Source organism: Pseudomonas sp. I8001 (assembly GCF_013385345.1).
In the GTDB taxonomy this organism is placed as follows: Bacteria; Pseudomonadota; Gammaproteobacteria; order Pseudomonadales; family Pseudomonadaceae; genus Aquipseudomonas.
In genome coordinates this window covers 1-57671 of sequence record NZ_JACAQC010000010.1, presented here as the reverse complement: position 1 = coordinate 57671, position 57671 = coordinate 1, and the positions used below count along the sequence as shown (strand labels likewise).

Annotated in this window: 52 protein-coding genes, 4 tRNA genes and 1 riboswitch (1 of these 57 running past the window's edge); of the genes, 18 read left to right on the top strand and 38 right to left on the bottom strand. The window is 60.3% G+C overall.

Going from position 1 to position 57671, the window contains the following annotated elements; all coding sequences use genetic code 11:
- On the bottom strand, positions 1 to 585 hold the 5' portion of the coding sequence (gene ttcA / locus HX839_RS09765; protein ID WP_008435321.1) for a tRNA 2-thiocytidine(32) synthetase TtcA. Its footprint begins 240 nt before the window's first position; 585 of the gene's 825 nt are visible here — the first part of the coding sequence; the start codon lies at positions 583 to 585; its stop codon lies beyond the left edge, outside the window.
- A gap of 362 nt (positions 586 to 947) precedes the next feature.
- Here ttcA and HX839_RS09760 point away from each other — a divergent pair, with 362 nt between their 5' ends.
- Complete coding sequence (locus HX839_RS09760; protein WP_004371402.1) at positions 948 to 1550, top strand: Yip1 family protein; 603 nt, start codon at positions 948 to 950, stop codon at positions 1548 to 1550.
- Between the two features lie 128 nt (positions 1551 to 1678).
- A complete protein-coding gene (locus tag HX839_RS09755; protein WP_004371405.1) occupies positions 1679 to 2173 on the top strand; it encodes a SprT family zinc-dependent metalloprotease in 495 nt (164 codons plus the stop codon).
- 123 nt (positions 2174 to 2296) lie between these two features.
- Here HX839_RS09755 and HX839_RS09750 read toward each other — a convergent pair whose 3' ends face one another.
- On the bottom strand, positions 2297 to 3478 hold the full coding sequence (locus tag HX839_RS09750; RefSeq protein ID WP_177066988.1) for a CaiB/BaiF CoA-transferase family protein: 1182 nt from the start codon (positions 3476 to 3478) through the stop codon (positions 2297 to 2299).
- Positions 3479 to 3627: 149 nt separating this feature from the next.
- Complete coding sequence (locus tag HX839_RS09745; RefSeq protein ID WP_008435307.1) at positions 3628 to 4962, bottom strand: dicarboxylate/amino acid:cation symporter; 1335 nt, start codon at positions 4960 to 4962, stop codon at positions 3628 to 3630.
- Between the two features lie 337 nt (positions 4963 to 5299).
- On the opposite strand from HX839_RS09745, the gene HX839_RS09740 reads away from it, so the two are divergent.
- Positions 5300 to 6298, top strand: a complete 999-nt coding sequence (locus HX839_RS09740) for an AraC family transcriptional regulator (RefSeq protein WP_003214223.1) — start codon at positions 5300 to 5302, stop codon at positions 6296 to 6298.
- Between the two features lie 129 nt (positions 6299 to 6427).
- On the opposite strand, the gene HX839_RS09735 is transcribed toward HX839_RS09740, so the two are convergent.
- The 3 genes from HX839_RS09735 to HX839_RS09725 are packed head-to-tail and all read right to left on the bottom strand — an operon-like array spanning position 6428 to position 8775.
- The gene (locus HX839_RS09735; RefSeq protein WP_023659245.1) at positions 6428 to 7774 is read right to left on the bottom strand and encodes an ATP-binding protein; all 1347 of its coding nucleotides are present in this window, start codon (positions 7772 to 7774) and stop codon (positions 6428 to 6430) included.
- Complete coding sequence (locus HX839_RS09730; protein WP_003214228.1) at positions 7771 to 8448, bottom strand: response regulator transcription factor; 678 nt, start codon at positions 8446 to 8448, stop codon at positions 7771 to 7773. The genes HX839_RS09735 and HX839_RS09730 overlap by 4 nt, the downstream gene beginning before the upstream one ends.
- A gap of 18 nt (positions 8449 to 8466) precedes the next feature.
- Complete coding sequence (locus HX839_RS09725; protein WP_003214230.1) at positions 8467 to 8775, bottom strand: hypothetical protein; 309 nt, start codon at positions 8773 to 8775, stop codon at positions 8467 to 8469.
- A gap of 180 nt (positions 8776 to 8955) precedes the next feature.
- On the opposite strand from HX839_RS09725, the gene HX839_RS09720 reads away from it, so the two are divergent.
- On the top strand, positions 8956 to 9672 hold the full coding sequence (locus tag HX839_RS09720) for a 4'-phosphopantetheinyl transferase (protein WP_102369713.1): 717 nt from the start codon (positions 8956 to 8958) through the stop codon (positions 9670 to 9672).
- Here the strand turns inward: HX839_RS09720 and HX839_RS09715 are convergent.
- Positions 9669 to 11279 carry an ATP-binding protein gene (locus tag HX839_RS09715; RefSeq protein WP_003214234.1) on the bottom strand — a complete coding sequence of 537 codons (1611 nt, stop codon included), beginning with the start codon at positions 11277 to 11279 and terminating at the stop codon, positions 9669 to 9671. The two genes, HX839_RS09720 and HX839_RS09715, sit on opposite strands and share 4 nt — an antisense overlap.
- Positions 11276 to 12001 carry a response regulator gene (locus tag HX839_RS09710; RefSeq protein ID WP_177066987.1) on the bottom strand — a complete coding sequence of 242 codons (726 nt, stop codon included), beginning with the start codon at positions 11999 to 12001 and terminating at the stop codon, positions 11276 to 11278. Before HX839_RS09710 ends, HX839_RS09715 begins: the two co-directional genes overlap by 4 nt.
- 804 nt (positions 12002 to 12805) lie before the next feature.
- Between HX839_RS09710 and HX839_RS09705 the strand changes: the two genes are divergently transcribed.
- Entirely contained in the window at positions 12806 to 15703 is a 2898-nt protein-coding gene (locus HX839_RS09705; protein WP_008435294.1) for a ribonucleoside-diphosphate reductase subunit alpha, read from the top strand.
- Positions 15704 to 16067: 364 nt separating this feature from the next.
- On the opposite strand, the gene flgE is transcribed toward HX839_RS09705, so the two are convergent.
- The 6 genes from flgE to HX839_RS09675 form a co-directional block, all read right to left on the bottom strand.
- On the bottom strand, positions 16068 to 17390 hold the full coding sequence (gene flgE, locus HX839_RS09700; RefSeq protein WP_087694478.1) for a flagellar hook protein FlgE: 1323 nt from the start codon (positions 17388 to 17390) through the stop codon (positions 16068 to 16070).
- 31 nt (positions 17391 to 17421) lie between these two features.
- Complete coding sequence (gene flgD / locus HX839_RS09695) at positions 17422 to 18150, bottom strand: flagellar hook assembly protein FlgD (RefSeq protein WP_003214242.1); 729 nt, start codon at positions 18148 to 18150, stop codon at positions 17422 to 17424.
- Between the two features lie 16 nt (positions 18151 to 18166).
- Positions 18167 to 18619, bottom strand: coding sequence for a flagellar basal body rod protein FlgC (gene flgC / locus HX839_RS09690; RefSeq protein ID WP_003214244.1), 453 nt, complete (start codon positions 18617 to 18619; stop codon positions 18167 to 18169).
- A gap of 3 nt (positions 18620 to 18622) precedes the next feature.
- The gene (flgB, locus tag HX839_RS09685) at positions 18623 to 19030 is read right to left on the bottom strand and encodes a flagellar basal body rod protein FlgB (protein WP_003214246.1); all 408 of its coding nucleotides are present in this window, start codon (positions 19028 to 19030) and stop codon (positions 18623 to 18625) included.
- Between the two features lie 234 nt (positions 19031 to 19264).
- Positions 19265 to 20092, bottom strand: coding sequence for a protein-glutamate O-methyltransferase CheR (gene cheR, locus HX839_RS09680; RefSeq protein ID WP_003214248.1), 828 nt, complete (start codon positions 20090 to 20092; stop codon positions 19265 to 19267).
- A 43-nt stretch (positions 20093 to 20135) separates the two neighbouring features.
- Positions 20136 to 21068: a chemotaxis protein CheV gene (locus HX839_RS09675; protein WP_003214250.1), complete on the bottom strand. Its 933-nt coding sequence runs from the start codon at positions 21066 to 21068 to the stop codon at positions 20136 to 20138.
- An 80-nt stretch (positions 21069 to 21148) separates the two neighbouring features.
- Here HX839_RS09675 and flgA point away from each other — a divergent pair, with 80 nt between their 5' ends.
- From flgA to HX839_RS09655, 4 genes are all read left to right on the top strand, one after another.
- Positions 21149 to 21913 (top strand): flagellar basal body P-ring formation chaperone FlgA, encoded by a 765-nt coding sequence (gene flgA / locus HX839_RS09670; protein WP_032899382.1) that lies wholly within the window; start codon positions 21149 to 21151, stop codon positions 21911 to 21913.
- 142 nt (positions 21914 to 22055) lie between these two features.
- Positions 22056 to 22379: a flagellar biosynthesis anti-sigma factor FlgM gene (flgM, locus tag HX839_RS09665; RefSeq protein WP_003214254.1), complete on the top strand. Its 324-nt coding sequence runs from the start codon at positions 22056 to 22058 to the stop codon at positions 22377 to 22379.
- A 48-nt stretch (positions 22380 to 22427) separates the two neighbouring features.
- A complete protein-coding gene (flgN, locus tag HX839_RS09660; RefSeq protein ID WP_003214256.1) occupies positions 22428 to 22895 on the top strand; it encodes a flagellar protein FlgN in 468 nt (155 codons plus the stop codon).
- A gap of 95 nt (positions 22896 to 22990) precedes the next feature.
- Positions 22991 to 23740 carry a flagellar brake protein gene (locus HX839_RS09655; protein WP_177066986.1) on the top strand — a complete coding sequence of 250 codons (750 nt, stop codon included), beginning with the start codon at positions 22991 to 22993 and terminating at the stop codon, positions 23738 to 23740.
- Between the two features lie 60 nt (positions 23741 to 23800).
- Here the strand turns inward: HX839_RS09655 and HX839_RS09650 are convergent, their stop codons facing one another.
- Both HX839_RS09650 and HX839_RS09645 read right to left on the bottom strand, forming a co-directional pair.
- Positions 23801 to 25183, bottom strand: coding sequence for an MFS transporter (locus HX839_RS09650; RefSeq protein WP_003214260.1), 1383 nt, complete (start codon positions 25181 to 25183; stop codon positions 23801 to 23803).
- A 342-nt stretch (positions 25184 to 25525) separates the two neighbouring features.
- A tRNA-Arg gene (locus tag HX839_RS09645) sits at positions 25526 to 25602 on the bottom strand.
- A 336-nt stretch (positions 25603 to 25938) separates the two neighbouring features.
- Between HX839_RS09645 and HX839_RS09640 the strand changes: the two genes are divergently transcribed.
- The 3 genes from HX839_RS09640 to HX839_RS09630 all read left to right on the top strand — a co-directional run bounded on the left by HX839_RS09640 (position 25939) and on the right by HX839_RS09630 (position 27132).
- The gene (locus HX839_RS09640) at positions 25939 to 26166 is read left to right on the top strand and encodes a hypothetical protein (RefSeq protein ID WP_102604982.1); all 228 of its coding nucleotides are present in this window, start codon (positions 25939 to 25941) and stop codon (positions 26164 to 26166) included.
- Between the two features lie 20 nt (positions 26167 to 26186).
- On the top strand, positions 26187 to 26366 hold the full coding sequence (locus tag HX839_RS09635) for a PA3371 family protein (protein WP_003214263.1): 180 nt from the start codon (positions 26187 to 26189) through the stop codon (positions 26364 to 26366).
- 439 nt (positions 26367 to 26805) lie between these two features.
- On the top strand, positions 26806 to 27132 hold the full coding sequence (locus tag HX839_RS09630) for an Arc family DNA-binding protein (protein WP_003175643.1): 327 nt from the start codon (positions 26806 to 26808) through the stop codon (positions 27130 to 27132).
- A 103-nt stretch (positions 27133 to 27235) separates the two neighbouring features.
- Here the strand turns inward: HX839_RS09630 and mgtE are convergent, their stop codons facing one another.
- The 8 genes from mgtE to ltaE form a co-directional block, all read right to left on the bottom strand.
- Positions 27236 to 28678 carry a magnesium transporter gene (mgtE, locus tag HX839_RS09625; protein ID WP_003214265.1) on the bottom strand — a complete coding sequence of 481 codons (1443 nt, stop codon included), beginning with the start codon at positions 28676 to 28678 and terminating at the stop codon, positions 27236 to 27238.
- Between the two features lie 339 nt (positions 28679 to 29017).
- Positions 29018 to 29094, bottom strand: a tRNA-Arg gene (locus HX839_RS09620).
- 72 nt (positions 29095 to 29166) lie between these two features.
- Positions 29167 to 29243 (bottom strand) — tRNA-Arg (locus HX839_RS09615).
- Positions 29244 to 29351: 108 nt separating this feature from the next.
- Positions 29352 to 29442 (bottom strand) — tRNA-Ser (locus tag HX839_RS09610).
- A gap of 62 nt (positions 29443 to 29504) precedes the next feature.
- Complete coding sequence (gene csrA / locus HX839_RS09605; protein ID WP_002554426.1) at positions 29505 to 29693, bottom strand: carbon storage regulator CsrA; 189 nt, start codon at positions 29691 to 29693, stop codon at positions 29505 to 29507.
- A gap of 186 nt (positions 29694 to 29879) precedes the next feature.
- Complete coding sequence (locus HX839_RS09600; protein ID WP_003214308.1) at positions 29880 to 31121, bottom strand: aspartate kinase; 1242 nt, start codon at positions 31119 to 31121, stop codon at positions 29880 to 29882.
- Between the two features lie 95 nt (positions 31122 to 31216).
- Positions 31217 to 33835 carry an alanine--tRNA ligase gene (gene alaS, locus HX839_RS09595; RefSeq protein WP_003214310.1) on the bottom strand — a complete coding sequence of 873 codons (2619 nt, stop codon included), beginning with the start codon at positions 33833 to 33835 and terminating at the stop codon, positions 31217 to 31219.
- Positions 33836 to 33981: 146 nt separating this feature from the next.
- Positions 33982 to 34986 (bottom strand): low-specificity L-threonine aldolase, encoded by a 1005-nt coding sequence (gene ltaE, locus HX839_RS09590; RefSeq protein ID WP_177019548.1) that lies wholly within the window; start codon positions 34984 to 34986, stop codon positions 33982 to 33984.
- A 190-nt stretch (positions 34987 to 35176) separates the two neighbouring features.
- A riboswitch (FMN riboswitch) is annotated at positions 35177 to 35346 on the top strand.
- A gap of 111 nt (positions 35347 to 35457) precedes the next feature.
- Here ltaE and HX839_RS09585 point away from each other — a divergent pair.
- On the top strand, positions 35458 to 35967 hold the full coding sequence (locus tag HX839_RS09585; RefSeq protein ID WP_076015023.1) for a 6,7-dimethyl-8-ribityllumazine synthase: 510 nt from the start codon (positions 35458 to 35460) through the stop codon (positions 35965 to 35967).
- Positions 35968 to 36097: 130 nt separating this feature from the next.
- Here the strand turns inward: HX839_RS09585 and astE are convergent, their stop codons facing one another.
- The 14 genes from astE to acs all read right to left on the bottom strand — a co-directional run bounded on the left by astE (position 36098) and on the right by acs (position 52304).
- Positions 36098 to 37102 carry a succinylglutamate desuccinylase gene (astE, locus tag HX839_RS09580; protein ID WP_003214315.1) on the bottom strand — a complete coding sequence of 335 codons (1005 nt, stop codon included), beginning with the start codon at positions 37100 to 37102 and terminating at the stop codon, positions 36098 to 36100.
- 11 nt (positions 37103 to 37113) lie between these two features.
- Positions 37114 to 37404, bottom strand: a complete 291-nt coding sequence (locus HX839_RS09575; protein WP_003214319.1) for a hypothetical protein — start codon at positions 37402 to 37404, stop codon at positions 37114 to 37116.
- A gap of 23 nt (positions 37405 to 37427) precedes the next feature.
- Entirely contained in the window at positions 37428 to 38774 is a 1347-nt protein-coding gene (gene astB / locus HX839_RS09570) for an N-succinylarginine dihydrolase (protein WP_177066985.1), read from the bottom strand.
- Between the two features lie 158 nt (positions 38775 to 38932).
- On the bottom strand, positions 38933 to 40402 hold the full coding sequence (gene astD, locus HX839_RS09565) for a succinylglutamate-semialdehyde dehydrogenase (protein ID WP_168197533.1): 1470 nt from the start codon (positions 40400 to 40402) through the stop codon (positions 38933 to 38935).
- A complete protein-coding gene (astA, locus tag HX839_RS09560) occupies positions 40399 to 41424 on the bottom strand; it encodes an arginine N-succinyltransferase (RefSeq protein ID WP_003214325.1) in 1026 nt (341 codons plus the stop codon). The genes astD and astA overlap by 4 nt, the downstream gene beginning before the upstream one ends.
- Before the next feature lie 49 nt (positions 41425 to 41473).
- A complete protein-coding gene (gene aruF / locus HX839_RS09555) occupies positions 41474 to 42493 on the bottom strand; it encodes an arginine/ornithine succinyltransferase subunit alpha (RefSeq protein ID WP_063027854.1) in 1020 nt (339 codons plus the stop codon).
- A gap of 244 nt (positions 42494 to 42737) precedes the next feature.
- On the bottom strand, positions 42738 to 43958 hold the full coding sequence (locus HX839_RS09550; RefSeq protein ID WP_177066984.1) for an aspartate aminotransferase family protein: 1221 nt from the start codon (positions 43956 to 43958) through the stop codon (positions 42738 to 42740).
- Between the two features lie 310 nt (positions 43959 to 44268).
- Positions 44269 to 45249 (bottom strand): GlxA family transcriptional regulator, encoded by a 981-nt coding sequence (locus HX839_RS09545; RefSeq protein WP_003214334.1) that lies wholly within the window; start codon positions 45247 to 45249, stop codon positions 44269 to 44271.
- Positions 45250 to 45496: 247 nt separating this feature from the next.
- Positions 45497 to 46261 carry an ABC transporter ATP-binding protein gene (locus HX839_RS09540; protein ID WP_003214336.1) on the bottom strand — a complete coding sequence of 255 codons (765 nt, stop codon included), beginning with the start codon at positions 46259 to 46261 and terminating at the stop codon, positions 45497 to 45499.
- Positions 46262 to 46288: 27 nt separating this feature from the next.
- Positions 46289 to 47401, bottom strand: a complete 1113-nt coding sequence (locus tag HX839_RS09535) for a succinylglutamate desuccinylase/aspartoacylase family protein (RefSeq protein WP_008435255.1) — start codon at positions 47399 to 47401, stop codon at positions 46289 to 46291.
- Between the two features lies 1 nt (position 47402).
- Entirely contained in the window at positions 47403 to 48101 is a 699-nt protein-coding gene (locus HX839_RS09530) for an ABC transporter permease (protein ID WP_010165618.1), read from the bottom strand.
- Positions 48098 to 48787: an ABC transporter permease gene (locus HX839_RS09525; protein WP_003214341.1), complete on the bottom strand. Its 690-nt coding sequence runs from the start codon at positions 48785 to 48787 to the stop codon at positions 48098 to 48100. The genes HX839_RS09530 and HX839_RS09525 overlap by 4 nt, the downstream gene beginning before the upstream one ends.
- A gap of 91 nt (positions 48788 to 48878) precedes the next feature.
- Positions 48879 to 49664 carry an ABC transporter substrate-binding protein gene (locus tag HX839_RS09520; protein ID WP_003214343.1) on the bottom strand — a complete coding sequence of 262 codons (786 nt, stop codon included), beginning with the start codon at positions 49662 to 49664 and terminating at the stop codon, positions 48879 to 48881.
- Positions 49665 to 50348: 684 nt separating this feature from the next.
- Entirely contained in the window at positions 50349 to 52304 is a 1956-nt protein-coding gene (gene acs / locus HX839_RS09515; protein WP_003214346.1) for an acetate--CoA ligase, read from the bottom strand.
- A gap of 394 nt (positions 52305 to 52698) precedes the next feature.
- Between acs and HX839_RS09510 the strand changes: the two genes are divergently transcribed.
- The 5 genes from HX839_RS09510 to HX839_RS09490 all read left to right on the top strand — a co-directional run.
- The gene (locus tag HX839_RS09510) at positions 52699 to 52968 is read left to right on the top strand and encodes a DUF2790 domain-containing protein (protein WP_008435250.1); all 270 of its coding nucleotides are present in this window, start codon (positions 52699 to 52701) and stop codon (positions 52966 to 52968) included.
- Between the two features lie 143 nt (positions 52969 to 53111).
- Entirely contained in the window at positions 53112 to 53975 is an 864-nt protein-coding gene (locus HX839_RS09505) for an AraC family transcriptional regulator (protein ID WP_177066983.1), read from the top strand.
- Positions 53976 to 54105: 130 nt separating this feature from the next.
- Positions 54106 to 55362 carry a DUF1479 domain-containing protein gene (locus tag HX839_RS09500; RefSeq protein ID WP_003214353.1) on the top strand — a complete coding sequence of 419 codons (1257 nt, stop codon included), beginning with the start codon at positions 54106 to 54108 and terminating at the stop codon, positions 55360 to 55362.
- Positions 55363 to 55399: 37 nt separating this feature from the next.
- Positions 55400 to 56683 (top strand): ABC transporter substrate-binding protein, encoded by a 1284-nt coding sequence (locus HX839_RS09495; RefSeq protein WP_177066982.1) that lies wholly within the window; start codon positions 55400 to 55402, stop codon positions 56681 to 56683.
- Between the two features lie 470 nt (positions 56684 to 57153).
- On the top strand, positions 57154 to 57671 hold a 518-nt coding region (locus HX839_RS09490; RefSeq protein ID WP_177066981.1), incomplete at its 3' end, for a ribonucleotide-diphosphate reductase subunit beta.

The following is a 57671-nucleotide window of genomic DNA, read 5'->3' as shown; positions in this document are numbered from 1 at the left end:
GAGGTCGGAGTAGGCCTGGATGTCCTTCTCATGGCAGTACGCCAGTGGGCGGATCACCACGTTGCGCCCGTCATCGGCCCGCAGCTTGGGCGGCATGGCCTTGAGGCTGCCGTTGAAGAACATGTTGAGGAAGAAGGTTTCGACGATGTCATCGCGGTGATGACCGAGGGCCATCTTGGTCGCGCCGATTTCGTCGGCAAACGTATAGAGCGTGCCACGGCGCAGGCGCGAGCACAGCGAGCAGGTGGTCTTGCCTTCCGGGACCAGCTCCTTGACCACCGAATAGGTGTCTTTCTCGACGATGTGGTACTCGATCCCCAATTCCTTGAGGTAGGCCGGCAGCACATGCTCGGGAAAACCCGGCTGCTTCTGGTCCATGTTCACGGCAACGATGTCGAACTTGATCGGCGCGACCTTTTGCAGGTGCATCAGCACGTCGAGCATGGTGTAGCTGTCCTTGCCGCCGGACAGGCAGACCATGACCTTGTCGCCCTCTTCGATCATATTGAAATCGGCGACTGCCTCGCCGGCCAGGCGACGCAGGCGTTTTTGCAGTTTGTTCTGGTTGACCGTAAGAGTGCCCATGGCGCTTGGATCCGCGAAAGGTGTGTGACGAAAAGCCGGGTATTTTACCGGGATGGACGACCGAGTTCCAATGTGGGAGCGGGCTTGCTCGCGAACGCGAAGTGTCATTCGCCAGGTGTTTAGCTGACCCACCGCATTCGCGAGCAAGCCCGCTCCCACAGTTGACCGCATTCCAATCAACAGACCCCGCCGCGATTAGGCCCAATGTTTACAGCGCAATTTGCTCTAAAGCCCCACACTTTTTCCGGTCATCACTTCCTATACTGCGACATAAGGTCGCACATATATCCAGACCTTTCAGGCCAATTGGCCCGTGGGCGCTCCGCTGGGGGGCGATGGTAATAACGACAGGAGTGACTGGCATGATCCATCACGTCGTGGGACTTTTCACCCACCCCGATCAGGAATGGCGGGAAATTCGTGGCGATAAAGAAGAAAGCATCGGCCACATGTACCTCACCCACACGCTGATTCTCGCGGCCATCCCCGCTGTCTCAGCCTTTATCGGTACCACTCAGGTGGGTTGGGTCATCGGCAGCCGCGCCCCGGTGATGCTGACGGTGGAAAGCGCGTTGTGGATGACCCTCATGTCCTACGCGGCGATGCTCGGCGGCGTGGCGGTGATGGGCGCGTTCATTCACTGGATGGCCCGCACCTATGACGCCAACCCCAGCATGGCGCGCTGCGTGGCGTTTGCCACCTACACCGCGACACCGCTGTTTATCGGCGGGCTGGCGGCGCTGTACCCGCATATGTGGCTGGGCATGGTGGTGGGCACGGCGGCCATTTGCTACACGGTGTATCTGCTGTACGTGGGGCTGCCGACCTTCATGAACATCCACCCGGACGAGGGCTTCCTGTTTTCCAGCTCGGTACTGGCGGTAGGCCTGGTGGTGCTGGTGGCGATCATGGCCTTTACCGTGATCGTCTGGGGGCTGGGCGTAGGCCCGATCTACACCAACTGACGCGGTTTACCCGCAGGAAAAGCCACCGCAAGGTGGCTTTGTGCGTTATGCATGACCATTCGGCGCCTGACAGATTCGGATACACCCTTGTTTGCGGCATACTGGACATCTCTGGAGATATGTACAGCATGCCCGAGCAACTCAATACCCGCGTCGAAGATTGTTTCCTGCAAGCCGAATCCTTTTTCAAACGAAGCTTCAAACGCCCTCAGGTCAGCCTCAAGCTGCGGGGCCAGAAGGCCGGTGTCGCGCATTTGCACGAGAACCTGCTGCGCTTCAACCCGCAGCTCTACCGTGAAAACAGCCAACACTTCCTTAAACAGACAGTCGCCCATGAAGTGGCGCACCTGATTGCCCACCAATTGTTCGGCGAGCGCATCCAGCCCCATGGCGAGGAATGGCAGTTGATCATGCGTGGGGTTTACGAACTGCCGCCGGACCGCTGCCACACCTATGAAATCCAGCGGCGGCGCGTCACGCGGTATATCTACCGCTGTCCGTGTGCCGACAGTGACTTCCCGTTTTCGCCCCAGCGTCACGGGTTGGTGGGCCAGGGGCGGCGGTATTTGTGCCGCAGGTGCCGGCAGACTTTGGTGTTTACCGGGGAAACCCGCGTCGAGTGAGGTTTGTGGTGCTTGTATGGCCCTCTTCGCGAGCAAGCCCGCTCCCACATTTGATCGCATTCCAACGATGGAACTCGGTTGAATGTGGGAGCGGGCTTGCTCGCGAAGGGGCCGGCCCAAGCGCTACTGAATCACCTTGGCACGCCGCAAATCGTCTATCTGCTGAGCACTGAAGCCCAACTCCGCCAACACCTCATCGCTGTGAGCGCCCACCGCCGCGCCTATGTGCCTGGCCGCCGGCAAGCCCTCGGAAAACTTCAGCGGGCAGGCCATTTGCGCCTGGCTGGAACCATCGCCCCGCGGCACCTGGCTGACCAGCTCCCGGGCTTTCAACTGCGGGTGTTCAACGGCCTCGCTCAGATTCAGCACCGGCTCGACACACGCATCAATCCCGGCAAACAGCTCACACAGCTCATCAAAGCTGCGTTTCTCGAACTCGACCTGCAGCGCCAGCTTGAGGGCTTTCTGCTGCTCGGGTTTGGGCGATAGGCCCATTGCCGCCAATTCAGGGCAGCCAAGCGCCGTACACAACTGCTGCATAAACGCCGGCTCCAGACTGCCCACCGACAACCAGCGTCCTTCCCGCGATCGGTAATAGTCATAGAAACTGCCGCCATTGAGCACCTGGTTCTCCCATGCCGGCTCCACGCCGCACGCCAGGTAACCGGCACCGGCCATGGCATTCAGGCTGAAGGCGCAGTCGGTCATGCTCACGTCCAGGTATTGCCCCACCCCACTGTGCTGCCGGGCAATCACCGCCGCCAGCAAACCGATCACCGCGTGCAACGAGCCGCCCCCCACATCCGCCAACTGCACACCCAAGGGCAACGGCCCGCTGTCCTGGCGCCCGGTGTAGCTGGCAATGCCTGCCAGGGCCAGATAATTGATGTCATGGCCGGCGCGATCCTTGTAGGGGCCGGTCTGGCCGTAGCCGGTGATGGAGACGTAGATCAGCTTTGGGTTGATCGCCTTCAACGCCTCGTAACCCAGGCCCAGGCGCTCCATGACCCCGGGACGGAATTGCTCGAGGACGATGTCGTAGTCCGCCACCAGTTGCCGCACGATCGCCACCGCCTCGGCCTGTTTGAGGTCCAGGGCCAGGCTGCGTTTGTTGCGGTTCAGATAGGCATGGCTGGCCGACACGCCCTGGTCATGGGGCGGCAGTACTCGCAGCAGGTCCATGCGTGTGGGGGATTCGATGCGCAACACCTCGGCGCCCATGTCGGCCAGCAGCAACGAGGCGAACGGCCCCGGCAGCAAGGTGGAGAAATCCAGTACTTTGAGGGACGCCAAGGGACCTGACATGCGGACTCCGATTCCGATTCGATTGGCCACAGAGTAGGCAAACCCGGCGGTCGGCGGCAATCACATAAACCATCATCCGAAGTGACTGATGCTTCCCGAAGGCATAAAAAAACCCATCCGAAGATGGGTTTTTCACAAACGCTGCAGCCTTACTTGACGGCGGTTGGAGCCGGGCCTTCGGCCACGCCCAGGTCGTCTTCTTCACGGGTGTCGGAGATACCGCGACCACCGGAAGCCAGTTCGACTTTCAGCTTGTCTTCGTCCAGTTCCTTGACCCACTTGGCCACAACCAGGGTTGCAACAGCGTTGCCAACCAGGTTGGTCAGTGCGCGGGCTTCGGACATGAAGCGGTCGATACCCAGGATCAGCGCCAGGCCGGCAACCGGCAGGTGGCCAACAGCCGACAGGGTAGCGGCCAGTACGATGAAACCACTACCGGTCACGCCAGCAGCGCCCTTGGACGACAGCAGCAGTACCAGCAACAGGGTGATCTGGTGGGTGATGTCCATGTGGGTGTCAGTCGCCTGGGCGATGAACACGGCAGCCATGGTCAGGTAGATCGAAGTACCGTCCAGGTTGAAGGAGTAGCCAGTCGGGATAACCAGGCCGACTACCGACTTCTTGGCGCCCAGACGTTCCATCTTGATCAGCATGCGTGGCAGTGCGGATTCGGACGAGGAAGTACCCAGTACGATCAGCAGTTCTTCACGGATGTAGCGGATCAGTTTCAGGACGCTGAAGCCGTGTGCGCGGCAGATGGCGCCCAATACCAGCACCACGAACAGGATGCAGGTGATGTAGAAGCAGATCATCAGCTGACCGAGCTGCACCAGCGAACCTACGCCGTAGGCACCGATGGTGAACGCCATGGCGCCCAGGGCACCGAGTGGCGCGAGCTTCATGATCATGTTGATGATGTTGAACATCACGTGGGCGAAACGATCGATGAAGTCCAGCACCGGCTTGCCGTAGGCACCCAGGCGGTGCAGGGCGAAACCGAAGATCACCGAGAACATCAGCACTTGCAGGATGTCACCGGTAGCGAACGCGCCAACGATGGTGTTCGGGATCACGTTCAGCAGGAAGCCAACGATGCTCTGGTCGGCACCGGCAGTCACGTAGGCCGCGACTTTGGAGGCGTCCAGGGTAGCCACGTCGATATGCATGCCGGCGCCCGGTTGCACGACGTTGACCACGACCAGGCCGATCAGCAGGGCGATGGTGGAGACGATTTCGAAGTACAGCAGCGCGTAGCCGCCGGTCTTGCCGACCGATTTCATGCTTTGCATGCCAGCGATGCCGCTGACAACGGTGCAGAAGATGATCGGGGCGATGACCATTTTGATCAGCTTGATAAAGCCGTCACCCAGTGGCTTGAGGGCCACGCCGGTCTGCGGGTAGAAGTGACCGAGCAAAATACCGATAACGATTGCAACGATCACCTGGAAATACAGGGATTTGTACAGTGGCTGACGAGTCGTCATTGCAAAGTTCCTCAATCGTCCCGTGTGGCAAATATCCGCCATTGCCCACGACACTTGAATTGCGAACCCTCCTGCACTGGAGGGATTTGTTGTTTGAGAGCCTGCTCGAGGCGGTCTCCCTGCGCTCTGTATCGCAAGCGTCGTGCCACTTCTGCTGAAACTCCCTGAAGGCCTTTAGACATCAGCGCTCGGGCGATTTCCAGCTTAAGGTTATGCCTACAGACAGTGGCGGATTTCCGCCTGCTCGCCTGATCTCGTCCTACAATTTGGCGGATATCCGCCTTGTTGCACCCGCCCGGGGTGGCTAACATCCGCCACTCAATGGACGAGGCCCCTCATGCGTGAACGAACCATCGCCAGTCACTACGCCCGAGCCGCCCTCGGCGGTGCTCGCCGGGCCGGCTACGATTATTCAGGCCTGCTGCAGCAGGTCGGCATCACTGCGGAACTGCTGAGCGAGCCCCGCGCCCGCATCGCCCCCGAGCAATTCACCCAGTTGTTGCAAATGCTGTGGCTGGCGCTGGATGACGAATACCTGGGCTTCGCCGAAGGCCCGAGCAAGCGCGGCACTTTCGCCATGATGTGCCACGCGCTGATTCACTGCCGCACCCTGGAGAAGGCTCTGGAACGCGGCTTATTATTTTATAGCCTATTCCCGCAGGGTCCGCGCTGGCGTCTGACACGTGAAGGAGAAATGGCCCGCCTGAGCCTGGACGATTCGCAACTCTGGGACCCGGATCACTTCCTCAGCGAATGCCTGCTGGTGATCTGGCACCGTCTCGGCAGTTGGCTGATTGGCCAGCGCATCCGCCTGCACCAGGCCACCTTCAGCTACCCGACGCCGCCCCACGCCGGTGAGTACGACTTGCTGTTCCCCTGCCCGCAGGTATTTGCAGCGCCCACCAGCAGCCTGGTGTTCCCCAGCCGCTACCTGAGCCTGCCGTTGTTGCAGGACGAGCGCACCCTCAAGCATTTCCTCGAACGCTCCCCGGCCGACCTGCTGTCGCGGCCGGATGAAGGCGACAGCCTGAGCAGCCAATTGCGCCGCCTATTGAGCCGCGACCGCACGCCCTGGCCCGACCTCGAAGCCGTCGCCCAGCACCTGCATATCAGCCCGCAGACCCTGCGTCGGCATTTGCGGGAGGAAGGCACCAGCTTTCAGGCGCTCAAGGATGAGTTGCGCCGGGACATTGCGATCTATCATTTGGGGCGGGCGGATTTGTCGTTGCAGGAGATCGCCGAGCAGCTGGGGTTTTCCGAACCGTCGGCGTTTCATCGGGCGTTCAAGAAGTGGACCGGGTTGACGCCGGGGGCCTATAGAGCACAAGAAACCTAGGTGTGTATTGATGCGACTGGCCTCTTCGCGAGCAAGCCCGCTCCCACATTTGACCGAGTTCCACCTTGGGAATGCCATCGAATGTGGGAGCGGGCTTGCTCGCGAAGAGGCCGGCACAGCCAATAAAGATCAAACAGCCGGGAAGTGGATCTTGAACGCAGCACCACCCAGCGGTGAATCCCCAAGGGTCAGCCGGGCGCCATAGCTTTCAATGATGTCCTTGACCACCGCCAGGCCAATCCCCTGCCCCGGATGCTGGCGGTCGAGCCGCTCGCCCCGCTGCAGGATGCGCGCACGCTGGTCCGGCGGCACGCCGGGGCCATCGTCTTCGATGCACAACTCGGTGCCCTCCAGGCTTTCCTGCAAGGTGATGCGCACTTCGCTCAGGCACAGGCGATAGGCGTTCTCCAGCAAGTTGCCGAGCAGTTCCAGCAAGGCGCCCTTCTCGATCGGCACGTCGCATTCGTCCGGCAGTTCAAAGGCGACCTTCACGCCCTTATCGCGATAAACCTTGTCCAGCGTGTCGCACAGGCTTTGCAGCACCGGCTCCAGCCGCACCTGGTGGCGCACCAGGCCGCTTTTACGCAGGCTGGCGCGCTGCAATTGGTAGCTGATCTGCTGGCTCATGCGTTCGATCTGCGATTGCAGTACCCAGGCCTGGTCCCGATCTTCGGGGCGCTGGGCCATGTCTTCACTCACGCCTTGCAACACCGCCAACGGGGTTTTCAGGCTGTGGGCCAGGTCATCCAGGGAATCGCGGTAACGGGTGCGTTGCTCCCGCTCGCTGTGGAGCAACCGGTTCAAGGAGCCGGTCAGGCGCAGCAGCTCGCGCGGGTGTTGCTCGCTGAGGCTTTCCCGGGTACCGCCTTCGATTTCATCCAGTTCCTGGCTCAGCCGGCGCAGCGCCTGCAGGCCCCAGGTCAGGCCCAGCCACAACAGGGTCAGCAGCACCAGCAAGGCGGCGCCGAAGCCCAGGTAGAGGTTTTCCCGCAGGCCTTCGAGGGTCAGTTGGTATTCACGCACCGGTTGCAGGGCGACGATACTGAACGCCGCACTCTTGCCGCCCAGCAGCTTGACCTCGACGTCATAGACAAAAAATTCCTGGCCGTTGGCCTCGCGGATCCGCGCAAACTCGTTGCCGCGCCCGTCATAGCGCGGCTTGTAGTTGATGTTTTCTTCCTGTGTGGCGCGCGACCGCCAGACCAGATGGCCTTCGCGGTCATAGATGTAGCCCAGCAGGCGGCTGTCGGTGAGGTTGAAACGCTCGTCCGGCAGCTGCGCGGGCATCAGCAGGCGATTGTTTTCAACCCGGGCAGCCGAAATCAGCGTCGTGACATCCGACGCCAGGCGCTGCTCGATGGAGTCCTGCAGGGCCAGGCTGAAGGCGCCCTGCATGGCCGGCAACAAGGCCAGCATAAACAGCACGGCCAGGATGGTGGCCGCGAGCATCAAACGTACACGTAGCGAGCGAATCAACGGCAGCGCTCATTGAACAGGTAGCCCAGGCCACGCACGGTGTCGATCGGCTTGAAACCCGCCGGGCCTTCCAGCTTGCGGCGCAGGCGGCCCACCAGCACTTCGATCACGTTCGGATCACGCTCGTCGTCATCGGGGTAGAGCTGTTCCATCAGGCGGTCCTTGGCGACCACTTGCTGGTGATGCCGCATCAGGTATTCGAGGATGCGGTATTCGTAGGCGGTCAGCGCCAGTGGCTGTTCGTCGAGGGACGCCTGCTTGCGATTGAGGTCCAGCAGCAACGGCCCGGCGACGATGGTGGATTGGGTGAAACCGCTGGAGCGGCGCAACAGTGCGTTCATCCGCGCTTCCAGCTCTTCGAACTGGAACGGCTTGACCACGTAGTCGTCGGCACCTGCTGCCAGGCCTTCAACCTTGTCCTGCCAGTTGCCACGGGCGGTCAGGATCAGGATCGGGAAGGTCTTGGCCTGGGCGCGCAATTGGCGGATCAGGTCCAGGCCGCCCATGCCGGGCAGGCCCAAATCGATGATCGCCAGGTCGTGGTTGAATTGCCCGGTCTGGTACAGCGCCTCTTCGGCGTTGGCGACGGCCTCGACCACGTGACCGCTGTCGGTAAGGCGGGTCAACAGGTGATGGCGCAGCAACGCCTCATCTTCGACAACCAGCAATTTCATAAAGCTCTCCAAGGCAAATCAACTTTCCAACTGGGGTATATCATAGCGGCCCTGCAGGTCTTGCTGGCGCAATTTACTGCCGTTGAAGTGACCTGACAGGTTTTCGTTGCCCACGCGATAGTCTGACTGCGGGGTGTGCTGGCCCAGGGACTGGCCCCATGGAGCCGCCTGTTCACCGGCATCCTCGAAGCTCACCCGCTGGAGAAGACTGTAGGGCTTTTTGCTCTTCTCCTTGGAGAAACCCGCGAAACTCGAATCAGAGGCCTGGACGCCAGCGGTGGCGCTGAGCATGGTTAAGGCCAACATCAGCTTCTTGATCGCAGTCATGGTGCTACCTCATACGCTTGGGCTTTGGGTACGGGGCCAGACTACGCAGACGCCCCTGAACTCCCCCTGAACACTCTCTGAACCTCGGCTGAACCGAGGCCGGCTACTGTGTAAAGAGTTATTTACGTATCCCCGGCCGCAGGCTATCCAGCGGCCCTGCAACTCGGCAAAATACTCGGCATGAATTCCCTACCCGCCTGCTGCACCCCACTTGACGCCCATTGGCCGTTGCCCGATGCCTTGCCCGGCACGGTCTTGCTGAGCACCCGTTTTGACCCGGCCCTGCTGGCCATCGGCGATTTCCAGCGCAGCGCCGTGCCGCCACCCGCGAGCATCCAGCGTTCGGTGGCCAAGCGGCAGGCGGAGTTCCTGGCCGGTCGCCTGTGCGCCCGCGCGGCCCTGCAACAGCTGGACGGGCTGGATTGCGTGCCGGCGATCGGCGAGGACCGCGCGCCGGTCTGGCCCGCGCACATCAGCGGTTCGATCACCCACAGCACCGGCCATGCAGCGGCCATCGTCGCCCACAAGTCACAGTGGCGCGGGCTGGGGATGGACCTGGAGAACCTGCTGACCCTGGAGCGGGCGGAACGCCTGGCCGGGGAGATCCTCACACCGGATGAATTGCTGCGCATGGCCGCCGGGCCGCGGGAGCAGGTTGCGCAACTGGTGACGCTGACGTTTTCGGCGAAAGAGAGCCTGTTCAAGGCGCTCTACCCGATCGTGCAGAAGCGCTTTTATTTTGAGCATGCCGAGTTGCTGGAGTGGTCGGATACCGGCCATGCGCGGCTGCGGTTGCTGACGGACTTGTCCGCAGAATGGTGCCATGGCAAGGAACTGGAGGCGCAGTTTGCGGTGGATGAGGGGCAGTTGTTGAGCCTGGTGGCCGTCCAGGCCTAGACCTTCTCCTGATCCCGTGGCCAACTCAGGCTGAAACACGCGCCACCCAGATTGTTGCTCTTGCTGATCAACGCCCGGCCGCCGTGCCAATAGATGATCCGCCGCACAATGGATAACCCCAGGCCGTGCCCACCCGACGCGCGGGTCCGGCTGTCATCCAGGCGCAGGAACGGCGTGAAAATCCGCTCCCAGGCACTTTCCGGTACGCCCGGCCCGTCGTCTTCCACGTCGATGCGGCAACGCACCTGGCCCACCTGGTAACTGATCAGCACCTGCCCCTGGGCGTGGCGCATGGCGTTGCTCACCAGGTTTTGCAGGGCACGGTGCAGGTAGCGCGGCTCGGCCTCCACCCATGCATCATCCCAATGCGCCGAGGACAGGCAGATGCCCCGCGCCACGTTGATTTCCGGGCGCAGCGGTGACAGTTCATCAATCACCTGATCCAGCAACGCATTGAGGTCGACCCGTTGGAAATTCAGTGCCGGCGCCCCCTGTTCCAGCCGCGCGTAGGTGAGCATTTCGTCCACCAGGCCATCGAGATCCTGGATGTCGCTGTCCATGCCCTCCATATACTTGCGCCGCGCTTCAGGCGTGGCCGCGTCGCCGATCATCTCCAGGCCGAACCGCAGGCGCGCCACCGGGGTGCGCAGTTCATGGGACACCGCCCGCACCAGTTCGCGCTGAATTGCCAACAGGCGTTGCAGGTGCTCGGCCATGCCATTGAACGCTGCCGCCAGGCGCCCCACCGAATCGGCGCCGCGGGCCGGCACCCGCACTTCAAGGCTGCCTTTGGCGATGCGCGTGGCGGCGGCTTCCAGGCCACTCAAGCGCCGCTCCAGCTGGCGCACCAATAAATAGACGATCAAGCCGATCAAGGTCAGGCTGATCAGCGCAATCAGGATCAGCCATTGCGCCGGGTACGGATTCATCTGATACAGCGGGCCGATTTCCAGGACCCACGGCGTGCCGACCATGCCGGCAAATACCCGGATCGAATCCCCACCCTTGCCCAGGGCCATCACGGTATCGCCTTCGGACACGCGGCGGCGCTGGTCTTCGTCCATATCAGCCTGATTGAGCATCACCAGGTGCATCTCGAAACCAAAGCCCTTGGCTTCCTTCAGGTCTGCGAGTTTCTGCGGTTGCTCCGCCACCGGGAAACGCACCAGCTCATCGGCCAGCAGGTAAATCGTCGCGCGGGCCAGTTGTTCGCTGATTTGCTGCACTTCACCGGTCAGCAACAGTTGCTCCTGGTCACTGACCAAGCGCAGCACCCTGGCCGCGTGAGGCCCGGTTTGCTCCACCAACACCTGGCCGCGTTGCAGACGGCTACGCTGGGTCAGGTCCAGGTGCGCCTCGGCCACGGTCTGCAATTGCAGCGGGATACCCAGCAAGCGCTCCCACACTGCCAGGGCGCGGCGGCGCTCGATGGCACTCATGGGTTGCAGGTTGTCGCCCATCAGCGCGAAGGTGCCGTGGGCCAGGCGCTCGCGGTACTGGCCGCTGCGCACTTCATTGAGCAGGTGCAAGGCCAGTACGCCGAGCAACGCCACCAGAATCAGCGCCGCGCACATGCCGCCGTAGATGCGCAGGAAGATTGAGTTCACGGCGTCAGGTCAGCCGCGGCTTCGGGGACGAACAGATAGCCTTTGCTGCGAATGGTCTTGATCAGGCGTGGGTGGATCGGGTCGTCGCCGATTTTCGGGCGGATGCGCGAGATGCGCACGTCGATGGAGCGGTCCTGGCCGTCATAGCCAATACCGCGCAAGGCGGTGAAGATTTCTTCCCGGGACAGGATCCGCCCGGCATTCGCCACCAGCAGCCACAACAGGTCGAATTCGGCGCTGGTCAGTTCGATGCCGCCTTCGTGCAGCCAGGCTTCACGCAGGGCGTTGTCCACCACCAGCGGGCCGAATTGCAGGCGCCGCTGTTTTTCGGGGAGTACCGGCTCGACGCTTTCGCTGCGCCGCAGCAGGGCCTGGATGCGTGCCAGCAACAGGCGTGGACGCACGGGTTTGCACACGTAATCGTCGGCGCCCATGTCCAGGCCCAGCACCTGGTCCATGTCGTCGGTGCGCGCGGTCAGCATCAGGATCACCCCGTCGTAGTGCTCGCGCACCTTGCGGCAAATGCTCAGGCCGTCTTCACCGGGCAACATCAGGTCGAGGATCACCAGGTCCGGCTGCTCGGCGATGATCCGCGCCGCCGCGAGGGCGCCATTGCCTTCCACCGACACCCGCAAGCCGTTGCTCTCCAGGTAGTCACGGGTCAACTCGGCCAGTCGCTCGTCGTCCTCGACAATCAATACCTGCCAGGCTTCTTGCTCCATGCGTTACCTCGGTTGTAATTATTGTAGGGGCGGGTTTGCCCGAGAAAACTCGAGGGCGCCGCGTTTATTCAGGTTTCCAGCGTCATCGTTGACGTCCTTCGCGGGCAAGCCCGCTCCTACAGTTGTCATGTAGGCGAGGCATAAACTGTATGGATAACCGCCGATTGTAGCAACGGGCAGGCCCTCTGCCACAAGCGCGCAAATGCGTTCGGACATCGTGTTTTTTTGTGATAGGGTTCGCGCCCGCAAAAATCCAACCGGTTGTTTTTACCTCGGAATATTCGGTGACAAACGGCGCAATGCAGCAGTACTGCGGCCTACACGGCCATTCCACGTTTCATACACATTTTACCCACAGCGTTATCCACAGGTAGTCCGTTGCTAAGCCCCCAAAAACGCATTATCTTGTAGGTCGTCGCCAAAAAAACCCTACATGTAGGGTTTTCAGCGAAAAGACCAAACACAAATCAGACAAGAAACTCAAGCTCTTTCTTGCTCCTGTTTGGTGAACTTAAGCCTTTTTCAGAAGACCAAACCGCGCACGCGGATGGCAGCCGTTTTCTGCCCCGATCAGGCGAAAACGGTACGGGTGTTGCAGTACGAAACTGTCACCCACCAGGAATACGGTAAAGAGCCCCAAGGCTTGTAACCGAAGACTTCGGCATGGAAGCGGCGCGAACAGCTCCCTTCCTCCTGTCCCGAAGTTGTTATGCCAGGCCCCAGGCCTGTTGTAAGTGCTTCAGGACGGAACGGTGGGCACCGTGATGGTGCCCAAATAAATATAGAATGTGGAGACAACCCCCCATGCAAACCGACACAACTCGCGAGAACCCGCAGGGCTCCGTGCCGCAGGCCGCTGATTCGAACCTGGATCTGTCCGCCACCGCGCCCGGCCAATTGCGTGTGATCAAGCGTAACGGCACTGTCGTTCCTTACACCGATGACAAAATCACCGTCGCGATCACCAAAGCGTTTCTTGCAGTTGAAGGCGGCACCGCTGCTGCCTCGTCGCGCATCCACGACACCGTTGCCCGCCTGACCGAACAGGTCACCGCAACCTTCAAGCGTCGCATGCCATCGGGCGGCACCATTCACATCGAAGAAATCCAGGACCAGGTCGAACTGGCCCTGATGCGTGCCGGCGAGCAGAAAGTCGCCCGCGACTACGTGATCTACCGTGACTCGCGCGCCAAGGAACGTGCCGTACGTTCCCCGGCCGAAGAAGCTGCCGTACAAGCTCACCCGTCGATCCGCATCACCCTGGCCGACGGTACGTTTGCACCGCTGGACCTGGGCCGCCTGAACACCATCATCACCGAGGCCTGCGAAGGCCTGGAAGAAGTCGATGGCGACCTGATCCAGCGCGAAACCCTGAAGAACCTGTACGACGGCGTGGCCCTGACCGACGTCAACACCGCACTGGTGATGACCGCCCGTACCCTGGTCGAGCGTGAGCCGAACTACTCGTTCGTCACCGCGCGCCTGCTGATGGACACCCTGCGTGCCGAAGGCCTGGGCTTCCTGAAAGTCGCCGACAGCGCCACCCACCACGAGATGGCCGACCTGTACGCCAAGGCCCTGCCGGCCTACATCGCCAAGGGTATCGAATTCGAATTGCTGAACCCGATTCTGGCCACCTTCGACCTGGAAAAACTCGGCAAGGCGATCAACCACGAGCGCGACCAGCAGTTCACTTACCTGGGCCTGCAAACCCTGTACGACCGTTACTTCATCCACAAGGACGGGATCCGCTTCGAACTGCCGCAAGTGTTCTTCATGCGCGTGGCCATGGGCCTGGCGATCGAAGAGAAGCAGAAAGAAGACCGTGCCATCGAGTTCTACAACCTGTTGTCGTCCTTCGACTACATGTCGTCGACCCCGACCCTGTTCAACGCCGGCACCCTGCGTCCACAGCTGTCCAGCTGCTACCTGACCACCGTGCCGGATGACCTGTCGGGCATCTACCACGCGATCCACGACAACGCCATGTTGTCCAAATTCGCCGGCGGCCTGGGTAACGACTGGACCCCGGTGCGTGCACTGGGTTCGTACATCAAGGGCACCAACGGCAAGTCCCAGGGCGTTGTACCGTTCCTCAAAGTAGTGAACGACACCGCCGTAGCCGTGAACCAGGGTGGCAAGCGCAAGGGCGCTGTATGTGCCTACCTGGAAACCTGGCACATGGACATCGAAGAGTTCATCGAGCTGCGCAAGAACACCGGTGATGACCGTCGTCGTACCCACGACATGAACACCGCCAACTGGATCCCTGACCTGTTCATGAAGCGCGTCTTCGATGACGGCAAGTGGACCCTGTTCTCGCCATCCGAAGTACCGGACCTGCACGACCTGACCGGCAAGGCTTTCGAAGAGCGCTACGAGTACTACGAAGCCCTCACCGAATACCCGGGCAAGGTCAAGCTGTTCAAGACCATCCAGGCCAAAGACCTGTGGCGCAAAATGCTCTCCATGCTGTTTGAAACCGGCCACCCATGGCTGACCTTCAAAGACCCGTGCAACCTGCGCAGCCCGCAGCAGCACGTGGGCGTGGTCCACAGCTCGAACCTGTGCACCGAGATCACCTTGAACACCAACAAGGACGAGATCGCCGTTTGCAACCTGGGCTCGATCAACCTGCCGAACCACATCGTCAACGGCAAGCTGGACACCGCCAAGCTGGAACGCACCGTGAACACCGCTGTTCGCATGCTCGATAACGTTATCGACATCAACTACTACTCGGTACCCCAGGCGCAAAACTCCAACTTCAAGCACCGTCCGGTCGGCCTGGGCATCATGGGCTTCCAGGACGCGCTGTACCTGCAGCACATTCCCTACGGTTCGGACGCTGCAGTCGAGTTCGCCGACAAGTCCATGGAAGCGGTCAGCTACTACGCGATCCAGGCTTCCTGCGACCTGGCCGACGAGCGTGGCGCCTACGAGACGTTCCAGGGTTCGCTGTGGTCCAAAGGCATCCTGCCGCTGGATTCGCAACAGATCCTGATCGAGCAACGTGGCCAGAAGTACATCGACGTTGACCTGAACGAATCCCTGGACTGGGCGCCGGTACGTGCCCGTGTGCAGAAAGGCATTCGTAACTCCAACATCATGGCCATCGCACCGACCGCCACCATCGCCAACATCACTGGCGTGTCGCAGTCGATCGAACCGACCTACCAGAACCTGTATGTGAAATCGAACCTGTCGGGCGAATTCACCGTGATCAACCCGTACCTGGTTCGCGACCTGAAAGCCCGCGGCCTGTGGGACTCGGTCATGATCAACGACCTGAAGTACTACGACGGTTCGGTGCAGCAGATCGAGCGCATCCCGCAAGAACTCAAAGAGCTCTACGCGACTGCCTTCGAAGTGGACACCAAGTGGATCGTCGACGCCGCCAGCCGTCGCCAGAAGTGGATCGACCAGGCTCAGTCGCTGAACCTGTACATCGCCGGCGCATCGGGCAAGAAGCTCGACGTGACCTACCGCATGGCCTGGTACCGTGGCCTGAAAACCACTTACTACCTCCGCGCTCTGGCTGCCACCAGCACCGAGAAGTCGACCATCAACACCGGCAAGCTGAACGCTGTTTCCAGCGGCGGCAACCACGGTGATGATTCGGTTCTCGCCGCACCTGCCGGCCCGGCGCCAGTGCCTAAAGCCTGCGCGATCGACGAGCCGGATTGCGAAGCTTGCCAATAAGCTGAGCACACCCTGGGTATAACCACCCAAGGTTGAAAAACCCCCGATAGGCCTACGGCGTATCGGGGGTTTTCTTTTGCCTGGAACAACACCGTCGCGATTCGCGCAGGTATTTCACCTCCTTGAAAACATCGGTGGGCTTCTGGCCGACGTGCATCATGGCGGCTTTTATCGCTGAAACAGTGATGCAGTTGCCGCCAGGGCCCTGACTGAATCCGCTCCAGATATCGCCCGGCTGGCCTTGTACCGTTCCGACAGCCGTGTATCCGCCTGTGACGCCCCCACCTATAGGCGTTATCTGAACATCCAAAAAAAAGCCCCTCACGCGAGGGGCTTTTCGGTAAAGCGAGTTAAAGCGACAACATCAGGTCATCTGAATGATGGTCTGCATGATGGTGCTTTGGGTGGAGATGGTCTTGGCGTTCGCCTGATAGTTGCTCTGGGCCTTGATCAGGTCCACCAGCTCGTTGGTCAGGTTGACGTTGGAGTTCTCCAGGGAGTTGGCCACGATCGAACCCAGGGTACCGACTTGCGGGGTATCAAAACCCGGCTGGCCCGACGCGAAGGTTTCTTTCCAGGTGGTGCCGCCGGCTGGCTGCAGGCCCTGCTCGTTGTTGAAGCTGGCCAGGGAGATCTGGCCGATGGCCTTGCTCTGCTGGTTGCTGAACGTGGCGAACAGTACACCGCTGCCGTCGATTTTCAGCCCGGTGATTTGCCCGGTGGCATAGCCATCGGTGGTCGGCGGGTTGCGGTAGGTGGCGGAGTTGTACTGGGTGATGTTCCCCATGTTGACGGCCACGCCGTCTGCGTTGGCGGCCGCACCGTTAGGCGTCCAGACACCATTGACCAGGCCGCCCGGCTTCCAGTCGGAAATGGTCAGGGTGGTATTGGAAGCGGTGGCTGGCGGGGTAACGATCCCGGTGAGCTTGCCGGAGGTGTCAAACGACAGCGTCGAGGCAACTGGCGCCTTCACGTCAGTACCGGTGCCGCTGATCGGCGAGCCGTCAGGGTTGCGCCCATCGATCAGGGTGTAGGACTTCCAGGTGTTGGAGTCGGTCTTCACCAGGTACTGCACCATCGGATGCGCGTTGCCCTGCGTATCGTACAGCGTGGTGGAATATTGAGTGGTGAAGCTGTCCGATTTGGTCGGATCAAACGGGTGCGCCGTCTGGTCGATCGCCGTCTCGGAGGAGTTCAGGTTACTGGTGGAATCCACCTTGCTCGAAGCCTTCGGTGGCAGGTACGACAGGTTGAGCTGCAGGTCGGTCAAGCCGCCCTTCTGGATGTTGCCATCGGCATCCGCTGCGTAGCCTTGCAGGCGCGAGGTGCCGGTGTTGTTGGTGATGTAGCCGTCCTTGTCGGCCCGGAACGCACCGTTGCGGGTGTATTCCAGCGAACCGTCGCTGCCCTTCTGCACGAAGAAGCCGCCGCCCTGGATCGCCATGTCGAGCGTGCCGCCGCTGTTGTTGACGTCACCCTGGGTGAACTGCTGGGACACGGCCGCCAGGTTCACGCCGTTGCCGACGCTGTTCTGGCCGGTACCCAGCTTGGAAGCCGCGTAGATATCCGCGAATTCCGCACGGGAGGACTTGAAGCCGGTGGTCGCGACGTTGGCGATGTTGTTGCCCGTCACGTCCAGTTGTTTGTTGGCCGCATAGAGGCCGCTAAGGCCGATGTTAAAAGACATTGTTCTCTCCTTTTGCCGTATTTAGCCGGCTCTATGTACCGATAGTCTGAATTTGCGACAGCTTGATACTGCCCAGGCCGCCCGCCAGGTTCAGCACCATTTCAGCGCCGTTCGTGCCCAGGGTTACGCTGGTCACCGTTGCCGGCAGCGAGGTGGCGAGGGCCACCGAGTCACCCTTGTCATTCTTGGTGGTGGCATTGAAGGTGTAGGTGCCGGGTGGCGCCGTCTCACCCGCATCGGTCTTGCCGTCCCAGACGAAGCTGGAGTTGCCGGCGCTCTGGGCGCCCATGTCGATGGTGCGAACGACGTTGCCATCCTTGTCGGTGATCTTGACGGAGACGTTGCCCGTCGCCGCCGTCACCGCCACGGAACCGGTCATGCTCTTGCTGGTATCCACCATCGCCTTGTCGGTCTGGGTGATGACCGAACGCCCCACCAGCGACGAAGCCTGCAGCGCCTGGGAGGAGCTGAAGTTGCTGGAAATCGCATTCACCGAGTCATTCAGGTTGTTGATGCCTTCCAGGCTGCTGAACTGCGCCAACTGTGCGACGAACGCGCCATTGTCCTGGGGCGACAGCGGGTCCTGGTTTTTCAGCTGGGTCACCAGCAATTGCAGGAACGCGTCCTTGCCCATCGCCTGGTTGCCCGTCGCCGACTTGGCGGCGTCACCGACGCTGGTGTTATCTGTCGCCGTCTTGACCTTGGAGTTGAAAAGGTCCTGGACTGCCGTGTTCGTCGAACTGTTATCAACAATGGCCATTATTTGGCGCCCCTTATCACTGACCCAGGGTCAGGACCTTCTGCATCATGGTTTTGGCGGTGTTCATCATTTCCGCGTTGGTCTGGAACGAGCGGCTGGCGGAAATCATGTCGGCCATTTCCTCGACCACGTTGACGTTGGGGTAGTACACGTACCCTTTTTCGTTCGCGGCAGGGTGGTTCGGCTCGTATCGGGCTTCGAGGTTGCTCTGGTCTTCGACCACACCGAGCACCTGCACGCCCTGGCCTGCGGCATCCTGGTTCTGGAACAGCGAATCGCCGCTGCCACTCTGGCCGCCCTGGCCGCCCTGGAACATGGTGGCGAACACCGGGTGCCGGGCACGGTAGGTCTGGTCGATGCTCGAAGACACGGTCTCGGCGTTGGCGATGTTACTGGCGACGGTGTTGAGGCGCGTGGTCTGCGCACTCATGCCACTACCGGCAATATTGAAAACACTGGCGAGGGACATGGCTTATTCTCCACGCAGGGCTGACATCAGCCCTTTGAATTTGCTGTTGAGCAGGGTAAAGCTGGCCTGGAAGTTCACTGAGTTCTCGGCGTAGGCCGATTGCTCCAACTGGGCGTCCACGGTGTTCTGGTCGATCGACGGTTGCATCGGCGTGCGATACAGCAGCGACTCGTCACCATTGCCCAGGCCTTGCGCCTCGATATGACGGCTGTTGGTCATGTTCAGGGCGAAGGTGCCGTTCTTGGTCTTGTCTTGCTGGGCAGCGAGCACGGCAGAGAAGTCCAGGTCCCGAGCCTTGTAGTTCGGGGTGTCGGCGTTGGCGATGTTGTTGGCCAGGACTTCGGCACGCTGGGCGCGAAAGCCCAGTGCTTGTTCGTGGATACCGAGCGCTTTATCGAAGCTGATGCTCATGGCGGAAACCTTTAGGGGCTGACCTGCTTTTCGTAACAAGGATTTAGCAAGGGCCATGCCAAGTTGCTTGAGCCCCGTAAATCAAGGGTTTGCGAGGGAATTGCCGGCGGCAATGCCAGAAAAGCGGCAAAGGGTTTCCGCGAAACGCCAGTAAAGCGGCAATGAGGGCTTGCCGCTTTGCGGCCATAAAAAAAGGGAGGCCTGTGCAGGCCTCCCTTTTTGTCCAAGCACTCATCACTTGGCCTGGTAAATGATTCCAGGACTGCACTGCACCATCTGGTAATGATCCGGCAAACCGTTCAGCGCCTCGGAAGCCCCCAGGAACAGATAACCGCCACGCTTGAGGGTGCCGTGGATGCGCAACAGAATGTCTTTCTTCACCTCGGCCGAAAAGTAGATCAGCACGTTGCGGCAAAACACCATGTCGAACTTGCCCAGGCTGGCATAACTGTCCAGCAGGTTGAACGAACGAAACTCCACCCGGCTCTTGATCGGCGCCTTGACCGCCCAACGCCCTGCCCCCTTGGGGTCGAAGAAACGCTGCAAGCGCTCCTGGGACAACCCGCGCCCCAGCGCCAGGCTGTCGTACTCGCCGGTCTTGCAGTTGGTGAGCATGGTGCCGGACAAGTCCGTGGCCACGATTTGCGCCCCGGCTTTCAACTGGCCCATGTTGGTCCGCTCGAACTCATCGATGGCCATCGAAATCGAATACGGTTCCTGTCCCGACGAACAGGCGGCCGACCAGATGCGCAGGCGCTGGCCGGGAGCGGCCTTGATCGCCTCGGGCAGCACCTTGTTCTTGAGCACTTCAAACGGATAGGTATCGCGAAACCACAAGGTTTCGTTGGTGGTCATGGCGTCGACCACCATCTCCTTGAGCCCGCTGCGTGGCTGGCCCTGGATCCGTTGCACCAACTCGCCGAGGGACTTGATGCCTTGCTGCTCCATCAGTTTGTTGAGACGGCTGGATACCAGGTACTGCTTGTTTTCACCGAGCAATATGCCACAGGCCTTTTCCAGGAAGACCCGGAACTGTTCGAAATCCAAATTACCCGTAGACAATGATACCGCCTCTTAAATCGTGTGACCGCCAGGGAAAAGGCCCCTAGCCGTGATCTGCTGCCTTGATCCGGTCGACTACCCGGGATGCCAGGTCATCAGGGCGGAATTTGGCCAGGAAGTCATCGGCACCGACCTTCTTGACCATCGCCTGATTGAATACACCCGACAACGAAGTATGCAGGATGATATGTAGTTTTTGCATGCGCGGGTCGTTGCGTATCTCGGCCGTGAGGGTGTAGCCGTCCATTTCCGGCATCTCGATGTCGGAGATCATCATCAGGAATTCTTCTTCCGGCTTCTTGCCCTCATCCACCAGCTTGCGCAGGTAATCCAGGGCCTGGCGACCGTCATTGAGCGCGACCACTTCGACCCCAACGGTCTGCAGGCAACGGGACACCTGCTTGCGCGCAACCGAAGAGTCGTCCACCGTCAGCACCCGCAGCGAGATCGCCTTGTGCGCGGTTTCGGCGTCTACCACACCCACCGATATCGCCTCCGAGGTCGGGGCCACTTCGGCGAGGATTTTCTCCACGTCGATGATTTCCACCAACTGGTTGTCGACCCGCGTCACCGCCGTGAGGTAGTGATCGCGACCGGTGCCCTTGGGCGGCGGATGGATCTCTTCCCAGTTCATGTTGACGATGCGCTCCACCGAGCGCACCAGGAAACCCTGGGTCTTGGTGTTGTACTCGGTAATGATCACGAACGGGCTCTCGCGGTCCTGCAACCCCGCCGAACCGGTGGCCATTGCCAGGTCAAGAATCGGGATGGTCGCGCCACGAATGTTGGCCACACCGCAAACCACCGGGCTGGACTTGGGCATTATTGTCAGCTTGGGACACTGCAGCACTTCGCGAACCTTGAAGACATTAATCCCGTACAGCTGCTTGCCGTCCAGACGGAACAACAGCAACTCCAGGCGATTCTGCCCCACCAGCTGTGTGCGCTGGTTCACTGAATCCATTACACCGGCCATGCCCAGACTCCTACGCTAAAACTTAGGGGTACGACGCGTACCCAACACTAAACGGCACGAGCTTTGCTTTTTTATTGGCCATGGACATCAAAACGACAGTTTCCCGACGCCTCCGATCCCCACAGTACCGCAGATTGCTCTGCGTCTCGATGGCGTTGCTTGCCTTGGCTACGGGCCAGCCGGCCCGCGCCGATAACGTCACCTTGCCTGATCTGCTTATCGGCGTCACTCAAGGCTTTCTTGAGTTCACTGTAGAAGATTATCTGGCCACGACGCAGACACCGGGCCGCTACGAAATCCAGGTCAACCAGCTGGATCCGCGCCTGCGCATGCCCATGTGCGACAGAGAATTGACAGCTTCCCTGGAAAGCCCCGCCCAGCCCATCGGGCGCGTGACCGTGAAAGTGCGCTGCGAAGGCGCCTCGCCCTGGACGGTGTTCGTGCCCGCCCAGGTCAAACTGTTTCGCGAAGTGGTGGTGGTGACGCGCCCGCTGAAACGTACCGGAATCATTGGTTATGATGACGTCGCGATGCGCGAGCGCGACATCAGCATGATCACCCAGAGCTACCTCACGTCCCTTGACCAGGCACTCGGGCAGAAACTTACCCGACCAATGGTCGCCGACCAGGTGATTACCCTGGTCCATCTCGAGCAGGCCGAAGTCGTGCGCAAAGGTGACCAGGTGGTGATTTCCGCCAGCAGCGGTGGCCTGAATGTAAAAATGCCGGGGGAAGCCCTGTCCAACGGCGGCATGAGTGAACAGATTCGCGTCAAGAACCTGAATTCCAACCGCGTGATCAAGGCCCGGGTGACTGCGCCGGGGCAGGTTGAGGTGGCTTTATAGATCACTGGCATCGGACGCCAGCTTTTCCTACACTGTGCGCAAAGCGGCATCGCGCATAGGTTTATTGTCAATCGAGCCTAAAGTTTGTCCGGGTATGGCCGAAAACATGGCAAGCGTCCAAATACCCAGAGGTTTTTTTAACATGGTCATCGATTTCAGTCGTTTGAATAACGCCCTGCCAACGCCCGGTTCTTCGCGCACCAACGGTGCCAAAGACAGCGTTGAAGCCAAGTCCCAGCCTCTGCCTGCCAAGACAGAACAGGCCGGTGCGAGCCAAAGCGGGGAATCGGTACACCTGAGCAATGAGGCTCAACAGTTGCAGAAGGTCACTGACTCGCTGAGCGATCAGCCAGTTGTCAATAAAGCCCGTGTGGCCGAATTGAAACAGGCGATTGCCGATGGCAGCTATAAGGTCGACAGCAACCGTGTAGCCAGCAAACTGCTTAACTTCGAAGCCGAGCGCTAGGCAAAGGCCTGCGCCAGGCTTTTGGACGCTTAAACCCCAAGGCCAGCCATGCACGACGAAAACTTGCTACAACTGATCATTGAAGACCTGCCTCCCGCACAGCAGCTGCTGGAGCTCCTTCGAGAAGAATCACTGGCCCTGTACGGCCGGGACATGCGCATGCTGGAAGAAATCCTGGCGCGCAAGCAATCGCTGATCGTCCTGCTGGAACAGCACGGCAAGAAGCGCAGCCAGATTCTGATCAGCCTGGGCCTCACGGCCGACCACAAGGGCCTGGAACAACTCGCCAGCCACTCCACGGTGGGCGACCAGTTGCTGGCCCAGAGCAAAGAACTCAACCAGTTGCTGACCCTGTGCCAGGAAACCAACCTCCTCAACGGCCAGGCCATCCAGCTTCAGCAAGCCACGACCGCCAATCAGTTGCGTATCCTCCACGGCGGCGAGCCTCCGGCTCTCTACAACGCTCAAGGCTCCACCTCACGCCTGGCCAAGCCAAGCACCCGCAGCCAAGCCTGAAACCAGTTTGAGCGCGCCCTATCCAAGTCGCGCCACATACTGGCAAAATGACAGCACTTGCGTGTAGTCGTATTTTGTCTGGAGATGGAAGAACCGTGTTCAACACCCTTAACGCGGAAGATGCTCCGCAGCCACCCAAGGTACTCACCACGCCGCTGGAAATCGCTGGCACCTTGCGGATGCTGCAAGAAAGCCATGATCCGCTGATCATCACCTTCCATGAACGCAACCAGCGGTTTCAAAGCTACCTGGTGGAAATCGACCGGGACAGCAAGACACTGGCCTTGGACGAAATGGTCCCGCGCGACGGCGAACGCTACCTCGAGAATGGCGAAGCTTTCCGGATCGAAGGTTTTCACGATGGTGTGCGGGTAGCCTGGGAAAGCAACGGCACCCTGACCCTCGATGAAGCCGGCGGCCACCGTATTTACCGCGGCAGCATGCCTGGCGAGGTGATTTACCATCAGCGTCGCAACGCCTTCCGCGCGGCGTTGAAGCTGGCGCAACTGGTGAGCGTCGAACTGGGCGGCGACAAACTCAAGGCCCCCATCAGCGGCAAGTTGCTGGATATTTCCGCCACCGGCTGCAAATTGCGCTTCGAAGGGGATATTTCCGAGCGCCTGCAACTGGGCCAGGTCTACGACCGATTTATCGCCGCGCTACCCTTTGGCAGCATGACCACCTCGGTAGAACTGCGTTACCTGCACTTCGAAGAAAGGATCAACACCACCTTCGCCGGCCTACGTTTTCATAACATGAGCGGGCTGGTGCAGCGTCAGGTCGAGCGGTTTGTGTATCAACTGCAGCGTGAAGCGCGCCGGTTTGACAAGGACGACGACCTTTAAACAATAAAGGTCGCGACAAAAAAACGGGCAGTCCCTCAAGGGGGCTGCCCGTTTTTGCTTTCAGGGGCGCGCCCTGCTCAAGTCGTGGGGGTGATCATCCGGGTCCGGATGCTCTGGTGGCTCGGTGACAGGCTCCGGCTGATCCAGCTCGGGATCGACTTCCGGCTCGGGATCCACAACGGCGGTCTGCATCTGGTCCTGCACCACCTGTTCGTCCACTCGCGGATCGAGGCATGCTACCAGGGGCGAGCTGGACATGCTGTCGGGCATCGCCACGTGATGCAGGGGTGCGTCGTCCACCTGATGCAGGTTGGTGACCGCCTTGGGCCGGATGCGCCACACCAGGATCAATGCGCACACGCTGAAAAACGCATACAGCATATGGCTGCCGAACAGCTTCATCACCACACCGGCCAACAGCGGGCCGACACTGGCGCCGATGCCGTAGGTCACCAGCAACATCGCAGTGAGCGACACCCGGCGATCACCCTCGACGTGGTCGTTGGAAAACGCCACAGCCAGCGGGTACAGGCAGAACTGCACCAGGGAACAGAGAAAGCCCGCGACGAACAGCACTTCCAGTGGTACCTGGGTCATGATCGCCAACGGCAACGCGGCCACCGCCAGGCACAAGGCGAAACAGCGAATCAACAGCGCGCGGTCATATCGATCGGACAGCCAGCCCAATGGCCACTGCACCAGCAGCCCGGCGAAAATGCAGCTACCCATGAACAGGCCGACCTGCTCGGTGGTCAGCCCTTGCTGAGACGCGTACAGCGGCGCCAAACCGTAGAACGAGCCGACGATCAGCCCGGCCCCCAACACCGTACTGAGGGACTGCGGCACCCGCTTGATAAAGAAGCGCGGCTCCATCGGCGCCGGATGCAACGGCGCCGGGTGAATGCGGCGAGTCATGGCCACCGGCACCAGGCACAGCGCAAAACACAGCGCGACCAGCATCAGCAACTCAAGCCCCAACTGCGGGTGCATCACAAGGATCAACTGGCCCAGCACCAGGCCCAGGTACGAGGCGATCATATAGCCGCTGAACACCGCACCGCGCTGCTTGGCTTCAGCCTGTTCGTTAAGCCAGCTCTCGATGACCATGTACTGGCACATCATGCCCAGGCCGACAATCATCCGCAGCACAATCCAGGCTGGCAGCCAGTTGATCAGCCCGTGGCCCAACACCGCCGCGCCGACGATCCCGGCACAGGTGGCGTAGGCCCGGATATGCCCGACGCGGCCAATCAGGCGGTGACCTATCTTGCCCCCCAACACCAGGCCAAAATAGTTGGCGGCCATCAACGCACCGACCCACAGGCTGTCGACATGATCTGCCGCCAGGCGCAAGGCCAGGTAAGTACTGAGCAGGCCAGAGCCGATCAGCATCATCAGGGAAGCAAAATAAAGGGCTCGAAAAGGTTTCCAGATCTGGCGCATCGGCGTTCCGAGCGGCTCCTTGCTGTGGGTGTCAGGACTACCGGAATGATAGTCCCGCGTCGTCGGGTCCGGACAGCCAAAACATGCGGTTGCCGGGGAATATTTTGCTCATGCCAATTGGCTACGTGTCAGACGCTCGCCAGTCACCCGCGAGGTACAGGACGCAGACGAATACTTGCGCCGCCCCGCTCTTGCCTCCCGTGTGAACCTCAAACGCGGGCAAGGTTCGGTTGGTGTTTGAAAAGACTGCCGCACTCAAACGCCCGGCCACAAAAAAGCCCCGCCAGATAAATCTGATCGGGGCTTGCGGACGTCGAGGCCGCTTGGGCAGCAACGGTGAAGTGGTGTCCCAGGGCCGGTTCGAACGGCCAACCTTCCCCTTAGGAGGGGGATGCTCTATCCAATTGAGCTACTGGGACTAATGACAGCCAACCGGCGATGGGCACGGCGACGGACGGCGTGCATGTTAACGGCGCAGGTGAATTTTGTCATGTCGTCCGTTGGCTTTTTGAGTGTAGGCCCATGCCAGTGACAGCCGGTGGTATTGCGCTCAACGATTACGGACGGCTCGGACCATCGTGCAAAATGCACTCCCCCAAAATGCCATCATTGCAAATTGCAACAGCATGGCAATCTGGACACTATATAAATGTTTGATTTTAAAGGATTTATTGTCAATTAAAGACTGGCACGACACCTGCAATCCTTTATCCTACAAATACAGTCCGGCCCAGCCATCTGCGGAGAACATGCACATGAACAGCGCACTTCTACTAGCCCTCAATACCGTTGCACTGGCTGCGCTGGTGATGTTCCATTTTCAGTCCACCACTTCCGACGACGCCGCGCAGGTCAGCCAGGCGATTCCCCATCACCTGCAACAGCGCCCGCAACTGGCTGTCATGAAGCCGAACATGCAATCCCCACTGCAACTGACCCAGGGCACTCAAGCCGCTCCTGCCGCTGAACACTGGGTTTTCTGAACCGCTTACCGGAGCATTCCATGAACAAGTCCGCCTGGCTGTTTCTGACCTTGGCACTGGCCGCCGCCGGCCTCGGCCTGAACGTATTGTCGCAAGACGTACAGACAGTCTCCTTCGTCGCCGCCGGCGTGTTTGGCAGCCTGTGGGTATTGGCAGTCTTCATTGGTCGCCGCATCAAATTCGATCCCGTACTGCGCTGAATCCCCCCCCCCGCTCGTCGCCCTCGCTAAAATCGCTGCCACGCCTCGGCTTGTCCGTCCGGACAGCCGACCATATGTCGCTCCGCATTCGTAAATTGGCAATTTGCCACTAATCTTAAAGTTAAGGGCAAAAGGCCATATTGCTATAGGATGTGCGCCCGAAAAGCCTTTTGCGCCCAGGGTCTGCGGGCTCAACACTCATTTGGGTGCGTCCGCGGAAAGTTTTCCAACCAGTCCGCAAATTTTGAAATGAGTACTGGCATAAAGCCGGTAGCCGGTTCAATATTTGTCACAGAATTGACGCCAAGGAACTGGCAAATCTGAGGCATGATGCGGCCTCTTTGCAATTCAGGTTGAACATTTGGCAGCAAACCTTGTCCTAACATGCATCTTGCGGCCAATTCCAAAAACCGCTCCCCTGAACTAACCGGTTAAATATATGCGCCCATTGAAACAGGCAATTTATTCCAGCCGTACGGCTGACAAGTTCGTCGTACGTCTGCCAGACGGAATGCGGGAACGCATTGCCGAGGTGGCTCGCAATCATCACCGCAGCATGAACTCTGAAATCATCGCACGCCTGGAACAAAGCCTGATTCAGGAAGGTGCGCTGGGCGACGAGCTGAGCATGCGCCTGGACAGCCCCGAGCTGTCACTGCACGAACGCGAACTGCTGCAGCGTTTTCGTCAGCTCTCCCACCGCCAGCAAAATGCTCTCGTCTCGCTGATCGCCCACGACGTTGAGGCAGCTGCAGAAGCCAACTGATTGGCAACTGAAAGCTGAAAGCCAGCCATGCGCTGGCTTTTTTTTGCCCGGGATTTGGTCAGGAAAGGATCAAGGGGCAAATGCCCCCGATCCATGGAAGGGATCAAAGCAGGAAGATGGTTGCCAGGCCCAGGAAGATGAAGAAGCCGCCACTGTCGGTCATGGCCGTGATCATCACACTGGCACCCATCGCCGGGTCTCGTCCAAGGCGCACCAGGGTCATTGGAATCAGAACTCCCATCAACGCTGCCAGCAGCAGGTTAAGCGTCATGGCCGCCGTCATGACCACGCCGAGCGACCAGCTGCCATACAGCAGGTACGCCACGATACCGATGACACCGCCCCACACCAGGCCGTTGATCAGCGCGACCGCAAGCTCCTTGCGCATCAAACGCTTGCCATGCCCGGTCCCCACCTGATCCAGCGCCATGGCGCGGACGATCATGGTGATGGTCTGGTTACCCGAGTTACCGCCAATACCCGCCACAATCGGCATCAGTGCAGCCAGGGCCACGAGCTTCTCGATGGAGCCTTCAAACAGGCCGATCACCCGTGAAGCAATAAACGCGGTAATCAAATTCACCGCCAGCCAGGCCCAGCGGTTACGCAGGGACTTCCAGACCGACGCAAAAATATCCTCTTCTTCCCGCAGACCGGCCATGTTGAGAACTTCGCTTTCGCTCTCCTCACGAATCAGGTCGACCATTTCATCGATGGTCAGACGACCGATCAGCTTGCCGTTCTTGTCGACCACCGGGGCCGAGATCAAGTCATAACGCTCAAACGCCTGGGCCGCGTCGTAAGCGTCTTCGTCAGGATGGAAACTCACCGGGTCACTGGCCATGACGTCCGCGACTTTCTTGTCCGGATCATTGACCAGCAGGCGCTTGATCGGCAGTACGCCCTTGAGGATCCCTTCGTAGTCGACCACGAACAGCTTGTCGGTGTGGCCTGGCAGCTCTTTCAACCGGCGCAGGTAGCGCAGAACCACTTCCAGGCTGACGTCTTCACGGATGGTGACCATCTCGAAGTCCATCAACGCACCGACCTGCTCCTCGTCGTAGGACAACGCCGAGCGCACACGCTCGCGCTGCTGGCCATCGAGGGTTTCCATCAGCTCATGGACGACGTCACGCGGCAGCTCGGAAGCCAGGTCAGCGAGTTCGTCGGCATCCATGTCCTTGGCGGCCGCCAGGAGCTCGTGATCGTCCATGTCGGCGATCAGGGTTTCACGGACCGAGTCGGATACTTCGAGGAGGATGTCGCCGTCGCGGTCAGCCTTGACCAACTGCCAAAGGGTCAGGCGGTCATTCAGCGGCAAGGCTTCGAGGATGTAGGCAACGTCGGCGGAGTGCAGGTCATCGAGCTTGCGTTGCAGCTCGACAAGATTTTGCCGGTGGACCAGGTTCTCGACCCGGTCATTGTTCGCGCCTTCCTGGCGATGCGTCAGGTCTTCGACCACGCGCTGGCGCTGCAGCAGCTCGACGACTTGAGCCAGGCGATCTTGCAGGCTTTCTTGTGTTTTCTTTACTTCAACTTCGGTCATAGGCGAACTCCACTCCCAGCAGCGGGGCACGCCGGAAGGATCAATCAGTCAATTCATGATTGGTAAAACGGGGTACTGAGTAACTACTGGGTAAGTCCATGGAGGTGTTCCACAAGCCCCGGCGGGGCTGACGGGCGCAATGATACACCGGGCGGCCGCGATTAACGTCAAAAAACTGGAAAGAACAAGCGCTTGCGACACAAAGCTGAGCATTGGCCACACATATGAACTGCGACGACGCAGCTTGAGAGGAAAACACATGGGCGGGAGAAAAAGGCGCCCCGGGAAATAAAAACCCCAGACGGCAAAAAGCCCGCACTAGGCGGGCTTTTTGTTGTTTGGTGCACTCGACAGGATTCGAACCTGTGACCGCTCGGTTCGTAGCCGAGTACTCTATCCAGCTGAGCTACGAGTGCAGATTGTGTTTTTAGACCAGATCACAACTGGTTGAAGCCAAGTTACCTGCATTGCTGCAACTAACTCTTAAATGGTGCACTCGACAGGATTCGAACCTGTGACCGCTCGGTTCGTAGCCGAGTACTCTATCCAGCTGAGCTACGAGTGCATTTGTTGCCGCGCATTATAGGCCGTTCAATCTCTATGTAAAGCTATTTTTTCGTTTAGTTTCAACAACTTAGCGAAAAAACCAGATTGCAACGTACTAAGCAAATAATGGCGGAGAACGGGGGATTCGAACCCCCGACACCCTTTTGAGGTGTACTCCCTTAGCAGGGGAGCGCCTTCGGCCACTCGGCCAGCTCTCCGCAACACGGGGCGTATATTAACCAGCTTCATCCCCGTTTGCAAACATAAAAAACGATAAAAATTAATGGCTTGGTTCTTCGTCCTTCTCTTTCTTGATCCGCAGGTAGATTTCCTCGCGGTGGACAGCCACCTCTTTCGGAGCGTTAACCCCGATACGCACTTGATTGCCTTTGACGCCGAGCACGGTCACGGTGATTTCGCCATCACCAATAATCAGGCTTTCTGCGCATCGACGAGTCAGAATCAGCATACCTTTCTCCTCACGCATTTCATTTCGGGAACAACAGTCTGCAAAAAAAAGGCATTCGACCTACAACCAAATGGCCATAGCCCTACACGCCTAAGTATTGTCGAGCGCAGGTAAAAGAACAGGTCTTAACCACACACCCGGCAAAAAAATGAAAGGCGCGGATAACCGCGCCTTCCTGGCAACGCATCACTCGCCCTGTCGGGCCGGAGCGTCCAGCTCAAAAGCGGTATGCAGCGCGCGTACAGCCAGTTCCAGGTACTTCTCTTCGATCACCACCGACACCTTGATTTCCGATGTGGAGATCATCTGGATGTTGATGCTTTCCTTGGCCAGGGCTTCGAACATGCGGCTGGCAACGCCCGCATGGGAACGCATGCCCACACCCACGATCGACACCTTGGCAATCTTGGTATCGCCGACCACTTCACGGGCGCCGATTTCCTTCGCAGTGTTCTGCAGGATCCGCTCCGCCGCATCGTACTCGTTGCGGTGCACGGTGAAGGTGAAATCGGTGGTGTTATCGTGCGAGACGTTCTGCACGATCATGTCGACTTCGATGTTCGCGCCACTGATCGGGCCCAGGATCTTGAAAGCCACGCCCGGGGTGTCTGGCACGCCACGGATAGTCAGCTTGGCTTCATCACGGTTGAAAGCGATACCGGAAATGATCGGCTGTTCCATGGATTCCTCTTCATCAATAGTAATGAGGGTGCCCGGACCCTCCTTGAAGCTGTGCAGTACGCGCAGCGGAACGTTGTATTTGCCGGCGAACTCAACGGCACGGATCTGCAACACCTTGGAACCGAGGCTGGCCATTTCCAGCATCTCTTCGAAGGTGATCTTGTCCAGGCGCTGAGCCACGGATACGACCCGCGGGTCAGTGGTGTAGACGCCATCCACATCGGTGTAGATCTGGCATTCGTCAGCCTTCAGGGCTGCCGCCAGGGCCACGCCAGTGGTGTCGGAACCGCCACGACCGAGGGTGGTGATGTTGCCGTGCTCGTCGACGCCCTGGAAACCGGCGACAACTACCACACGACCGGCTTTCAGGTCAGCGCGAATCTTCTGGTCATCAATCTGCAGGATGCGGGCTTTAGTGTGCGCGCTATCCGTAAGAATGCGGACCTGGTTGCCAGTGTAGGACACCGCCGGCACACCACGCTTGTTCAGCGCCATGGCCAGCAATGCGATGGTCACCTGCTCACCGGTGGAAATGATCACGTCCAGTTCACGGGGAACCGGTTGCTGATCGCCACTGATTTGCTTGGCCAGATCGATCAGGCGATTGGTCTCGCCGCTCATGGCCGACAGCACCACCACCAGGTCATCGCCGGCATCGCGGAATTTCTTAACCTTGTCGGCGACCTGCTCGATTCTTTCGACAGAGCCGACCGAGGTGCCTCCAAATTTCTGTACGATCAAAGCCATTTCTAAGCCGCCTCAGCCCGTAAAGGGGCGCCTGTTATTCAATCAACCAGCACTGACTGAGCCCGCGACTAGACCACGGGCTCATTAACAGCGTCTTAAATACCTGCCTCGACAAACGGCACGGTCAGGGCCAGGGCCGCGTCCAGGGCGCCGGCGTCAACACCACCGCCTTGCGCCATGTCCGGACGACCACCGCCCTTCCCGCCCACTGCCGCGGCGGCTTGCTTCATCAAATCACCGGCCTTGAGTTGGCCAGTCAGGTCCTTGGTTACACCGGCAACCAGAACGACCTTTTCCTCATGGACACTGCCGAGCAGGATCACTGCGCGGCCGAGCTTGTTCTTCAACTGATCGACCAAGGCCAACAGCGCCTTGCCGTCCTGACCGTCCAGGCGCACGGCCAGCACTTTCACACCCTTGACGTCCAGGGCGGAAGCCGACAGATCGTCGCCCGCCGCGCTGGCCGCCTTGGCCTGCAACTGCTCCAGCTGTTTCTCCAGCTGACGGTTGCGCTCCAGTACGCCGGAGAGCTTGTCGATCAGGTTGTCGCGGCTGCCCTTGACCAGGCCGGCCGCTTCCTTGAGTTGTTCTTCTGCCGCATTGAGGTAGGCCAGGGCCGCAGCACCGGTGATCGCTTCAATACGACGTACGCCGGAAGCCACGCCGCCTTCGCTGATGATTTTCAGCAGGCCGATGTCGCCGGTACGGCTGGCGTGGATACCACCACACAGCTCCACCGAGAAGCTGCCGCCCATGCTCAATACGCGCACTTCGTCGCCGTACTTCTCGCCAAACAGCGCCATGGCGCCTTTTTGCTTGGCGGTCTCGATATCGGTTTCTTCGGTTTCCACCGGGGTGTTCTTGCGAATCTCGGCGTTGACGATGTCTTCCAGGGCCTTCAACTGCTCAGGCTTGATCGCCTCGAAATGACTGAAGTCAAAACGCAGGCGCTGGCTATCGACCAACGAACCCTTCTGTTGCACATGCTCACCCAGCACCTGACGCAACGCAGCGTGCAGCAAGTGAGTGGCAGAATGGTTCAAGGCAGTTGCATGCCGTACGTCGGCATCTACCTGAGTGTCCACCGGCGCGCCGACGGTCAGGTTGCCCAGCACCAGCACGCCGTGATGCAGGAACGCACCGCCGGTCTTGGTGGTGTCGCGCACTTCAAAACGACCGGAGGTGGAGCTCAGGAAACCACAGTCGCCAACCTGGCCACCGGATTCAGCGTAGAACGGGGTCTGGTCGAGGACCACAACACCCTCGTCACCTTCGTTCAGCACGTCGACCGACTTGCCGTCCTTATAGATAGCCACGATCTTGGCCGAGCCAACGGTGGCTTCGTAACCAATGAACGAAGTCGCCACATCAACCTTTACCAGGGTGTTGTAGTCCAGGCCAAAGGAGCTGGCGGAACGGGCACGGACGCGCTGGGCTTCCATCTCACGCTCAAACCCGGCCTCGTCGATGGTCAGCTCGCGTTCGCGGGCGATGTCGGCGGTCAGGTCCATCGGGAAACCGTAGGTGTCGTACAGCTTGAACACGACGTCGCCCGGCACCACGGTGCCCTTGAGCTCGACCAGGTCCTGCTCGAGGATCTTCAGGCCGTGCTCCAGGGTCTTGGAGAACTGCTCTTCTTCAGCCTTGAGCACGCGCTCGATGTTGGCTTGCTGCTGCTTGAGTTCCGGGAAGGCATCGCCCATCTCGGCCACCAGCGCGGCAACGATCTTGTAGAAGAAGCTACCGGTGGCGCCCAGCTTGTTACCGTGACGGCAGGCCCGACGGATGATGCGGCGCAGCACATAGCCACGGCCTTCGTTCGACGGCAGCACGCCATCGGCGATCAGGAAGCCGCAGGAACGGATGTGATCCGACACCACCTTGAGCGACGACTGGTTGTCGTTGGCACAGCCAATGGCCGCGGCCGAAGCGCTCAGCAGGTTGGTGAACAGGTCGATCTCGTAGTTGGAGTGAACGTGCTGCATCACCGCACTGATCCGCTCCAGGCCCATGCCGGTGTCCACCGACGGCGCTGGCAACGGATGCAACACGCCATCGGCGGTGCGGTTGAACTGCATGAACACGTTGTTCCAGATTTCGATGTAGCGGTCGCCGTCTTCTTCCGGCGAGCCCGGTGGGCCACCCCAGATGTCGGCGCCGTGATCGTAGAAAATCTCGGTGCACGGGCCGCACGGGCCGGTATCGCCCATGGTCCAGAAGTTGTCGGACGCGTAAGGCGCGCCCTTGTTGTCGCCGATGCGAATCATGCGCTCGACCGGCACCCCGATTTGCTGGGTCCAGATGTCGTAGGCTTCGTCATCGGTGGCGTAGACGGTCACCCAGAGTTTTTCCTTCGGCAGCTTCAGCACGCCGGTCAGGAAGGTCCAGGCAAAGGTGATCGCGTCTTTCTTGAAATAGTCGCCGAAGCTGAAGTTACCTAGCATCTCGAAGAATGTGTGGTGGCGGGCGGTGTAGCCCACGTTTTCCAGGTCGCTGTTCTTGCCGCCGGCGCGTACGCACTTCTGGCTGCTGGTGGCGCGGGTGTAGGCGCGCTTTTCCTGGCCCAGGAAGCAGTCCTTGAACTGGTTCATCCCCGCGTTGGTGAACAGCAGGGTTGGGTCATTGCCTGGGATCAAGGAGCTGGAGGCGACACGGGTGTGACCTTGCTCTTCGAAGAAGCGAAGGAAGGCTTCACGGATTTCTGCGCTTTTCATTAGGTTCTTCCACGGAGGCTGCGGCCAAAGGCCAGTGCTAAACGTCATCAGACGGAGCGACGGCAAAGGGCCGCATTATATCGGCCCTTTGCCCGTGGTACAGCGTGTTTATGTGATAGAAACAGTCAATTAGACGGTCTGCACTGTCATTTCCGGGAAAACTCGACAAATGTCGCGAGCACTTGCTCGATCTGCGCCCGGCTGACGTCCAGGTGCGTGACCATGCGCAGGCGCGGCGCCGCGCTCAACTTGATCCCGCGCTCGGCAGCAAACGCCTTCAAGGCCTGGGCTCGATCACCGATGTCGACGTAGACCATATTGGTCTGCACCGGCTCCACCGTATAACCCGCCTTGCGCAGTTCATCCCCCAGCCATTGGGCATTGGCGTGGTCGTCGGCCAGGCGCTGCACCTGGTGATCCAGGGCGTACAGCCCCGCCGCCGCCAGCGAACCGGCCTGGCGCATGCCGCCACCGACCATCTTGCGCAAACGACGGGCCTTGGCGATCAACGCGGTGGAGCCGCACAGCACCGAGCCGATCGGCGCGCCCAGGCCCTTGGACAGGCACACCGACACCGAATCGAAGTGCTGGGCAATTTCCCGCGCATCCACACCCAGCTTGACCGCCGCGTTGTAGAGCCGCGCGCCGTCCAGGTGCAAGGCCAGGCCGTGTTCCCGGGTAAAGGCTCGCGCGGCCGCCAGGTATTCCAGCGGCAGGACCTTGCCCTGCATGGTGTTTTCCAGCGCCAACAAGCGGGTACGGGCGAAGTGGAAGTCGTCCGGCTTGATCGCGGCCAGCACGTGCTCCAGGTTCAGGGAACCGTCGGCCTGCACTTCCAGGGGTTGTGGCTGGATCGAGCCGAGAACCGCCGCGCCGCCGCCTTCGTATTTGTAGGTGTGGGCCTGCTGACCGACAATGTATTCCTCGCCACGCTCACAGTGCGCCATCAACGCCAGCAGGTTGCTCATGGTGCCGGTGGGCACGAACAACGCGGCGGCAAAACCCAGGCGCTTGGCCAGTTCGGCTTCCAGGCGATTGACGCTCGGGTCCTCGCCGTAGACGTCGTCGCCGCTGGCGGCAGTGGCCATCGCCTCGAGCATGCCAGGGGTCGGTTGGGTCACTGTGTCGCTGCGCAGGTCAATCACGTTCATCAAACTAGCCTCTAGCGGATTGGAGCGTTTCTTGTGTTGACGATTACTGCGGGCAAACCCGCGGAATATCAAGCCCCGTGCTTGCACAATCGAATACCAACCAAACAAACCGATATAGGTTATCGATAAACCAACCGTGCAGTTTCTGAAAAACCATGATAAAAACTCTCCGCCGCCAGGGTTCTGGCGGCAACGTTCTCAGGGCGGGGTGTAATTCCCCACCGGCGGTAATTGCACGCAACGTGCATAGCCCGCGAGCGCTTGGCGCCTCGAACTGCCTCGGCAGGACGGCGACAAGGTCAGCAGACCCGGTGTGATCCCGGGGCCGACGGTCATAGTCCGGATGAAGAGAGAACGGGATTGGCACCTAAGGGCCGCGCTGACGTCATGTTCACATGAGCCCGCTGTGCGTACCCTTAAATCCCATTCGATTCATAACGCCCTGTTTTTTTCTTAAACAGGAGTCAGAACATGCAACCCACCGCAATCGACAGCAAAAGCAAAAACCATCACGGCGAGCGCGTCGCGTTTATCCAGGCCTGCTGGCACAAGGATATTGTCGACCAATCCCGTAAAGGTTTCCTCGCCGAAATGATCGCCCAGGGCTACCAGGAATCGGACATCGATTTCTTCGAAGTCGGCGGCGCCTTTGAAATGCCCCTGCACGCCAAGCTGCTGGCCAAGTCCGGCCGTTATGCCGGTATCGTCGCGGCCGCCCTGGTGGTGGACGGCGGGATCTACCGTCACGAGTTCGTGGCCCAGTCCGTGGTCAGCGGCCTGATGCAGGTCCAGCTGGAAACCGAAGTGCCGGTGTTCTCGGTATCCCTGACCCCGCACCACTTCCACGCGGGCAGCGAGCACCATACGTTCTTCTATGAGCACTTCGTGCACAAGGGCCAGGAAGCGGCACGCACCTGCGCCGACACCCTGCACAAGGTTCGCGCACTGCGTCGCAATGAGCCACGGGCGGTAGCGGTTTAAGCAACACCACCAAGCAAATGTGGGAGCGGGCTTGCTCGCGAAGGCGGAGTTTCAGTCAATACATGTCTGACTGATACACCGCCTTCGCGAGCAAGCCCGCTCCCACATTTGACCGAGTCGGTCTCGGGGTTCAGGCCAGGCCAGCATCCGTGGTCGGCACAATCAATATCCCCGCTCGCAAGCCATTCTTGACCTTCGGGTTCGGGAAGATGATGCGCGCGCCCTCCTCCTCGATTACCCAGCGGGTCTTGGCAATGTCCTCGGCCAGCAGATAACCCTTCTCCAACTCCGAAAAGTTTTCCACGTCCGCCGGCAAATGCAGGACGAAGGTATCGCTGTGCTTGATCACTTCCCGGGAGACGCTGAACAGCTGCAGGCCATCCAGGCTCTCGGTGGCCGGCTCGTTGCCTTCGATGATCTGCGTGAGGCGGGTTTCCAGGCGCGATACGTCCACGCCCTGGTTCTGCCCGAACGGCCGGGCCTTGCCCAACTCCAGGGTGAAGGACTCGGCCTCCAGCTGCTCGTAGGTAAACGCCGTGAAGGTGATCGACGTCTTGTTCTGCAACAGCACCGCCTCCAGGCCGGCGGCTCGCAGGCGCGCCAGTTCACGACGTGAATGCTGGCGACCGTCCTTCCACGGGTACAGTGCGAACTGCTCGATCTTCGAGCCACGGATGGCGGTGTGCAGGTCGTAGTGCAAACGGCTACGCCCAGGCACGCTGAAGAAGGTGCGGGCCAACTGTTCAAGCTCGGCGGCGCGCATGGCTTCAGGGCCGATGTTTTGTTCATGACGGCCGTTGAACAGCCGGTTGACGTCCAGTTCGAGGTAACGCTCGCCGCGGCGCATGGCCTCAGGGTTGCCGAACAGGAACAGGATACGGGTGCGGGGCTTGATCTCCCCACGGGCAATGCCCTGCAGCAAGCGGTCGGCCAATTCGATTGGCGCGGTTTCGTTGCCATGGATGCCGGACGACAGCAGCACGTCGCTGCCGTTGTCCCGCGCCTCAGGAGGCCGCACTTCCAGCGCGCCCTCACTGAGCCAACGCAGTTGCACGCCGTCGACAGTCAGTTGAATTTTTTGCGCCGGTTCGCGACCGGCGAGGGTCAGTTCAAGCAGTTTGCCGAGGGCGAGCATACACAGCTTCCTTAGTGGTTGCAGCCAGGACCGTGGACGTGATCGTCGTCATCACCTTCAACGTCGGCCGGTTCCATTTCCAGTTGCAGGCTCATCAGGTTGGTGGCCAACGGGCGCATCAGCAGGTTGGCGTATTCCGCGTCGCCTTCTTCCACGTCCACGCCGATCAGCAGTTGGCCACGGCCGTCGTGCTGGATCCAGATCTCCTTGCCCTGCCACACCACGGCGACGCGGGTGCAGGAAGTTTCCAGCTGGGTGCCGTCGGTGTCTTCAAGGATCAGTTTCAGGGTGTCGGTGGTCATAAATAGTTCTCAGCCGTGCGGCGTTAATTGATCTGGAAAGGATAAACCGAGCCCAGTTTAAGGATTTGCGTCAGTTCATCCAGTGCCGTCCGGCACTCAAGCAGCAATTGCGGGTCAGCCAGGTCGGTTTCCCGCAGGCTGTCGCGGTAGTGCTTGTCGACCCATTGGGTCAGCGTGTCGTACAACGGCGCTGTCATGATAACCCCTGGGTTGACCGCCGCCAGTTCGGTTTCATTCAAGGCTACACGCAAGCGCAGGCACGCCGGGCCACCGCCGTTCTGCATGCTTTGCTTGAGGTCGAAGACTTTGACTTCGCGGATCAGCCCGCCGGAGGACGTCAGGCCTTGCAGGTACTGCCAGACACGCTCGTTGGCGCGGCATTCTTCCGGCACGATCAGCAGCATCGAACCGTCGGCACGGGTCAGCAGCTGGCTGTTGAACAGGTAGGAACGCACCGCGTCTTCAACCCCCACCTGGGCCCGTGGCACGCAGATCGACTGGAAATTGCCGCCGAGCTTGCCGAGCTTGCCCTGCAATTCGCCGAGCATCTGATCGGTATTGAGGAACGCGTCCTCGTGATAGAACAGCACCTCGCCATTGCCCACCGCGATCACGTCGTTGTGGAACACGCCGGCATCGATCACCGCCGGGTTCTGCTGCGCGTAAACCACACCGTCGTCCCGCAGGCCATGCAGGCGCGCGACCGCCTGGGAGGCTTCGAGGGTCTGGCGCGCCGGGTACTTTTGCGGCGCCGGGTAGCGGGTGTCGAACGCGCTGCGGCCGAACACGAAAAACTCTACGCCCGCCTCGCCATAGTCCCGGCAGAAACGCGTGTGGTTGGCCGCGCCTTCGTCACCGAACTGCGCCACGGCCGGCAGCGCGGCGTGGTGGGCGAAGTGTTTGCCATCGGCAAACATCGCTCCCAGCACGCGGCTGGTGGTCGGGTGTTCGATGCTGCGGTGGTATTTGCAGTTGAGGTTGGCGGCGGTGAAATGCACGCGGCCGTCAAAGGTGTCGGCGCTCGGGCTGACGGTCGCGGCATTGGCCACCCACATGCTCGACGCCGAGCAACTGGCAACCAGCAGCGGCATGGCTTGCTTGGCGGCCTGCTGGATGACTTGTGCGTCGGTGCCGGCAAAACCGAGGTTGCGCAAGGCGGCCACATCCGGACGTTCCTGGGGCGCCAGCACACCTTGCACAAAGCCCATTTCCATCAGGGCCTTCATCTTCGCCAAGCCTTGCAGCGCAGCTTCCTTCGGGTTGGAGGACTGCTGGCTGTTGCTTTGGGACGCGACGTTGCCGTAGGACAAGCCGCCGTAGTTATGGGTCGGCCCCACTAGACCGTCAAAATTGACTTCACAGGATTTCATCGGCGAGGCTCCACGAACATCTGTATTTTTATAGGCATCAAATTACTTGAACACACCACAAATCAAGTGTGGGAGCGGGCTTGCTCGCGAAAGCGGTGGTTCAGTCGCCTGAAATGTTGAATGACACACCGCCTTCGCGAGCAAGCCCGCTCCCACATTTAGATCAGCGTCACACCCGGGGTTAACGTCGCCGGTAGCACCAGGCTCGGGGTCTCAAGGGAGGCCACCGGGTACGCGCAATAGTCCGCCGCGTAATAGGCGCTGGCGCGATGGTTGCCCGAAGCCCCTACCCCGCCAAATGGCGCGCTGCTCGCAGCACCCGTCAGCTGTTTGTTCCAGTTGACGATCCCGGCGCGGCTTTCCAGCCAGAACTGCTGGTAACGCGCCTCGGAATCCGACAGCAACCCGGCCGCCAAGCCGTATTGAGTGTTGTTGGCCTCGGCAATCGCCGCCTCGAAATCAGCGTAGCGGATCACTTGCAGCAGTGGGCCGAACAGCTCTTCGTCAGCACGTTCCGTAACCTCGGTCACATCGATAATCCCCGGCGTCAGCAACGCAGCCTGGGCCTGGGGTTGAGTCATTTCCAACAGCGCCACGGCGCCATTGGCCAACAGCAATTCCTGGGCATCCATCAACGCCTTGGCAGCACCGAGGGAAATCACCGAGCCCATGAACGGCGCCGGCGTTTGGTCAAATGCGCCGACTTCGATGGTCGAGCTCACCGCCACCAGGCGTGCGAGCAACGCATCGCCCCAGGCGCCTTCCGGCACCAGCAGGCGACGGGCGCAGGTGCAACGCTGGCCAGCGGAGATAAACGCCGACTGGATAATGGTGTACACGGCCGCATCCACATCGGCCACTTCGTCCACCACCAGCGGGTTGTTGCCGCCCATTTCCAGCGCGAGGATCTTGTCCGGGCGCCCGGCGAATTGCTGGTGCAGATGGTTGCCGGTGCGGCTGGAGCCAGTGAAGAACAGACCGTCGATGCCCGGATTCGCCGCCAGGGCGATCCCGGTTTCCCGTGCGCCTTGCAGCAGGTTCAACACGCCCGCCGGCAGGCCGGCGTCGATCCAGCATTGCACGGTCAGCTCGGCAACTTTCGGGGTCAGCTCGCTCGGTTTGAACAGTACGGTGTTACCCGCCAGCAAGGCCGGTACGATGTGGCCGTTAGGCAGATGACCGGGGAAGTTGTAAGGGCCAAACACCGCCACCACACCGTGGGGCTTGTGGCGCAATACGGCAGTGGCGTCGCCCAACGGGCCGCTCTTTTCGCCGGTACGCTCGCGGTAGCTTTGCACCGAGATCGCGACCTTGTTGACCATGCTGGTGACTTCAGTCGCCGATTCCCACAATGGCTTGCCGGTTTCCTCACCGATGCAGCGGGCGAGTTCGTCGGCACGGCTTTTCAGGTTGGCGGCGAAGGCTTCCAGCACGCTCAGGCGTTCTTCCAGGGAACGCTTGGCCCAGGCTGGAAAGGCCTGGCGCGCGGCCTGGACGGCGGACTCGACCTGCTCGGCGGTGGCGCCATTACCCGACCACACCACCTGCTGGGTCACCGGGTTCAGCGACTCAAACACTTCACCCTGGCCAGCCAGCCATTCACCTGCGATGTATAGCGAATTCATTATTTCGACTCCCGGGCAGCGGACAACGGTACGGCACGCACTTGATCACCGGCGATCAGTTGCAGGCGCTTGGCGGTCTGTTGATCGACCACCAGGGTGCCCGCAGCCAACCGCGCCGGCGCGGCGGTGATGCGGCAATCTTCACGTTTGCGGTTATGGATCAGGAACGGCGTGGCGTCGTCGCCCGGCGTACCAATCGCCAGCACCAGCGCTTCGCTGTCGCGCACGGCGCGGATCTTGGTGGTTTCACACTCCACCGCCGGGCCCGCGTCGAAGATGTCGACGTAGCCCTGGTAGCTGAAACCTTCGCTCTTGAGCATGCTCAGGGCCGGCTCGGTGTCGGTGTGGACCTTGCCGATCACGTTGCGCGCGTCCTCAGACAGGAAGCAGGTGTACAGCGGAAACTTCGGCATCAGCTCGGCGATAAACGCCTTGTTGCCCACGCCGGTGAGGTAGTCGGCCTGGCTGAATTCCATCTTGAAAAAGTGCCGGCCCAGGCTTTCCCAGAACGGCGAGCGCCCGGCTTCGTCGGACATGCCGCGCATCTCGGCGATGATCTTGTTGCCAAACAGCTGCGGGAATTCCGCGATAAACAGCATGCGCGCCTTGGCCAGCATGCGGCCGTTAAGGCCATTGCGGTAATCGGCGTGCAGGAACAACGAGCACAGCTCGGAGTTGCCGGTCAGGTCGTTGGCCAGAAACAGCGTCGGGATTTCACGGTAGATGTTCAGCTCCTGGGAGGCGCTGACCGTCAGGCCGACCCGGAAGTTGTACCAGGGCTCGCGCAGGCCGACGGCACCGGCGATGGCGGAAATCCCCACCACGCGGCCTTCGTCGTTTTCCAGCACGAACAGGTAGTCCGCATCACCGCGCCCGGCTTCGCCGCGAAAGGTCTTTTCAGCCCAGCCGACCCGATGGGTCAGGCGCTCTTCGTTGGCCGGCAAGGTGGTGAGGCCGGTGCCGGTGCTGCGCGCCAGATCAATCAGGGCCGGTAAATCGCTGCTGCGTACGGGACGAACGATCATGCTATCTCCTCAAACGGGCCGCCTTGCAAGCCACCCGCGAAACTCATTCTTAAACCGCTACCAGTCGAACGCTGGCACCCTCGCCGACGCCCAGGGCTTCGGCGGTTTCCAGGTCCAGGGTCACTGGCTTGCCCGGCGCGTAGTCCAGCTCCAGCATCACCGCGCGGTAATCCTGCAACTGGCCGTTGCTCACCAGGTACTGGCGGCCGACACCCTTGACCATCTCACCGATCTTCACCGGCACCACACGGCTCTGGGCGATCGAGCGAATGCCCGAGACGCGCGCATGCAGGGTTGGGCCGCCGTCGAAGATGTCGATGTAATGGTCGGTCTCGAAGCCTTCGCGCATCAGGATGTCGAAGGTGATCTGCGCCCGCGGGTGAACCTGGCCCATGGCTTCCTGGGCGGCGTCCGGCAACAGCGGCACGTAGATCGGGTAATGCGGCATCAGTTCGGCCAGGAAGGTCCGGCTCTTCAACCCGCACAGGCGCTCGGCGGCGGCGTAGTTGAGGTCGAAAAAGTTGCGGCCGATGGCGTCCCAGAACGGCGAATCACCGTTCTCGTCGCTGTAGCCCACAATCTCGGTGACCACCGAATCGGCGAAGCGCTCCGGGTGGCCGGCCACGAACAGCAGGCGGCCACGGGAGTTGAGCTCCGACCACGGCGAACCCACCAGCTCCGGCACCACGTAGAAGCTGGTCAGCAGGCTGTTGCCGGTGAGGTCATGGCACTGCGAGAGCACGTGGATCTTGTTGTGGATCTTCAGCTCGCGGGAAGCGTGCACGAAGGTCTCGTTACGGAAGCTGTAGAACGGTTCCGAGTAGCCGGCCGAGGCAACGATGGCCGAACAGCCCACCAGCTTGCCGGCGTCGGTGTCTTCCAGGACGAAGAAATAGCTTTCTTCACCGTTGAAGCTGACCTCGGCGGCGAAGGACGCTTCGCTCGCAGCGATCTTGTCGCTCAGGCGTTCGACATCATCCGGCAAGGAGGTGACACCAATCGGGCTGTCCGCAGCCAGACGCTGTACCTCGCCCAGATCAGCCATTTGCGCGGGGCGCATCACCAGCATGGTGTCACTCCTTAACTCGAAAACTCACAGGAAAAAATGCCGGACACGATCTTGAAATCAGTGAGGTCAAGTGTGGGAGCGGGCTTGCTCGCGAAAGCGGTGTGTCATTCAACATTTCAGGTGACTGAGCCACTGCATTCGCGAGCAAGCCCGCTCCCACATTTGATCTTCACAGCTTCAACTAAAGAGTCCGGCATACAAAATTTGTGTTGGGCGCCCGACTCGCCGGGCACCCAACGGTCCATCAGGCTTGCGTCAGCTTTTTCACCGCACGTTCGAAGCGGTCCAGACCTTCCTGGATATCGGCATCTTCCACCACCAGGCTCGGGGCGAAGCGCACCACATCCGGGCCGGCTTGCAGGATCATCAAGCCTTCGCGCTCGGCGGCGTTGAAGATGTCCTTGGCCTTGCCTTTCCAGGCATCGCTCAGCACGCAACCGAGCAGCAGGCCCAGGCCACGCACTTCGGTGAAGATGCCGTATTGCTGGCCAATCTTCTCCAGACGGGAAACGAACAGGTCGTGCTTGGCGTTAACGCCGGCCAGCACTTCTGGCGTGTTGATCACGTCGATCACCGCTTCCGCCACCGCGCACGCCAGCGGGTTGCCGCCGTAGGTGGTGCCGTGGGTGCCGACCACCAGGTGCTTGGCCAGGTCTTCGCGAGTCAGCATGGCCGCGATCGGGAAACCGCCGCCCAGGCTCTTGGCGCTGGTGAGGATGTCCGGCACGACGCCGTAATGCTGGTAGGCGAACAGCTCGCCGCTGCGGCCCATGCCGGTTTGCACTTCGTCGAACACCAGCAGCGCGTTGTTCGCGTCGCACAGGTCGCGGGCACCTTGCAGGTACGACAGTTCTGCCGGCAGCACGCCGCCTTCGCCCTGGATCGGCTCCAGCACCACGGCGCAGGTCTTGTCCGAGACGGCGGCTTTCAGCGCCTCCAGATCGTTGTAAAGCACGTGGGTGATGCCGACGATCTTCGGACCGAAGCCGTCGGAGTACTTCGACTGGCCACCCACGTTCACGGTGAACAGGGTACGGCCGTGGAAGCTGTTCAGCGCGGCGATGATTTCGTATTTCTCGGTGCCGAAGCGGTCGAACGCGACACGACGGGCCAACTTGAAGGCGGCCTCGTTGGCTTCGGCGCCGGAGTTGCAGAAGAACACACGCTCGGCAAACGTGGCGTCGATCAGCTTATGGGCCAGGCGCAGGGCCGGCTCATTGGTGAAGACGTTGGACACGTGCCACAGCTTGTTGGCCTGTTCGGTCAGTGCACCGACCAGCGCCGGGTGGGCGTGGCCCAATACGTTGACCGCGATGCCGCCGGCAAAGTCGATCAGCTCTCGGCCCGCCTGGTCCCATACGCGGGAACCTGCGCCACGCACGGGGATGAAAGCGGCAGGTGCGTAGTTGGGAACCATGACCTGGTCGAAATCGGCACGTTGCACCGGGGCTTGCTCAACGGACATCGGAGTCTCCTGAAGAGGAACGCCTGCCTGAAACTGGCGGGCGATGCAGGGATTGTAAGGACAGTTTTCAGCGCGGCCTTGCCGCCAAGCGACAACTTCTTATAGCGCCAACCCGCGATTTTCGCGGGTTTACGCCAATGCGACAAATAGCATCGCAATGGCGCAGTTTAAACCGCCCGGGCCGGTTTTGGGCGGTCGGTGAGGCACAACTATCCAATGCCGTCGCCGATGGCCGTTTTGGTCTGCTGTTGATCTCATCCGCGCACAGGAACAGCGCCATCGCCTGGAGATGCCGGCCGAGCACTGATGCCTAGCCGCGCTCGGACGGCACCGACGACAATTCGAACGGGCTGCTGCTGCGGCGCTGGTTGCGGTCTTCACGAGGGGTGGCGCCGAAGAAGTTGCGGTAGGCGCTGGAGAAGTGCGGCCCCGAGGAGAAGCCGCAGGACAGGCCGATCTGGATGATCGACTTGCTGGTTTGCATGAGCATCTGGCGGGCCTTGTTAAGGCGCAGTTCCAGGTAGTACTGGCTGGGGACGCGATTGAGGTATTGCTTGAAGATCCGCTCGAGCTGTCGTCGGGACACGCACACATGCTGGGCGATTTCGTCGGTGGTCAGCGGCTCTTCGATGTTGGCCTCCATCAGCAAAACCGCCTGGGTCAGCTTTGGATGGCTGGAACCCAGGCGGTTTTGCAGCGGGATGCGCTGGCGCTCGCCGCCTTCGCGGATGCGCTCTACCACCAGTTCTTCCGAGACCGCCCCGGCCAGTTCGGCGCCGTGGTCACGGGCCAGCACTGCCAGCAGCAGGTCGAGTACCGACATGCCACCGCAGGCGGTCAGGCGGTCACGGTCCCAGTCGAACAGATGGCTGGTGGCGATGACCTTGGGGAAACGCTCGGCGAAATCGTCCTGCCAGCGCCAGTGCACAGCGGCGCGATAGCCGTCGAGCAGACCGAGCTGGGCCAACGGATACACACCGGCCGACAGGCCGCCGATCACACACCCGGCACGCACCAGTTGCTTGAGGGCGGTGCTGAGCTGGGAGGCGATGACGGTCGGTGGCTCATCGGCCAGCAGGAACAGCTTCTGGAAACCTTCCAGCTTGCCAGCCCAGGGCTCACCCGGCAGTTGCCAGGCGCCGTCGATTGGCGGTTCGGCCTGCAAAAACGAGAGTTCGTACACCACGTCCGGATGCACCCGCTGAGCAACGCGCAAGGCCTCCTCAGCCAGCGCAAGCGTCAGTGCTTTAGTGCTGGGCCAAATCAGGAAACCAATTCGATGGGCAGTCATGGAGTGCTATCCGAAGCGAGTAACAGTAATGAAGACAAAGGCCAATGCTAGCCCGTAAACCAACACAAATCTCTAAAGCGGGTGAAGATCCAAATGTGGGAGCGGGCCTGCTCGCGAATGCGGTGGATCAGTCACCGGATGTATCAACTGATACACCGCTTTCGCGAGCAAGCCCGCTCCCACAGGGGATTGGGCAACCTCAGGATTGTGAAGCTTGCACTAATTCAGTGCATAAAAGCAGTTCTGTTTACTTCAAGCTGCCGGAAAGAAACTGCTGCAAACGCTCGGACTGTGGGTTGACCAGCACTTCGCGCGGGTTGCCACGTTCTTCAACGATGCCTTTGTGCAGGAATACCAACTGGTTGGAGACTTCACGGGCAAAGCCCATTTCGTGGGTCACCACCACCATGGTCCGGCCTTCCTGGGCCAGGTCCTGCATCACCTTGAGCACTTCGCCCACCAGCTCCGGGTCAAGGGCCGAGGTGGGTTCGTCGAACAGCATCACCTCAGGCTCCATCGCCAGGGCACGGGCAATCGCCACGCGTTGCTGTTCACCGCCGGACATGTGGCCAGGGAACGCATCCTTACGATGGCCCACACCGACTTTAGCCAGGTAGTGCTCGGCCTTTTCCCGGGCGTCTTTTTTCGACATGCCCAAGACGTGCACCGGTGCTTCCATGACGTTTTCCAGCGCGGTCATGTGGGACCACAGGTTGAAGTGCTGGAACACCATCGACAGTCGCGAACGCATGCGTTGCAGCTGTTTCGGGTCTGCAGCCTTCATGGCGCCGTCTTTGTTGGCCACCAGTTTCAGCTCTTCGTTATTGAGCAGAATCTTGCCGGCGTGGGGCTGCTCCAGCAGGTTGATGCAGCGCAAAAAGGTACTTTTGCCCGAGCCACTGGACCCGATGATGCTGATCACATCACCGGCCGCGGCGGCCAGGGAAACACCTTTGAGCACTTCATGACTGCCATAGCGTTTATGCAGGTCTTGGACTTCAAGTTTGTACATGCGGTCGGTTCTCACAAAAACAGTTGGTCAGTCGTTGAGCAAGCGCCCGTGCCGCAGCGCTTCGCGCCCCGCCACCTTGGCCAGCCAGAAACCCGCTTGGGCATAACGTAGCCGTTCAACGGCAAACAGCACCCCAGGCGTGCCCGCGCAAACAATGCTCACGCGGTCGGACAAGGGATCGATCACTTCAAATATCGGGTCGCCGGCTTCGACTACGTCACCGGCTTTACGCAGGTAGCTGATCACGCCGGCGTGGGGCGCGAACAACAACTCGGTGCCTTCGAAGGGCAGGCCTTCGCAGGGCTCGTGCTGCGGCGCGGGCCATTCACCACGGATCAGGCCTTGCTCGGCGAGGAACGCCAGGATGCCTTCAGCGTGGAAAATCGCTTCGTCACGGCCAGTATCGGCCTGGCCACCCAGCTCCAGAGTCGTCGCCAGGCACGCCAGGGGAATCTGCGCCTCGGGGAACGCCCGGGACAGCCGCAGCCACGGTAGCGAGCAGGCTTCGTCAAACGAACTGCCGCCGGAATCTTCCGCCAGCAGGCCGACCTTCACATTCAGGTGCGCCGACAGCGAACGCCACTGCGGCCAGTGTTGCGGCAGCGCGTACATGTGCAACGCGGCTTCGGCGTCGCAATGCAGGTCGAGGACCACGTCGGCGGTGCAGGCATGGCTCAGCAACACCCGCTGCATGCCTTGCAACTGGCTGCTCGGCGCCGGCAACGCATTGAGCGCATCGCTCATGGCCTGGCGGATCAAGCGCACATTGGCGTGAGGATCATCCCCCAGCTTGCCGTTGAGCAACTCGGTAACCGGCTCGCTCAACTCAACGAAGTCGCGGTTGAAGTTCTTGCCGCTGCCGATCTCGAAACGGCCCTGGTGACTGCCTTGCAGCAGTTGCCCCAGGCCCATCGGATTGGCGACGGGAACCAGCTCGATCACGCCGTTGAGGGCGCCTTGCTGTTCCAGTTCCGTCAGGCGCTTTTTCAGCTCCCAGGCGGCGCGCATGCCGGGCAATTCATCCGCGTGCAGGCTGGCCTGGATATAAGCCTTGCGCTCGCCGCTGCCGAAACGAAACACCGTCAGCTGGCGTTCGCAGCCCAGGTGACCCCAGGGCAACAGGTGATCGATACGTTCCATATCAATGCTTCCGTGGAGCCAGGTAGCTCAGCCAGCGGCCTTCGGCCAACTTGAACAGGCGCACCAGGATGAAGGTCAGGCACAGGTAGAACGCACCCGCCGTGATATAGGCTTCGAACGGCAAGTAGTACTGGGCGTTCACCGTGCGTGCGGCACCGGTAATGTCGATCAGGGTGACGATGGAGGCCAGGCTCGTGGTCTGGAGCATCATGATCACTTCGTTGCTGTATTGCGGCAGCGCCCGGCGCAGGGCCGATGGCAGCAGGATCCGGCGATACAGCTTGTAGCGCGACATGCCCATGGCCTTGGCTGCCTCGATCTCGCCGTGGGGCGTGGCCTTGAGGCTGCCGGCGATGATTTCGGCGGTGTAGGCGCTGGTGTTCACGGCAAACGCCAGGCACGCGCAGAAGGTCGCGCTGGACAGCAGTGGCCACAGGAAGCTTTCGCGCACCGCTTCAAACTGGGCCAGGCCGTAGTAGATCAAGAACAGCTGCACCAGCATCGGCGTGCCGCGAATCACATAGGTGTACAGCCAGGCAACACCGTTGACGATCGGCTGCTTGGACACGCGCATCAGGCCCAGGGGCAAGGCCGCGAGCAAACCGAAGAACAGCGAAATGGCCAGCAGTTTCAGGGTGGTCAGCAAGCCGCCGAGGTACAGCGGCATGGCCTCCCAGATGACGTTGTAGTCGAAGATCATAGATCAGCCGCCTTTACGCCTACCGAGTAGCGCTTCTCAAGATGACGCAGGGCCAGCAACGACACGCTGGTGATCACCAGGTACATCGCCGCCACTGCGAGGAAGAAGGTAAAAGGTTCGCGGGTGGCGTCTGCCGCCTGCTTGGCCTTGAACATCATGTCTTGCAGGCCCACCACCGAAATCAATGCGGTGGCCTTGGTCAGTACCAGCCAGTTGTTGGTAAACCCGGGGATCGCCAGCCGAATCATCTGCGGCACCATCACCCGGAAAAACACCTGGAACGGGCTCATGCCATACGCCAGGCCGGCTTCGGCCTGGCCCTTGGGAATGGCCATGAAGGCGCCACGGAAGGTTTCCGAAAGGTAGGCGCCAAAGATGAAACCCAGGGTGCCGATACCGGCGGCCAAGGGGTTCAAGTCAATGTAGTCGTTGTAGCCGAGCAACGGCGCAACGCGGTTAAGCAGGTCCTGACCACCGTAGAAAATCAGCAGGATCAGCACCAGGTCGGGGATCCCGCGGATCACCGTGGAGTACAGGTCGCCCAGCCAGGCCAACCAGCGCACCGGCGAGAGGCGCAACGCGACCCCGATCAGACCCAGAACAATGGCCAGGGCCATGGACGACAAGGCGAGCTGAAGCGTCAACCAAGCGCCATCGAGGATGACAGCCCCGTAGCCTTTCAACATGATTCAGGTCCTCGAAAAGGGGGATGAAAAAATGGCGCAAACTTCAGAGATCCTGGTGCTTGCGCCATTCTGGACAGACAGCTGCGACGGTTTACTTGGCTTCTGGGCCGTAAATGTCGAAGTTGAAGTACTTGTCCTGGATTGCCTTGTACTTGCCGTTGGCACGGATCGCAGCGATTGCAGCGTTGATGCGGTCCAGGTTTTCCTTGTCGCCTTTACGTACCGCGATGCCGATACCGTCGCCGAAGTACTTGGCGTCGGTGAAGGCCGGGCCGGTGAACGCGTAGCCTTTACCGGCTGGCGTGTCGAGGAAGCCTTCCTGCAACAGGGTGGCGTCGGCTACGGTGCCATCAAGGCGACCGGCTTCTACGTCCAGGTAGATTTCGTTCTGCGAGCTGTAAGGAACAATGGTGGCGCCTTTGGGAGCCAGCACTTCCTTGGCGAAACGGTCGTGGATCGAACCGCGCTGCACGCCGATTTTCTTGCCTTTCAATTCATCCAGGCTGTCGCTGACGGCAGTGCCTTCCTTCAATACCAGGCGAGCCGGGGTCAGGTAGTAGCGGTTGGTGAAGTCCACGGACTTCTTGCGATCGTCGGTGATGGACATCGAGGACAGGATGGCGTCGATTTTGCGCACTTTCAGCGCCGGGATCAGGCCGTCGAATTCCTGCTCGACCCAGGTGCACTTGACCTGCATCTGCTCACACAGGGCGTTGCCGATGTCGTAGTCAAAACCGACGATGCTGCCGTCCGGTGCCTTCGAGGCAAACGGAGGGTAAGCCGCTTCAATACCAATCTTCAGTGGCTTGCCTTCGGCGAAAGCCTGCATGGACAGCACGGACAGCGCCAGGGCGCCCAACAGCACGAGTTTCTTCATCTTGGGACTCCATCGGTATAGGGCAAAACAGCAGTATGAGCCAGGGCCCACGATGCGAATGAGTGAAACCGAATAGCGGTGCTGCGTCCTGCGCCAGTTCAGCATCGGCGACGACGAGCGAGTGATCGGCATTCTAACGACAGGCCGGAAGCCGATATTTCCTCAATGCGACAACAATTTACAGAAGCACCGAGAAAGCGGTTCCAGCACATTGACAGCCTCTTGATTTTATGCAGAGGCAAAAGATATTAAACCTGTTAACGCTGCAAGTTGCGGGCCTATTATTCGCAAACCCTTCTAGCACGGCAAGTGTAGCGTTGGATCTAATTTTTCAGGGCGTCTAAGACGCGGGTTTTCGGGGCATGGGCGTAGCACTTTGCCTCATGTTTGGGCGTGGGGTTACACATTTGCCGGGTTCGGTAACATTCAGAAACTTCCTACAACACAATCCGATATTTATTGGCCTTGTGTAAGTCGCGCCACTGAATGACCAATCTTGGAATGCAATCAAAATGTGGGAGCGGGCTTGCTCGCGAAGGCGGCGTGTCAGCCAGCACACCACTAACTGATACACCGCCTTCGCGAGCAAGCCCGCTCCCACAGGGGTTATAGGTCGCCTGTCCGATCGCACAAAAAAGCCCCATCCGGCCTACGCCGAATGGGGCTTCGTCCCACAAACCCGCCTTACGCGACGTTCATGGTCTTGTGCGTCTCGATCAAATGCGCCACCACACTCGGATCCGCCAGGGTGGAGATATCGCCCAACCCGTCGTATTCAGCGGTGGCAATCTTGCGCAGGATCCGGCGCATGATTTTCCCCGAACGGGTCTTCGGCAAGCCCGGTGCCCACTGGATCACATCCGGTGAAGCAATCGGCCCGATCTCTTTACGCACCCAGTTTTTCAACTCCAGGCGCAACGCTTCATTCGGCTCTTCGCCGTTTTTCAGCGTGACATACACATAGATGCCCTGGCCCTTGATGTCATGAGGCACCCCCACCACCGCCGCTTCCGCGACTTTCGGGTGCGCAACCATGGCGCTCTCAATCTCGGCGGTGCCCATGCGGTGGCCGGAGACGTTCAGCACGTCATCCACCCGCCCGGTGATCCAGTAGTAGCCATCCTCGTCACGGCGCGCACCGTCACCGGTGAAGTACATGCCACGGAAGGTCTTGAAGTAGGTGTCCACAAACCGGTCATGGTCGCCATACAGCGTACGTGCCTGGCCCGGCCACGAATCCAGGATCACCAGGTTACCCTCGGCTACGCCTTCAATCAGGTTGCCGAGGTTATCCACCAGCGCCGGTACCACGCCAAAGAATGGGCGCGCCGCCGAACCCGGCTTGAGGGCATGGGCGCCCGGCAGCGGGCTCATCATGTTGCCGCCGGTCTCGGTCTGCCACCAGGTATCGACGATCGGGCAACGGGATTGGCCGACGTTCTTGTAGTACCAGTCCCACGCTTCCGGGTTAATCGGCTCACCCACCGAACCCAGCAGGCGCAAGCTGCTGCCATCGGCGCCTTCGCAGGCGGCGGTGCCGGAGGCCATCATGGCGCGGATCGCGGTCGGTGCGGTGTAGAGGATGTTCACTTTGTGCTTGTCGACGATCTTCGCCACCCGGGTGATGTCCGGATAGTTCGGCACGCCTTCGAACATCAGCGTGGTCGCGCCGTTGGCCAGTGGGCCATAGACGATATAGGTGTGGCCGGTGACCCAGCCGACGTCGGCGGTGCACCAGTAGATTTCGCCCGGACGGTAGTCAAACACGCGCTCGTGGGTCAGGGCTGCGTACAACAGGTAGCCGCCGGTGGTGTGCTGCACGCCCTTCGGCTTGCCGGTGGAGCCGGAGGTGTAAAGGATGAACAGCGCTTCTTCGGCGCCCATCTCTTTCGGCGCACACACGGTGCCCGCCACTTTCATCAGGTCTTCGTACCAGATGTCGCGATGCTGGTTCCACTTGATGTTGCCACCGGTGCGCTTGCACACGATGACTTTCTGGATGCTGCTGGTTTCCGGGTTGGTCAGGGCGTCGTCGACGTTGGCCTTCAGGGAAATTTTCTTGCCGGCACGAATGCCTTCGTCGGCGGTGATCACCACCTTGGATTTGCAGTCGATGATCCGACCGGCCAGGGCCTCTGGCGAGAACCCGCCAAACACCACCGAGTGAATCGCACCGATCCGGGCACAGGCCAGCATGGCGACCGCGGCTTCGGGAATCATCGGCATATAGATAGTCACCACGTCGCCGCGGTGCACATCCTGGCCGCGCAGGGCGTTGGCGAACTTGCAGACTTCTTCATGCAGCTCGCGGTAGGTGATGGTGCGGCTTTCGGCAGGGTCGTCGCCCTCCCAGATGATTGCCGGCTGGTCGCCACGCTCGGCGAGGTGGCGGTCCAGGCAGTTGTAGGAAACGTTGAGGGTGCCGTCGGCAAACCATTTGATGTCGACATGGTGATCGTCGAAGGAGGTCTGCTTCACCGTGGTGAAAGGCTTGATCCAGTCAAGGCGCTTGGCTTGCTCGCGCCAGAAACCGTCGGGGTTGACCACCGACTGCTGGTACATGGCCTTGTAGGTCGCCTCATCGGTCAGCGTATTGGCTGCTACTTCGGGGCGAACGGGGTACAGAGAAGCCGCACTCATCTTTCTTACCTCGGTGACATAGTTGTTGTTGTATGGCCCTGTTGTAGCCGGGCCGGACCTATAGAACCATTCGACGATGGTAGTAACAAGCCCCTACAAATTGCCCACCTATCCCCTGGCAGCGCTCTGGCCCGCGGCCCGTGGCGCTTTGCAGGTTTCTGAAAAAACCTTCATTTCGCGATTGTTACAAAAACCACCAATAGTGTTTATCAAAAGCACGGGTATATGAATATAACTCGGACGCCTAAAATCAACCTCGCCATCAAGGCACTGTGATTAACAACGTAACAGCCCCCACGAAGGCAACGTTAATCCGAACTTCCCAATCAAGTTACACACGTGGCCTCACAAGGGCCCCGTGACCCCTTTCGACCGCCAAAAGGTAAATAGTCAAATGAAAGCGTTATTAGTTATGGCCCTTAGCAGCTTGTGCGCCACCGCCGCCCTGGCCGACGAAGCCCCGACCGACGTAGCCAGCCAGAGCACCCCGATTGTTGAGGATTACACTTACAGCACCCATCTGGACGTCGCCAAAGTAGTGTCCATGAGTGAAGTCCCGGATGTATGCAAAGTTGTACCGGTAAAAATGGAATATGAAGACTCACAAGGTCAGCGTCATATTCTTCAATATCAGGTCATGGGTAACGGTTGCTCTAACGGATAATAACTTCGTTAGTTTGAACTGAACCTGATCTTATTCGCCGCAAGAAATCGTTCTTGCGGCAAAGAGCCGGCTTATCCCCTACCGCTTGAATCGAATGCTACGATTGTGGCGCCGCCACCTCACCTGCAAGGCAGGATGCATTCATGCGAGCCAGTTTCGAAAAAATCCCCACCGAGGCGAACACCTCTTGGACCCTGCTGAACAGGCGTCTACCGGAAGCGATTCCGTTTGAATGGCATCACCATCCCGAATACGAACTGACCCTGACCCTCAACAGCCGCGGGCACCGCTATATCAGCAACGATGTGGCGCTGTACGATGACGGCGACCTGGTGCTGGTGGGCCCGAACGTGCCCCATAGCTGGTCTTCCGCCGAGCTGATCGACCCCGCCAAACCGCACATTGCCCTGGTCATCTGGTTTTCCGAGGCCTGGGCGGACTCGCTGGTGCAACTGTTTCCGGAGATGGGGTCGACGCGCGCGCTATTGGCTGCTGCGCGACAGGCGTTGAGTTTCAGTGATGCTACGTCCCGGGCGCTGCGCCCGGTGATCGAAGCCATGGTCGAGCAAGACGCTTCCCAGCGACTGATCTCGTTGCTTACCGTGCTCAACACATTGTCCCGGGATATCGCCGCGCAGCGCATCGCGACGGAAAACGCCGCCCCTCACATCGTTGAAGACGCGCGCATCCGCCGCGTCCTGGACTACCTGCACGGCCACTATGCGCAACCTGTCGGCATTCCCGAGCTGGCGCAAATGGCCTGCGTCAGCGTTTCAGCCTTCCATCGCATGTTCCGCAAACATACACGCTGCACGGCGCTGGACTACATCGTCCGGCTACGCATCGGACATGCCTGCGCTTTATTGATGCAGGGCAACCTGGCGATCAGCGCGATTTCCGAACAGGTCGGCTATGCCTCCCAGGCGTTGTTCAATCGGCAGTTCAAGGCGCACAAGGGCATGACGCCGTCACAGTTTCGGCTTCAACACGGGCATCACTTTCAATAAGCCGATTCTTCTATACGCCTTACAACAAACGCCACAATCGTACTGCTCAACGCGCCAAATCAGGCTGCCGCCCAGGCGGGCCGGGGTGATTCCATACCTGTATGCACACAACAACAAGACAGGTCACCCCATGAGCAACTACCACGCCTTCGAATGCGCCGAGCTGCCGGACGACTACAAGCGCAGCATCGTCGCGATGAAAAAGGCCCTGCGCGCGCAGATCGGCGATGTGCCTACGCTGTTCGCCGAGGTCAGCGAGTTCATCAGTACTGAAATCGCCTCGATCAAGGCACAGCAGTCCGCCTGGCCCGAGCTTGACTTTGAAACCATCGCCAACGGCCAGGTCACCGAAGCACAACGGGCAATCATCAAGCGCAGGGGCTGCCTGGTGATCCGCAACCACTTCCCCAGGGAACAAGTGCTGGGGTGGGACAAGAGCCTGCTGGACTACCTCGACCACAACCATTTCGACGAGGTGTATCGCGGCCCGGCCGACAATTTCTTCGGTAACCTCGAAGCCTCGCGCCCGGAGATATTCCCGATCTATTGGTCCGACGCCCAGATGCAACTGCGCCAACACGAGCGCATGGGCGCCGCGCAGTCGTTCCTGAATCGCCTGTGGACCTACGATTCCCAAGGCCGGCAATGGTTCGACCCAGACATCAATGCGCTATACCCCGACCGCGTCCGCCGCCGCCCACCGGGCACCAGCTCCAAAGGGCTTGGCCCGCACACCGACTCGGGCGCCCTGGAACGCTGGCTGCACCCCGCCTACCTCAAGGTGTTCGACAAGATCTACCGCAACGACTTCAAGTCCTACGACCCCTGGGACGCCGCCCATCGCACCGAAGTCGATGAATACGCCTACAAGGACACGGTGAAATGCTCGGCCTTCCGCACCTTCCAGGGCTGGACCGCACTGTGCGACATGCAGGCCGACCAGGGCGTGCTGCATACCTTGCCGATCCCCAAGGCCATGGCCTACATGCTGCTGCGCCCGCTGCTGGACGATGTCCCCGAAGATGAGCTGTGCGGCGTTGCGCCGGGCAAGGTGCTGCCAGTTTCAGAGAAATGGCACCCGCTGCTGGTCCAGGGCATGACCCCGATTCCGGACGTGCAGGCCGGCGATTCGGTGTGGTGGCACTGCGACGTGATCCACAGCGTCGCCCCCGTCGAAAATCAACAGGGCTGGGGCAACGTGATGTACGTGCCCGCCGCGCCCATGTGCCCGAAAAACCTGCGGTACGCCAAGGATGTGCTCAGGGCGTTCGAGCAAGGGGCCTCACCGGATGATTTCGCCCGGGAGGACTACGAGAAAGAGTGGAAAGACCGCTTCATGACGCCGCAACTGAACACCCTCGGCCGCAAAGGGCTGGGGCTGGAATAAGCACCGCTCCCCAAAACAACAAAAAGGGTTATCCCACATGAAAATCCCCCATCGCCTTGCCGTTGCCATCTCCCTCGCCAGCCTTTGCACGTTCGCCGCTCACGCAGCCGACAGCAAAGGCACTGTTGAAGTCGTCCACTACTGGACCTCGGGCGGGGAAGCCAAGTCTGTACAGGTGCTGCAACAACTGATCGAGAAAGACGGCTTCATCTGGCAAAACAGTGCCGTGGCCGGCGGCGGTGGCGCTGCTGCCATGACCGTCCTCAAGAGCCGCGCCGTCTCCGGCAACCCGCCCTCTGCCGCGCAGATCAAAGCTCCGGACATTCAGGAGTGGGGCAAGCTGGGCCTGCTGACCAGCGTCGACAACGTCGCCAAGGCCAATCACTGGGACAGCCTGCTGCCCGAAAGCATTGCGCAACTGATGAAGTTCGACGACCACTACGTCGCCGTACCGCTCAACATCCACCGCATCAACTGGTTATGGATCAACCCCGAGGTGCTCAAAAAAGCCGGCGTGTCCAAAGCCCCGGCCACCCTGGAAGAACTCTACGCCGCCGGCGACAAACTCAAGGCCGCCGGCTTCATCGCCATCGCCCACGGCGGCCAACCCTGGCAGGACACCACCGTATTTGAAAGCCTGGTGCTCAGCATCCTGGGCGCCGATGGCTTCCAGAAAGCCTTTATCGACAACGACGAAGCCACCTTCACCGGCCCCAAAATGACCGAAGTCTTCGTCGCGCTGCGCAAGCTGAAGACCTACATGGACCCCAACGGCGCAGGCCAGGACTGGAACATGGAAACCGCCAAAGTCATCAATGGCCAGGCCGGCATGCAAATCATGGGGGACTGGGCCAAGAGTGAGTGGACCGCGGCGGGTAAAAAAGCCGGGGCCGATTATGAATGCGTGCCCTTCCCCGGCTCACAAGGCATTTATAGCTACACCATCGACTCACTGGCCATGTTCAAACCGTCCAGTAAAAATGATACGCCGGGCAACAACGCGGCTCGCGACGACCTGGCCAAGATCGCCCTGGAGCCGCAATTCCAGAGCGTGTTCAACCAGAACAAAGGCTCCATCCCGGTGATCAAGGGCCTGGACATGAGCCAGTTCGACAGCTGTGCCCAGGCTTCCGCCAAGGACTTCGCCGAAGCCGAGAACGCCGGCACGCTGGAGCCGAGCATGGCCTTCAACATGTCCACGTCCCAGGCGGTGCAAGGGGCGGTGTTTGATGTGGTCAGCAACTTCATGAGCAATAAAGACGCGGACCCCGCCAAGGCTGGCAAGCAGATGTTTGCCAGCATCAAAGCCGCAGCCCAGTAACCCCCCGCGACCCGTTCTTGCGCCAAACGGCGCAAGAACTTCCAGACCGAATCTGCCCCAGTTCGGCGCGCTGAAACAAACGCCTACCGCCCGTCAAAAAAATCCAAGCCAGGCAAAGCCTTGTAAACCCGGACCTTGGCTGCAAACACCACCATTTTGGCCGCTCACCGAGACCATCCGCCGCAACACAAAGTCGAATTTTTCCCTATAATGCGCGGGTAAATCGGGCCTGCAATATCCCTTTACACTGGGACGAAGAGCCAGACCTGAGGCCCCCGCTGGAGCCAGTAAGCATTGCTCCGCCCCTCAAGCCTCAAGCAGAACACCCGTAACCCTGATTCCGTTTAATGCGTGCGTTAGCTGCAACAAACGATTCCTTAAGATCCACCGCGGCCTTTGGGCCGTGTGAACACCCCACCATCCGGTTTCACACGGGCACCTTAGAGCCCTCACGCAGGAGACGACACGTCATGCTGAGCTGGGACGAATTCGACAAAGAAGAAGACGGCGAAGTAGTTGCCAAAGGCGCCAACGCCGGCCACGCCACCGAAGCCAACATGGACCGCCTCGACGGTGCCGGCGCTGCTGCCGCCATCGAAGCCCGCGCCGTCACCGCCAATGACTCCGCCGCGATCATCCGGGCCAAGGCCGCCCTCGACAAACTCGACGTCGCCGAAGGCCTAGCCGAACTCGAAGGCTCCGCCGCCCGCGTCGCCGTTGACGAAAAGCGCATGATCAACTGCCGCGCCGACCTCAACCAACTCGTACCTTTCAAGTACGACTGGGCCTGGCAGAAATACCTCGACGGCTGCGCCAACCACTGGATGCCGCAAGAGGTCAACATGACCGCCGACATCGCCCTGTGGAAAAATCCGGAAGGCCTGACCGACGACGAACGTCGCATCGTGATGCGCAACCTCGGCTTCTTCTCCACTGCGGATTCGTTGGTCGCCAACAACCTGGTATTGGCCGTGTACCGCCTGATCAC

Coding starts and splice junctions, on each gene's coding strand:
- HX839_RS09505 (WP_177066983.1), top strand. CDS start 53,112: ATGCGAGCCAGTTTCGAAAAAATCCCCACCGAGGCGAACACCTCTTGG.
- HX839_RS09675 (WP_003214250.1), bottom strand. CDS start 21,068: ATGGCCGGTGTAATGGATTCAGTGAACCAGCGCACACAGCTGGTGGGG.
- HX839_RS09525 (WP_003214341.1), bottom strand. CDS start 48,787: ATGTTGAAAGGCTACGGGGCTGTCATCCTCGATGGCGCTTGGTTGACG.
- HX839_RS09540 (WP_003214336.1), bottom strand. CDS start 46,261: ATGTACAAACTTGAAGTCCAAGACCTGCATAAACGCTATGGCAGTCAT.
- flgA (WP_032899382.1), top strand. CDS start 21,149: ATGGACATCAAAACGACAGTTTCCCGACGCCTCCGATCCCCACAGTAC.
- flgE (WP_087694478.1), bottom strand. CDS start 17,390: ATGTCTTTTAACATCGGCCTTAGCGGCCTCTATGCGGCCAACAAACAA.
- aruF (WP_063027854.1), bottom strand. CDS start 42,493: ATGCTGGTGATGCGCCCCGCGCAAATGGCTGATCTGGGCGAGGTACAG.
- HX839_RS09520 (WP_003214343.1), bottom strand. CDS start 49,664: ATGAAGAAACTCGTGCTGTTGGGCGCCCTGGCGCTGTCCGTGCTGTCC.
- HX839_RS09760 (WP_004371402.1), top strand. CDS start 948: ATGATCCATCACGTCGTGGGACTTTTCACCCACCCCGATCAGGAATGG.
- HX839_RS09755 (WP_004371405.1), top strand. CDS start 1,679: ATGCCCGAGCAACTCAATACCCGCGTCGAAGATTGTTTCCTGCAAGCC.
- mgtE (WP_003214265.1), bottom strand. CDS start 28,678: ATGACCGAAGTTGAAGTAAAGAAAACACAAGAAAGCCTGCAAGATCGC.
- ltaE (WP_177019548.1), bottom strand. CDS start 34,986: ATGAACGTGATTGACCTGCGCAGCGACACAGTGACCCAACCGACCCCT.
- HX839_RS09510 (WP_008435250.1), top strand. CDS start 52,699: ATGAAAGCGTTATTAGTTATGGCCCTTAGCAGCTTGTGCGCCACCGCC.
- HX839_RS09640 (WP_102604982.1), top strand. CDS start 25,939: ATGAACAGCGCACTTCTACTAGCCCTCAATACCGTTGCACTGGCTGCG.
- HX839_RS09745 (WP_008435307.1), bottom strand. CDS start 4,962: ATGACGACTCGTCAGCCACTGTACAAATCCCTGTATTTCCAGGTGATC.
- acs (WP_003214346.1), bottom strand. CDS start 52,304: ATGAGTGCGGCTTCTCTGTACCCCGTTCGCCCCGAAGTAGCAGCCAAT.
- csrA (WP_002554426.1), bottom strand. CDS start 29,693: ATGCTGATTCTGACTCGTCGATGCGCAGAAAGCCTGATTATTGGTGAT.
- HX839_RS09535 (WP_008435255.1), bottom strand. CDS start 47,401: ATGGAACGTATCGATCACCTGTTGCCCTGGGGTCACCTGGGCTGCGAA.
- HX839_RS09630 (WP_003175643.1), top strand. CDS start 26,806: ATGCGCCCATTGAAACAGGCAATTTATTCCAGCCGTACGGCTGACAAG.
- flgC (WP_003214244.1), bottom strand. CDS start 18,619: ATGTCCCTCGCCAGTGTTTTCAATATTGCCGGTAGTGGCATGAGTGCG.
- HX839_RS09495 (WP_177066982.1), top strand. CDS start 55,400: ATGAAAATCCCCCATCGCCTTGCCGTTGCCATCTCCCTCGCCAGCCTT.
- HX839_RS09600 (WP_003214308.1), bottom strand. CDS start 31,121: ATGGCTTTGATCGTACAGAAATTTGGAGGCACCTCGGTCGGCTCTGTC.
- HX839_RS09650 (WP_003214260.1), bottom strand. CDS start 25,183: ATGCGCCAGATCTGGAAACCTTTTCGAGCCCTTTATTTTGCTTCCCTG.
- flgD (WP_003214242.1), bottom strand. CDS start 18,150: ATGGCCATTGTTGATAACAGTTCGACGAACACGGCAGTCCAGGACCTT.
- HX839_RS09740 (WP_003214223.1), top strand. CDS start 5,300: ATGCGTGAACGAACCATCGCCAGTCACTACGCCCGAGCCGCCCTCGGC.
- alaS (WP_003214310.1), bottom strand. CDS start 33,835: ATGAAAAGCGCAGAAATCCGTGAAGCCTTCCTTCGCTTCTTCGAAGAG.
- HX839_RS09720 (WP_102369713.1), top strand. CDS start 8,956: ATGAATTCCCTACCCGCCTGCTGCACCCCACTTGACGCCCATTGGCCG.
- astE (WP_003214315.1), bottom strand. CDS start 37,102: ATGCTCGCCCTCGGCAAACTGCTTGAACTGACCCTCGCCGGTCGCGAA.
- flgN (WP_003214256.1), top strand. CDS start 22,428: ATGCACGACGAAAACTTGCTACAACTGATCATTGAAGACCTGCCTCCC.
- HX839_RS09530 (WP_010165618.1), bottom strand. CDS start 48,101: ATGATCTTCGACTACAACGTCATCTGGGAGGCCATGCCGCTGTACCTC.
- HX839_RS09730 (WP_003214228.1), bottom strand. CDS start 8,448: ATGAAATTGCTGGTTGTCGAAGATGAGGCGTTGCTGCGCCATCACCTG.
- HX839_RS09750 (WP_177066988.1), bottom strand. CDS start 3,478: ATGTCAGGTCCCTTGGCGTCCCTCAAAGTACTGGATTTCTCCACCTTG.
- HX839_RS09550 (WP_177066984.1), bottom strand. CDS start 43,958: ATGTCCGTTGAGCAAGCCCCGGTGCAACGTGCCGATTTCGACCAGGTC.
- HX839_RS09585 (WP_076015023.1), top strand. CDS start 35,458: ATGCAACCCACCGCAATCGACAGCAAAAGCAAAAACCATCACGGCGAG.
- astB (WP_177066985.1), bottom strand. CDS start 38,774: ATGAAATCCTGTGAAGTCAATTTTGACGGTCTAGTGGGGCCGACCCAT.
- HX839_RS09705 (WP_008435294.1), top strand. CDS start 12,806: ATGCAAACCGACACAACTCGCGAGAACCCGCAGGGCTCCGTGCCGCAG.
- HX839_RS09575 (WP_003214319.1), bottom strand. CDS start 37,404: ATGACCACCGACACCCTGAAACTGATCCTTGAAGACACCGACGGCACC.
- HX839_RS09545 (WP_003214334.1), bottom strand. CDS start 45,249: ATGACTGCCCATCGAATTGGTTTCCTGATTTGGCCCAGCACTAAAGCA.
- HX839_RS09725 (WP_003214230.1), bottom strand. CDS start 8,775: ATGACTGCGATCAAGAAGCTGATGTTGGCCTTAACCATGCTCAGCGCC.
- HX839_RS09635 (WP_003214263.1), top strand. CDS start 26,187: ATGAACAAGTCCGCCTGGCTGTTTCTGACCTTGGCACTGGCCGCCGCC.
- astA (WP_003214325.1), bottom strand. CDS start 41,424: ATGATCGTTCGTCCCGTACGCAGCAGCGATTTACCGGCCCTGATTGAT.
- flgB (WP_003214246.1), bottom strand. CDS start 19,030: ATGAGCATCAGCTTCGATAAAGCGCTCGGTATCCACGAACAAGCACTG.
- HX839_RS09710 (WP_177066987.1), bottom strand. CDS start 12,001: ATGGAGCAAGAAGCCTGGCAGGTATTGATTGTCGAGGACGACGAGCGA.
- HX839_RS09500 (WP_003214353.1), top strand. CDS start 54,106: ATGAGCAACTACCACGCCTTCGAATGCGCCGAGCTGCCGGACGACTAC.
- flgM (WP_003214254.1), top strand. CDS start 22,056: ATGGTCATCGATTTCAGTCGTTTGAATAACGCCCTGCCAACGCCCGGT.